Annotated in this window: 60 protein-coding genes (2 of these 60 running past the window's edge); 13 read left to right on the forward strand and 47 right to left on the reverse strand. The window is 45.0% G+C overall.

The window, feature by feature from the left end; translation table 11 throughout:
• Both namA and NYE20_RS13105 read left to right on the forward strand, forming a co-directional pair.
• Positions 1 to 214 carry the end of an NADPH dehydrogenase NamA gene (namA, locus tag NYE20_RS13100; protein WP_041849994.1) on the forward strand. The gene continues 803 nt to the left of window position 1, outside the view, so 214 of the gene's 1017 nt are visible here — the last part of the coding sequence; the start codon falls outside the window, past its left edge; the stop codon is at positions 212 to 214.
• A 109-nt stretch (positions 215 to 323) separates the two neighbouring features.
• Complete coding sequence (locus NYE20_RS13105) at positions 324 to 1085, forward strand: alpha/beta hydrolase (protein WP_032726094.1); 762 nt, start codon at positions 324 to 326, stop codon at positions 1083 to 1085.
• 42 nt (positions 1086 to 1127) lie between these two features.
• Here NYE20_RS13105 and rpmG read toward each other — a convergent pair whose 3' ends face one another.
• A complete protein-coding gene (gene rpmG / locus NYE20_RS13110; RefSeq protein WP_003226511.1) occupies positions 1128 to 1277 on the reverse strand; it encodes a 50S ribosomal protein L33 in 150 nt (49 codons plus the stop codon).
• 81 nt (positions 1278 to 1358) lie between these two features.
• Complete coding sequence (gene rnz, locus NYE20_RS13115; protein ID WP_014477267.1) at positions 1359 to 2282, reverse strand: ribonuclease Z; 924 nt, start codon at positions 2280 to 2282, stop codon at positions 1359 to 1361.
• A 226-nt stretch (positions 2283 to 2508) separates the two neighbouring features.
• Here rnz and zwf point away from each other — a divergent pair, with 226 nt between their 5' ends.
• Positions 2509 to 3978 carry a glucose-6-phosphate dehydrogenase gene (gene zwf, locus NYE20_RS13120; protein ID WP_021479978.1) on the forward strand — a complete coding sequence of 490 codons (1470 nt, stop codon included), beginning with the start codon at positions 2509 to 2511 and terminating at the stop codon, positions 3976 to 3978.
• Positions 3979 to 4100: 122 nt separating this feature from the next.
• On the opposite strand, the gene gndA is transcribed toward zwf, so the two are convergent.
• Together gndA and NYE20_RS13130 are read right to left on the reverse strand one after the other, a co-directional pair.
• Positions 4101 to 5510, reverse strand: coding sequence for an NADP-dependent phosphogluconate dehydrogenase (gene gndA / locus NYE20_RS13125; protein ID WP_003230365.1), 1410 nt, complete (start codon positions 5508 to 5510; stop codon positions 4101 to 4103).
• Positions 5511 to 5619: 109 nt separating this feature from the next.
• Complete coding sequence (locus NYE20_RS13130) at positions 5620 to 6864, reverse strand: DNA polymerase IV (RefSeq protein WP_070547512.1); 1245 nt, start codon at positions 6862 to 6864, stop codon at positions 5620 to 5622.
• A 72-nt stretch (positions 6865 to 6936) separates the two neighbouring features.
• Here NYE20_RS13130 and mifM point away from each other — a divergent pair, with 72 nt between their 5' ends.
• From mifM to NYE20_RS13145, 3 genes are all read left to right on the forward strand, one after another.
• On the forward strand, positions 6937 to 7224 hold the full coding sequence (gene mifM, locus NYE20_RS13135; RefSeq protein WP_010886563.1) for a membrane protein insertion/folding monitor MifM: 288 nt from the start codon (positions 6937 to 6939) through the stop codon (positions 7222 to 7224).
• Positions 7225 to 7254: 30 nt separating this feature from the next.
• Complete coding sequence (locus tag NYE20_RS13140; protein ID WP_021479981.1) at positions 7255 to 8082, forward strand: membrane protein insertase YidC; 828 nt, start codon at positions 7255 to 7257, stop codon at positions 8080 to 8082.
• A gap of 180 nt (positions 8083 to 8262) precedes the next feature.
• Positions 8263 to 8991, forward strand: a complete 729-nt coding sequence (locus NYE20_RS13145) for a DUF2071 domain-containing protein (protein WP_038829761.1) — start codon at positions 8263 to 8265, stop codon at positions 8989 to 8991.
• 40 nt (positions 8992 to 9031) lie between these two features.
• Here NYE20_RS13145 and NYE20_RS13150 read toward each other — a convergent pair whose 3' ends face one another.
• From NYE20_RS13150 to mce, 3 genes are read right to left on the reverse strand one after another with little or no spacing between them, the layout of a single operon-like run.
• Entirely contained in the window at positions 9032 to 10147 is a 1116-nt protein-coding gene (locus NYE20_RS13150) for a tripeptidase T (RefSeq protein WP_003230352.1), read from the reverse strand.
• Positions 10148 to 10164: 17 nt separating this feature from the next.
• Positions 10165 to 11688 carry an acyl-CoA carboxylase subunit beta gene (locus tag NYE20_RS13155; RefSeq protein ID WP_161621802.1) on the reverse strand — a complete coding sequence of 508 codons (1524 nt, stop codon included), beginning with the start codon at positions 11686 to 11688 and terminating at the stop codon, positions 10165 to 10167.
• Positions 11681 to 12103 (reverse strand): methylmalonyl-CoA epimerase, encoded by a 423-nt coding sequence (mce, locus tag NYE20_RS13160; protein ID WP_161621801.1) that lies wholly within the window; start codon positions 12101 to 12103, stop codon positions 11681 to 11683. The genes NYE20_RS13155 and mce overlap by 8 nt, the downstream gene beginning before the upstream one ends.
• A gap of 89 nt (positions 12104 to 12192) precedes the next feature.
• Between mce and prli42 the strand changes: the two genes are divergently transcribed.
• Positions 12193 to 12285, forward strand: a complete 93-nt coding sequence (gene prli42, locus NYE20_RS13165) for a stressosome-associated protein Prli42 (protein WP_003226489.1) — start codon at positions 12193 to 12195, stop codon at positions 12283 to 12285.
• A 19-nt stretch (positions 12286 to 12304) separates the two neighbouring features.
• Here the strand turns inward: prli42 and NYE20_RS13170 are convergent, their stop codons facing one another.
• From NYE20_RS13170 to brxB, 6 genes are all read right to left on the reverse strand, one after another.
• Positions 12305 to 12835, reverse strand: a complete 531-nt coding sequence (locus NYE20_RS13170) for a L,D-transpeptidase (protein ID WP_032726102.1) — start codon at positions 12833 to 12835, stop codon at positions 12305 to 12307.
• Positions 12836 to 12886: 51 nt separating this feature from the next.
• The gene (locus NYE20_RS13175; RefSeq protein ID WP_014480207.1) at positions 12887 to 13855 is read right to left on the reverse strand and encodes an aromatic acid exporter family protein; all 969 of its coding nucleotides are present in this window, start codon (positions 13853 to 13855) and stop codon (positions 12887 to 12889) included.
• 70 nt (positions 13856 to 13925) lie between these two features.
• Positions 13926 to 14648 carry an arginine ABC transporter ATP-binding protein ArtR gene (gene artR, locus NYE20_RS13180; RefSeq protein ID WP_014480208.1) on the reverse strand — a complete coding sequence of 241 codons (723 nt, stop codon included), beginning with the start codon at positions 14646 to 14648 and terminating at the stop codon, positions 13926 to 13928.
• Positions 14641 to 15300: an arginine ABC transporter permease ArtQ gene (gene artQ / locus NYE20_RS13185; protein WP_003230340.1), complete on the reverse strand. Its 660-nt coding sequence runs from the start codon at positions 15298 to 15300 to the stop codon at positions 14641 to 14643. The genes artR and artQ overlap by 8 nt, the downstream gene beginning before the upstream one ends.
• Positions 15301 to 15379: 79 nt before the next feature.
• Positions 15380 to 16147 (reverse strand): arginine ABC transporter substrate-binding protein ArtP, encoded by a 768-nt coding sequence (artP, locus tag NYE20_RS13190; protein WP_003230337.1) that lies wholly within the window; start codon positions 16145 to 16147, stop codon positions 15380 to 15382.
• Positions 16148 to 16415: 268 nt separating this feature from the next.
• On the reverse strand, positions 16416 to 16853 hold the full coding sequence (gene brxB / locus NYE20_RS13195) for a bacilliredoxin BrxB (RefSeq protein WP_003226477.1): 438 nt from the start codon (positions 16851 to 16853) through the stop codon (positions 16416 to 16418).
• A 160-nt stretch (positions 16854 to 17013) separates the two neighbouring features.
• Here brxB and NYE20_RS13200 point away from each other — a divergent pair, with 160 nt between their 5' ends.
• The 3 genes from NYE20_RS13200 to bmrR all read left to right on the forward strand — a co-directional run bounded on the left by NYE20_RS13200 (position 17014) and on the right by bmrR (position 20086).
• Entirely contained in the window at positions 17014 to 17907 is an 894-nt protein-coding gene (locus tag NYE20_RS13200; protein ID WP_064671045.1) for a diacylglycerol kinase family lipid kinase, read from the forward strand.
• 100 nt (positions 17908 to 18007) lie between these two features.
• The gene (bmr, locus tag NYE20_RS13205) at positions 18008 to 19177 is read left to right on the forward strand and encodes a multidrug efflux MFS transporter Bmr (RefSeq protein WP_003230328.1); all 1170 of its coding nucleotides are present in this window, start codon (positions 18008 to 18010) and stop codon (positions 19175 to 19177) included.
• A 72-nt stretch (positions 19178 to 19249) separates the two neighbouring features.
• A complete protein-coding gene (bmrR, locus tag NYE20_RS13210) occupies positions 19250 to 20086 on the forward strand; it encodes a multidrug efflux transcriptional regulator BmrR (protein ID WP_003230325.1) in 837 nt (278 codons plus the stop codon).
• Positions 20087 to 20140: 54 nt separating this feature from the next.
• Here bmrR and bfmBB read toward each other — a convergent pair whose 3' ends face one another.
• From bfmBB to NYE20_RS13250, 8 genes are all read right to left on the reverse strand, one after another.
• Positions 20141 to 21415 carry a branched-chain alpha-keto dehydrogenase complex dihydrolipoyllysine-residue (2-methylpropanoyl)transferase gene (gene bfmBB, locus NYE20_RS13215; RefSeq protein ID WP_161621663.1) on the reverse strand — a complete coding sequence of 425 codons (1275 nt, stop codon included), beginning with the start codon at positions 21413 to 21415 and terminating at the stop codon, positions 20141 to 20143.
• Between the two features lie 22 nt (positions 21416 to 21437).
• A complete protein-coding gene (gene bfmBAB / locus NYE20_RS13220) occupies positions 21438 to 22421 on the reverse strand; it encodes a 3-methyl-2-oxobutanoate dehydrogenase subunit beta (RefSeq protein ID WP_004398638.1) in 984 nt (327 codons plus the stop codon).
• A 13-nt stretch (positions 22422 to 22434) separates the two neighbouring features.
• A complete protein-coding gene (bfmBAA, locus tag NYE20_RS13225) occupies positions 22435 to 23427 on the reverse strand; it encodes a 3-methyl-2-oxobutanoate dehydrogenase subunit alpha (RefSeq protein WP_032726106.1) in 993 nt (330 codons plus the stop codon).
• Positions 23428 to 23448: 21 nt separating this feature from the next.
• Entirely contained in the window at positions 23449 to 24873 is a 1425-nt protein-coding gene (gene lpdA / locus NYE20_RS13230; RefSeq protein WP_014480214.1) for a dihydrolipoyl dehydrogenase, read from the reverse strand.
• 20 nt (positions 24874 to 24893) lie between these two features.
• Entirely contained in the window at positions 24894 to 25985 is a 1092-nt protein-coding gene (gene buk / locus NYE20_RS13235) for a butyrate kinase (RefSeq protein WP_003230311.1), read from the reverse strand.
• Positions 25986 to 26003: 18 nt separating this feature from the next.
• Positions 26004 to 27098, reverse strand: coding sequence for a branched-chain amino acid dehydrogenase (gene bcd, locus NYE20_RS13240; protein WP_003230309.1), 1095 nt, complete (start codon positions 27096 to 27098; stop codon positions 26004 to 26006).
• Positions 27099 to 27109: 11 nt separating this feature from the next.
• Positions 27110 to 28009 (reverse strand): phosphate butyryltransferase, encoded by a 900-nt coding sequence (gene yqiS, locus NYE20_RS13245; RefSeq protein WP_004398694.1) that lies wholly within the window; start codon positions 28007 to 28009, stop codon positions 27110 to 27112.
• A gap of 124 nt (positions 28010 to 28133) precedes the next feature.
• Positions 28134 to 30212: a sigma-54-dependent Fis family transcriptional regulator gene (locus NYE20_RS13250; RefSeq protein ID WP_004398669.1), complete on the reverse strand. Its 2079-nt coding sequence runs from the start codon at positions 30210 to 30212 to the stop codon at positions 28134 to 28136.
• Positions 30213 to 30364: 152 nt separating this feature from the next.
• On the opposite strand from NYE20_RS13250, the gene NYE20_RS13255 reads away from it, so the two are divergent.
• Positions 30365 to 30601, forward strand: coding sequence for a DUF2627 domain-containing protein (locus NYE20_RS13255; protein WP_003230304.1), 237 nt, complete (start codon positions 30365 to 30367; stop codon positions 30599 to 30601).
• Positions 30602 to 30642: 41 nt separating this feature from the next.
• Here NYE20_RS13255 and prpB read toward each other — a convergent pair whose 3' ends face one another.
• From prpB to NYE20_RS13300, 9 genes are all read right to left on the reverse strand, one after another.
• Positions 30643 to 31548 (reverse strand): methylisocitrate lyase, encoded by a 906-nt coding sequence (prpB, locus tag NYE20_RS13260; protein ID WP_161621664.1) that lies wholly within the window; start codon positions 31546 to 31548, stop codon positions 30643 to 30645.
• 17 nt (positions 31549 to 31565) lie between these two features.
• On the reverse strand, positions 31566 to 32984 hold the full coding sequence (locus NYE20_RS13265; protein ID WP_161621665.1) for a bifunctional 2-methylcitrate dehydratase/aconitate hydratase: 1419 nt from the start codon (positions 32982 to 32984) through the stop codon (positions 31566 to 31568).
• A gap of 14 nt (positions 32985 to 32998) precedes the next feature.
• The gene (gene mmgD / locus NYE20_RS13270) at positions 32999 to 34117 is read right to left on the reverse strand and encodes a citrate synthase (protein ID WP_046160570.1); all 1119 of its coding nucleotides are present in this window, start codon (positions 34115 to 34117) and stop codon (positions 32999 to 33001) included.
• A 33-nt stretch (positions 34118 to 34150) separates the two neighbouring features.
• Positions 34151 to 35290: an acyl-CoA dehydrogenase gene (locus NYE20_RS13275; protein WP_032726112.1), complete on the reverse strand. Its 1140-nt coding sequence runs from the start codon at positions 35288 to 35290 to the stop codon at positions 34151 to 34153.
• 27 nt (positions 35291 to 35317) lie between these two features.
• The gene (locus tag NYE20_RS13280) at positions 35318 to 36181 is read right to left on the reverse strand and encodes a 3-hydroxybutyryl-CoA dehydrogenase (RefSeq protein WP_095843825.1); all 864 of its coding nucleotides are present in this window, start codon (positions 36179 to 36181) and stop codon (positions 35318 to 35320) included.
• Positions 36182 to 36205: 24 nt separating this feature from the next.
• Positions 36206 to 37387, reverse strand: coding sequence for an acetyl-CoA C-acetyltransferase (locus NYE20_RS13285; RefSeq protein ID WP_161621666.1), 1182 nt, complete (start codon positions 37385 to 37387; stop codon positions 36206 to 36208).
• Between the two features lie 126 nt (positions 37388 to 37513).
• Positions 37514 to 38245, reverse strand: coding sequence for a glycerophosphodiester phosphodiesterase (locus tag NYE20_RS13290; RefSeq protein WP_101502442.1), 732 nt, complete (start codon positions 38243 to 38245; stop codon positions 37514 to 37516).
• A 78-nt stretch (positions 38246 to 38323) separates the two neighbouring features.
• Positions 38324 to 38944 carry an N-acetylmuramoyl-L-alanine amidase gene (locus NYE20_RS13295; RefSeq protein ID WP_077671425.1) on the reverse strand — a complete coding sequence of 207 codons (621 nt, stop codon included), beginning with the start codon at positions 38942 to 38944 and terminating at the stop codon, positions 38324 to 38326.
• Positions 38945 to 38963: 19 nt separating this feature from the next.
• The gene (locus NYE20_RS13300; protein ID WP_014480225.1) at positions 38964 to 39260 is read right to left on the reverse strand and encodes a hypothetical protein; all 297 of its coding nucleotides are present in this window, start codon (positions 39258 to 39260) and stop codon (positions 38964 to 38966) included.
• A 307-nt stretch (positions 39261 to 39567) separates the two neighbouring features.
• On the opposite strand from NYE20_RS13300, the gene NYE20_RS13305 reads away from it, so the two are divergent.
• Both NYE20_RS13305 and NYE20_RS13310 read left to right on the forward strand, forming a co-directional pair.
• Positions 39568 to 39720, forward strand: coding sequence for a hypothetical protein (locus NYE20_RS13305; RefSeq protein ID WP_014480226.1), 153 nt, complete (start codon positions 39568 to 39570; stop codon positions 39718 to 39720).
• A 72-nt stretch (positions 39721 to 39792) separates the two neighbouring features.
• Positions 39793 to 40911, forward strand: coding sequence for an NADH-dependent flavin oxidoreductase (locus NYE20_RS13310; RefSeq protein ID WP_017696437.1), 1119 nt, complete (start codon positions 39793 to 39795; stop codon positions 40909 to 40911).
• 463 nt (positions 40912 to 41374) lie between these two features.
• Here the strand turns inward: NYE20_RS13310 and spo0A are convergent, their stop codons facing one another.
• The 17 genes from spo0A to spoIIIAF all read right to left on the reverse strand — a co-directional run.
• Entirely contained in the window at positions 41375 to 42178 is an 804-nt protein-coding gene (gene spo0A, locus NYE20_RS13315; protein WP_003226427.1) for a sporulation transcription factor Spo0A, read from the reverse strand.
• A gap of 275 nt (positions 42179 to 42453) precedes the next feature.
• Positions 42454 to 43734: a SpoIVB peptidase gene (gene spoIVB / locus NYE20_RS13320; RefSeq protein WP_021480004.1), complete on the reverse strand. Its 1281-nt coding sequence runs from the start codon at positions 43732 to 43734 to the stop codon at positions 42454 to 42456.
• 174 nt (positions 43735 to 43908) lie between these two features.
• On the reverse strand, positions 43909 to 45639 hold the full coding sequence (gene recN, locus NYE20_RS13325) for a DNA repair protein RecN (RefSeq protein ID WP_032726123.1): 1731 nt from the start codon (positions 45637 to 45639) through the stop codon (positions 43909 to 43911).
• A gap of 32 nt (positions 45640 to 45671) precedes the next feature.
• Positions 45672 to 46121 carry an arginine repressor ArgR gene (argR, locus tag NYE20_RS13330; protein WP_021480005.1) on the reverse strand — a complete coding sequence of 150 codons (450 nt, stop codon included), beginning with the start codon at positions 46119 to 46121 and terminating at the stop codon, positions 45672 to 45674.
• A gap of 97 nt (positions 46122 to 46218) precedes the next feature.
• Positions 46219 to 47064, reverse strand: coding sequence for a TlyA family RNA methyltransferase (locus tag NYE20_RS13335; RefSeq protein ID WP_003230264.1), 846 nt, complete (start codon positions 47062 to 47064; stop codon positions 46219 to 46221).
• The gene (gene dxs, locus NYE20_RS13340) at positions 47061 to 48962 is read right to left on the reverse strand and encodes a 1-deoxy-D-xylulose-5-phosphate synthase (RefSeq protein WP_015384069.1); all 1902 of its coding nucleotides are present in this window, start codon (positions 48960 to 48962) and stop codon (positions 47061 to 47063) included. The genes NYE20_RS13335 and dxs overlap by 4 nt, the downstream gene beginning before the upstream one ends.
• Before the next feature lie 174 nt (positions 48963 to 49136).
• A complete protein-coding gene (locus NYE20_RS13345; RefSeq protein ID WP_003230262.1) occupies positions 49137 to 50027 on the reverse strand; it encodes a polyprenyl synthetase family protein in 891 nt (296 codons plus the stop codon).
• Entirely contained in the window at positions 50017 to 50271 is a 255-nt protein-coding gene (locus tag NYE20_RS13350) for an exodeoxyribonuclease VII small subunit (RefSeq protein ID WP_003226409.1), read from the reverse strand. The genes NYE20_RS13345 and NYE20_RS13350 overlap by 11 nt, the downstream gene beginning before the upstream one ends.
• On the reverse strand, positions 50268 to 51614 hold the full coding sequence (xseA, locus tag NYE20_RS13355; protein ID WP_070547524.1) for an exodeoxyribonuclease VII large subunit: 1347 nt from the start codon (positions 51612 to 51614) through the stop codon (positions 50268 to 50270). The genes NYE20_RS13350 and xseA overlap by 4 nt, the downstream gene beginning before the upstream one ends.
• Before the next feature lie 137 nt (positions 51615 to 51751).
• The gene (gene folD, locus NYE20_RS13360; protein WP_003230259.1) at positions 51752 to 52603 is read right to left on the reverse strand and encodes a bifunctional methylenetetrahydrofolate dehydrogenase/methenyltetrahydrofolate cyclohydrolase FolD; all 852 of its coding nucleotides are present in this window, start codon (positions 52601 to 52603) and stop codon (positions 51752 to 51754) included.
• A gap of 11 nt (positions 52604 to 52614) precedes the next feature.
• The gene (gene nusB / locus NYE20_RS13365; RefSeq protein WP_003230256.1) at positions 52615 to 53010 is read right to left on the reverse strand and encodes a transcription antitermination factor NusB; all 396 of its coding nucleotides are present in this window, start codon (positions 53008 to 53010) and stop codon (positions 52615 to 52617) included.
• A 262-nt stretch (positions 53011 to 53272) separates the two neighbouring features.
• A complete protein-coding gene (gene yqhY, locus NYE20_RS13370) occupies positions 53273 to 53680 on the reverse strand; it encodes a fatty acid biosynthesis protein YqhY (RefSeq protein ID WP_014480235.1) in 408 nt (135 codons plus the stop codon).
• Between the two features lie 20 nt (positions 53681 to 53700).
• Complete coding sequence (accC, locus tag NYE20_RS13375) at positions 53701 to 55053, reverse strand: acetyl-CoA carboxylase biotin carboxylase subunit (RefSeq protein WP_339183181.1); 1353 nt, start codon at positions 55051 to 55053, stop codon at positions 53701 to 53703.
• 11 nt (positions 55054 to 55064) lie between these two features.
• Positions 55065 to 55544 carry an acetyl-CoA carboxylase biotin carboxyl carrier protein gene (gene accB, locus NYE20_RS13380; protein ID WP_003230252.1) on the reverse strand — a complete coding sequence of 160 codons (480 nt, stop codon included), beginning with the start codon at positions 55542 to 55544 and terminating at the stop codon, positions 55065 to 55067.
• Between the two features lie 155 nt (positions 55545 to 55699).
• A complete protein-coding gene (spoIIIAH, locus tag NYE20_RS13385) occupies positions 55700 to 56356 on the reverse strand; it encodes a stage III sporulation ratchet engulfment protein SpoIIIAH (protein WP_003230250.1) in 657 nt (218 codons plus the stop codon).
• A complete protein-coding gene (gene spoIIIAG, locus NYE20_RS13390; RefSeq protein WP_014477307.1) occupies positions 56357 to 57046 on the reverse strand; it encodes a stage III sporulation protein AG in 690 nt (229 codons plus the stop codon). It lies immediately after the preceding gene.
• On the reverse strand, positions 57039 to 57237 hold the final stretch of the coding sequence (gene spoIIIAF / locus NYE20_RS13395; RefSeq protein ID WP_003230233.1) for a stage III sporulation protein AF. The gene runs 422 nt beyond the window's last position; the window shows 199 of its 621 coding nt (coding positions 423-621); its start codon lies beyond the right edge, outside the window; it ends in the stop codon at positions 57039 to 57041. The genes spoIIIAG and spoIIIAF overlap by 8 nt, the downstream gene beginning before the upstream one ends.

Genomic DNA, 57237 nt, shown 5'->3' on the forward strand with positions numbered 1-57237 from the left:
CGCTGAGAAAATCCGTGAACAGGCGGACATGGCTACTGGTGCCGTCGGCATGATTACAGACGGTTCAATGGCTGAAGAAATTCTGCAAAACGGACGTGCCGACCTCGTCTTTATCGGCAGAGAGCTTTTGCGAGATCCATTCTTTGCAAGAACTGCTGCGAAACAGCTCAATACAGAGATTCCGGCCCCTGTTCAATACGAAAGAGGCTGGTAATGCCCATAAGAGATATCCTGTAGAGGATATCTCTTTTTTTATTTTTAGAGAAACGATCGGCTAAGGTTCTCCGTCTCCCTAGTAGAACCAATTAGAGGAGATGACTCCAATGAAATCAGCTTGGATGGAAAAGACATATACAATTGACGGATGTGCGTTTCATACACAACACCGGAAAGGATCAAGCGGTGTAACGATTGTCTTTGAGGCCGGCTATGGTACTTCTTCTGAGACGTGGAAACCATTAATGGCGGACATTGATGATGAATTTGGCATTTTCACATATGATCGGGCAGGCATAGGAAAAAGCGGGCAAAGCAGAGCTAAACGAACAGCTGATCAACAAGTGAAAGAATTGGAGAGTTTGCTTAAAGCAGCTGATGTAAAACCTCCTTATTTGGCTGTTTCACACTCATACGGAGCTGTCATCACCGGTTTATGGGCCTGCAAAAACAAGTATGATATTATCGGCATGGTCCTTCTTGACCCAGCTTTAGGCGATTGCGCCAGCTTTACCTTTATACCCGAAGAAATGCACAAATCACATACGAGAAAGATGATGCTTGAGGGCACACATGCAGAGTATTCAAAAAGTCTGCAGGAGCTCAAAAAGCGGCAAGTCCACTTAGGAAACATGCCTCTTCTTGTGTTGTCATCAGGAGAACGGACTGAGAAATTCGCTGCTGAACAGGAGTGGCAAAACTTGCACAGCAGCATATTGTCTCTATCTAACCAAAGCGGCTGGATTCAAGCTAAAAACAGCTCCCACAACATCCATCATGATGAACCTCATATCGTTCACTTGGCTATTTATGACGTATGGTGCGCAGCGTGCCAGCAGGCCGCTCCTCTTTACCAGGCAGTCAATTAACGTAAAAAAGACCGGGCCGTAAGGGATTCCCGGTCTTTTATATTATTTTGTTTCACGGTGAAGGGTATATTTCTTTAAACGCGGTGAATATTTTTTCAGCTCCAAACGGTCTGGATTGGTGCGTTTATTTTTTGTTGTGATGTAATTTCGGTCTCCCGTTTCAGTGCAGGCTAAAGTAACATTTACTCTCATAATTAACATCTCCTTATAAAGCGTAATGATTACGTTTTATTATACAACGTCATCACAAATTGTCAAATAAGAGCTCCGCCTTCAGCCTCGCGGGACGTTTACCTCTAAGAAATCATATGCCGCCACGCTATTGGGGAAAACGTCAACCGCTTCTTTTTGAAGCTCCAAAGAAGCATCTCCCTGATATCTTGCGCTGATATGGGTTAAAATGAGCTGCTTCGCTCTTGCTTCTTTCGCTGTTACAGCCGCTTGTTCCGTTGTACTGTGATAATAATCATAAGCAAGTTTACGGTCTTCCTTAGCAAAGGTTGCTTCATGAACAAGCACATCACAATCCCTCGCAAGCTCTTTTAGTTTGTCACTTACTCTCGTATCACCGGAGAACACAACAGATCTTCCCTTTTTAGGAGGCTCCAGAAAATCATTCCCATTGATGATTCGTCCGTCTTCAAGCGTTACCGTTTCGCCTTTTTTGATTTTCTGATATACAGGTCCGGGCGGGATGTTCATTTCTTTTAATACATCAGCCTTCAAGGAACCCGGTACGTCTTTTTCCTGCACACGGTACCCGAAGGCTTCCACTCCATGAATAACAGATACCGCTGTGACAATAAACTGATCGTCCTCAAACACGATTCCTTCTTCAATTTCCTGGACCGCAAGCGGATATGTCAAATGGGTCTTCGTGACGGCAAGGCTTGTTTCAATAAACGCCTTGATCCCTTTAGGTCCGTACACTGTCAGCTCGTCCTCTCCGCCTTGAAAGGAACGGCTCCCCAGAAGCCCCGGAAGTCCGTATACATGATCGCCGTGCATGTGTGTAATAAAGATTTTCTCTATTTTACGAGGTTTAATCGTTGTATGTAAAATTTGATGCTGTGTGGCTTCCCCGCAGTCAAAAAGCCATACCGAACGCCTTTCTTCAAGCAATTTTAATGCCACCGACGTTACATTTCTCGCCTTGGCGGGAATGCCGGCTCCCGTCCCTAAAAAAAGTAATTCCACGTTTCCTTCCTCCTACTAGAACCAGATACCTACAAGAATACAGGATCAAGCTCAAAATGTGAATCTTGCCTCTGAAAAGAACAATCCTTTCGTGCTAGAAACATTTTTTCAGCATTCTGCTTAAAAAAGGGCTTAAATGTTTGCTTTCGTTGAATTTTAGATTTAAAATGAAGGAAATATACGGGGTGTACTAAAATAAAGCTTCGAATAAAGTGAGGTACTTTTAGTGAAAACAAACCAACAACCAAAAGCAGTAATTGTCATATTCGGTGCAACTGGAGATTTAGCAAAACGAAAATTGTATCCGTCTATTCACCGTTTATATCAAAACGGACAAATCGGAGAAGAGTTTGCAGTGGTAGGAGTTGGAAGAAGACCTTGGTCTAATGAGGATCTTCGCCAAACTGTTAAAACATCCATTTCCTCATCTGCAGATAAGCATATAGATGATTTCACGTCTCATTTTTACTATCACCCGTTTGACGTGACAAACCCTGGTTCTTATCAAGAGCTAAACGTATTGCTTAACCAGCTGGAAGATACATATCAAATTCCTAACAACAGAATGTTCTACTTGGCAATGGCTCCTGAATTCTTCGGAACGATTGCAAAAACATTAAAATCAGAGGGTGTAACAGCTACAACCGGCTGGTCCCGCCTTGTCATCGAAAAACCGTTCGGCCATGATCTGCCAAGCGCACAGGCATTGAATAAAGAAATCCGCGAAGCATTTACGGAAGATCAAATTTACAGAATCGACCATTATCTAGGCAAACAAATGGTTCAGAACATTGAAGTGATTCGATTTGCCAATGCGATTTTCGAACCGCTTTGGACAAACCGCTACATTTCAAACATTCAAATCACATCTAGCGAATCACTAGGCGTTGAAGACCGCGCAAGATATTACGAAAAATCAGGCGCCCTTCGCGACATGGTGCAAAACCATATTATGCAGATGGTTGCCCTTCTTGCAATGGAGCCGCCTATCAAATTGAACACAGAAGAAATCCGCAGCGAAAAAGTGAAGGTGCTGAGAGCACTGCGTCCTATTGCAAAAGACGAAGTGGATGAATACTTTGTGCGCGGACAATATCAAGCTGGTGAAATTGACGGTGTACCGGTTCCTGCTTATACAGATGAAGATAATGTCGCTCCTGACTCCAATACAGAAACCTTTGTTGCCGGCAAGCTCTTGATCGACAACTTCAGATGGGCTGGTGTTCCATTCTACATCAGAACCGGAAAACGAATGAAAGAAAAGTCCACAAAAATTGTCGTTCAATTTAAGGACATTCCGATGAATCTGTACTACGGTAATGAAAACAACATGAATCCGAACTTGCTTGTCATTCATATCCAGCCTGACGAAGGCATTACGCTTTACTTAAATGCTAAAAAGCTTGGCGGAGCAGCACACGCACAGCCAATCAAACTCGATTATTGCAGCAATTGCAATGACGAGTTGAACACCCCTGAAGCATATGAAAAACTAATTCACGACTGTCTTCTTGGCGATGCAACAAACTTTGCACACTGGGATGAAGTTGCCCTTTCTTGGAGCTTTGTCGACTCTATTTCTGAAACATGGGCAGCAAACAAAACCTTATCTCCTAACTATGAATCAGGCTCAATGGGACCGAAAGAATCTGATGATCTTTTGGCGAAAGACAGCTTACACTGGTGGAATATATAATAAGAAGAAAAAAGCCGAAAATGTTTACAAGCATTTTCGGCTTTTTTACGCTGAACAAAGGTATAACAATCTCTTTAATAACAAAACCCCCAAAGCTTAAGAGCTTCGGGGGTTTCTATTGATTACTTCATCCATTCAGTATGGAAGATGCCTTCTTTGTCAGTACGCTCATACGTATGAGCGCCAAAGTAGTCGCGCTGTGCTTGGATTAAGTTTGCAGGCAGTACGGCTGTGCGGTAGCTGTCATAGTAGGCTAATGCGCTTGAGAATGATGGCACCGGCACACCTTGGGCAACTGCAAGTGAAATCACTTGGCGAAGCGCTCCTTGGTAGCTTTCTACAATATTCTTGAAATAGCTGTCAAGAAGCAGGTTGTCAAGCTCAGGCTCGCGATCGTAAGCTTCTTTGATCTTCTGAAGGAATGCCGCGCGAATGATGCAGCCACCGCGGAAGATCATAGCGATTTCACCATATTTCAGATCCCAGTTGTATTCTTCAGAAGCAGCTTTCATTTGGGCAAATCCTTGCGCGTACGAGCAGATCTTACTCATGAACAACGCTTTTCTGACCGCTTCAATCAGCTCTTCTTTATTTTCTGTAACAGGCTTCACTTCTGGTCCTGAAAGAAGGCCGCTCGCTTTCACACGCTCTTCCTTCATAGCTGAGATAAAGCGCGCGAATACAGATTCAGTAATAATCGGAAGCGGAACGCCTAAGTCAAGTGCGCTTTGGCTTGTCCATTTTCCTGTTCCTTTTTGCCCTGCTTTATCAAGAATCACATCAACAAGCGGTTTGCCTGTTTCTTCGTCTTTTTTCGTAAAGATGTCAGCTGTAATCTCAATCAAGTAGCTGTCAAGCTCACCTTTATTCCATTCAGCGAAAACTTCGTGAAGCTCATCAGCAGAAAGGCCCAGCACCTGTTTCAGAATGAAATATGATTCAGAGATCAGCTGCATATCTCCGTATTCAATTCCGTTGTGCACCATTTTTACGTAATGGCCGGCGCCGTCCGGACCGATATATGTCGTACAAGGTTCTCCGTCAACTTTTGCAGAAATGGCTTCAAGAATCGGTTTTACAAGCTCATGTGCTTCTTTTTGTCCGCCAGGCATGATAGAAGGTCCTTTAAGCGCCCCTTCTTCTCCGCCGGAAACGCCTGTTCCGATAAAATGAATGCCGCTTTCAGCGAGTTCTTTGTTACGGCGCTGTGTATCTTTATAGTATGTATTACCGCCGTCAATTAAAATATCATCCTTCTCTAGATGAGGAAGAAGAGATTGAATTGTCGCATCTGTTGCAGTTCCCGCTTTAACCATTAATAAGATTTTGCGCGGTGTTTCCAAGGATTGGACAAATTCTTCAATGCTGTAAGTGCCAACAACATTTTTTCCTTTTGCCTCCTGTAAAAACTCCTCAGTTTTACTGCTTGATCTGTTGTAAACAGAAACAGAAAATCCCCGGCTTTCGATATTTAAAGCCAGATTTTTACCCATGACCGCAAGTCCGATAACGCCGATTTGTTGTTTTGACATATTCTAACGTCCCTTCTGCAAACGTTTAATCATTTTAAAATTTAAATTAAAATAAAATGATATTTATAATAAAGAAATTACCATACATTCACCCTTTTTTTCAAGCGATTCAGCTTTTCTTTTCATCCTGAAAAAAATCTTTATTAAAGCTTGTTCCCTTTGTTTTGCTCTCCTCTTTTTTTAACCTTGCCCCTTTTCTGATCAGTTTGGTACCGTACTTTTTATTCAGCTTTTCCATCATCTGCTGAATGGGCTCATCCTTCGCATCTTCATTAAAGCTGAACAAATCGAGCTGCTTATAGGCCTGCTCTTTTTCTACCAAATCGGTTCCGGTAATGCCAAGCAGTCTGACAGGATTTTTATTCCAGTGTTTAAAAAAGAGGTGCTCTGCTTCTTTCAAAATGTCATTTTTTTGATCAATCGGGTTTCTCAGCGTAGTGCTTCTTGTGATGGTTTTCCAATCCGCATATCTAATCATAATAAAAAGCTTCGAAGCCATGACTTCCTTGCGCTGTAAACGGTCACTCACAGAAGCGGCAAGCTTTCTAAAAACGCCTAACAGCTCCTCTTCATCACTGGAATCATGGGAAAGTGTCGATGAGTTGCCGACGCTTTTAAATTCGTAAATGCGCTCCGGGTCAACCGGCGCATGGTGAATGCCATTTGCTTTATTTTTAAGGCGCGGACCGTTGATGCCAAGCAGGCGCTTCAGCGAGTGTTCATCAGCTGCAGCTAGCTCTCCGATTGTATGGATGCCGAGTCCCTTCAGTTTTTCCGCTGTCTTTTTGCCGACTCCGTGCATCTCTCCAACAGGAAGCGGCCACAGGATATCAGGCACTTGCCTCTTTCTTAAGATCGTAATTCCAAGCGGTTTTTTCATATCAGACGCCATCTTAGCGAGAAATTTATTCGGCGCGATTCCTATGCTTGACGGAAGCAGCAGCTCTTTTTGCAATCTGCTTTGGATTTCTTTTGCCGTCTCTAGAGCGCGGCTGCTGTATGGTGTATCGGTCATGTCCATATAGCCTTCGTCGATGGAGACAGGCTCCACTAGGTCAGTATATTCACGAAGAATGGTAAACATCGCTCGTGAAGAGTTTCTATAGCGGTCAAAGTTCGGCGGAAGAACGATGAGCTCAGGACAATGGCGCTTCGCTTGCCAAACCGGCATCGTTGTTTTGACGCCGCGCGCTCTAGCCTCGTAGCTGCATGTCACCACAATTCCCTTTCGCTCCTTTACGTTTCCGGCAACTGCGACCGGCTTTCCCCGGAGAGCCGGATCATATGCCATTTCAACCGACGCATAAAAGCTATTCATATCAATATGGAAAATAATTCGGCTCTTTCCCGGCATAAACAAATCTCCTTTTCGGTCATTAGACAACAGCTTGTACATATAGTAAAATGAAGCTATTGAATGGATGTGATGACAATGTTTGTGGAATCGATAAATGACGTTTTATTCTTAGTCGATTTTTTCACAATTATTCTTCCTGCTCTAACGGCAATCGGGATTGCATTCCTCTTACGGGAGTGCCGTGCGGGCGAGCAATGGAAATCAAAACGAACAGATGAACATCAGACGGTCTTTCACATTAACCGAACAGACTTTCTTATTATTATATATCATCGCATTACAACTTGGATACGTAAAGTCTTCCGCATGAATTCGCCTGTGAACGATGAGGAAGACGCCGGTTCTCTTCTTTTATAAACCGCATTTATAAAAAGGAGGAGAACAAAATTGTTAAAAACATATCAAAAACTTTTGGCTATGGGTATCTTTTTGATCGTATTATGCTCGGGCAATGCTGCATTTGCAGCGACTAATCAGGTGGGAGGCCTCAGCAACGTAGGGTTTTTCCACGATTATTTAATCGAACCGTTTTCCGCTCTGCTTAAGGGTGTTGCCGGGCTGTTTCACGGAGAATACGGACTCTCTATTATCCTCGTAACCATTATTGTGCGTATGGTTGTACTGCCTTTGTTTGTTAATCAGTTCAAAAAACAGCGCGTGTTCCAAGAGAAAATGGCCGTTATTAAACCTCAGGTTGACAGCATTCAGGCCAAATTGAAAAAAACGAAGGACCCTGAAAAACAAAAAGAACTGCAAATGGAAATGATGAAGCTGTATCAAGAGAACAACATCAATCCGCTTGCTATGGGATGCCTCCCAATGCTGATTCAGTTTCCTATTGTGATTGGGTTTTATTACGCGATTCGCTCTACACCTGAAATTGCGTCACACTCGTTTTTATGGTTCAGTTTAGGACAATCAGATATTCTCGTGTCTCTTAGTGCGGGAGCAATGTACTTTATCCAGGCCTATATCGCTCAAAAACTGAGCGCGAAATATTCCGCTGTCCCGCAAAACCCAGCGGCACAGCAATCCGCAAAATTGATGGTGTTCATCTTCCCTGTGATGATGACGATTTTCTCGCTTAATGTTCCGGCAGCCCTTCCGCTGTACTGGTTTACAAGCGGACTGTTTTTGACAGTGCAAAACATCGTCCTTCAGATGACGCATCATAAAAGTAAAAAAACAGCCGCTCTTACTGAGTCGGTGAAATAAAAAAACAACCCCGCGCAAAAAGCCGGGGTTGTTTTTTGTTACTTGCAAAGCATACCGCGCCAAACAGTCTTGTTTATCATGGCTGAAGCAGAAATGGCCATCCAAAAAATAGCCGTAACGTTTAAAAAGAAGGAAATAGGGAATACCTTTACTCATCTCCAAACGAAAGGAGCATATACGTTGACGGAACACTTTCAGCAAAAAAACATTTCTGTACCTGAAGGAATCTGGATCATGAGACAAACCTGGAATGATGTCTTATTTGCTCACTGGCCTGTTGATGTTTCTATCCTTCGCGCTTTGGTACCGTCCGTTTTAGAATTAGATACATATAACGGGCAAGCTTGGATCAGCATGCTTCCCTTTATGCTCACGAACCTGAGGGCGCGTTATCTTCCTGCCATTCCCGGTGCGCGTGCATTTCCTGAGCTTAACCTCCGCACCTATGTCACGTATAAAGGTAAGCCCGGCATTTATTTTTTTAGCTTAGATGCCGATCATCGTCTGGCGGTCCTTGGCGCTCGCACATTCTTTCATCTGCCTTATTTTTACGCGGATATGAAAGCCGAAAAAAACGGTGATGCCATTGACTATGTCAGCAAGCGGAAAGATGACAAAGAAGCAGCATTCCACGCCGCATATCGGCCCATTTCAGCGCCTTTTACAGCAGAAAAGGATTCGCTCGATTACTGGCTGACAGAACGGTATAGACTCTATACTACCAATCAAAGCAAACTCTATTACGAAGACATCCATCATCATCCATGGCTGCTGCAAAACGCCGAAGCAGAAATTTCAGTCAATACGGTGACTGATGCTCACGGCATTACATTGCCGGAGTCAGACCCCTTGCTTCATTACGCTAAAAAACAGGATGTGTTATTTTGGCCGCTTAGGAAATGGAGCTAAAAAAACCCGATGCGGGAAATCGCACTCGGGTTTTCTTTTTTTATTTTGCCGCCTCTTCAATAATGGCAACAACCATTTCTGCCGTTTTAACGAGCTCTTCGATCGGCATTTTTTCATTTTTTGTATGAATTTGCTCATAACCGACAGCAAGATTGACCGTCGGGATGCCATGACCAGCGATTACGTTCGCGTCGCTTCCGCCGCCGCTCGTTTGCAGCTCGCTTGGACGTCCGATTTTAGCAGCCGCTTTTTTCGCGATTTCAACAACTTGGTCGCCGTCTTGATATTTAAAGCCCGGATACATAACCTCAATTTCGACTTCTGCGCGTCCGCCCATATCAGCAGCTGCCTCTTCAAAAGCAGCTTTCATTTTTTGAACCTGAGCTTCCATTTTCTCAGGAACTAAAGAGCGCGCTTCAGCAAGAATATGAACTTCGTCGCACACAATGTTTGTTTGTGTGCCGCCTTCAAACCGGCCGATATTAGCTGTTGTTTCTTCATCGATACGGCCCAATGGCATTTTTGAAATGGCTTTGCTAGCGATTGTAATCGCTGAAATGCCTTTTTCAGGTTCAACCCCGGCGTGAGCGGTTTTCCCGAAAATTGCCGCTCTTACCTTCGCCTGTGTCGGCGCGGCCACAATGATATTTCCAACTTTTCCGTCTGAATCAAGGGCATAGCCGTAGGATGCAGTGATCATAGAACGGTCAAGAGCCTTCGCTCCGATCAGACCCGATTCTTCCCCTACTGTGATGATGAATTCAATCGTGCCGTGTTCAATGTTTTCTTCTTTCAGCACCTTAATCGCCTCAAACATTGCAGCCAATCCCGCTTTATCATCAGCGCCTAAAATCGTCGTGCCGTCAGTTTTGACGTAACCGTTCTCTACAACTGGTTTTACGCCGTTTCCGGGTACAACTGTGTCCATATGAGATGTAAAATAGATCGTATCTGTTTGTTTTGTCCCTTTTAGCGTGCAAATCAGGTTACCGGCTCCGTGGCCCGTGATATCCATTGTATCGTCTTCTTTAACGTCCACACCTAAATCAGAAAATTTTCGTTTCAGCACTTTGCAGATTTCAGCTTCGTGCTTTGTTTCTGAGTCAATTTGGACAAGCTCTAAAAATTCTTCCAGCAGGCGTTTTTCATTCACCATTTGTAAGTCCCTCCATATTAAAGCGGTATGTTACCGTGCTTTTTTTTCGGTCTCTCTTCTGTCTTATGTGCAAGCATATGAAAAGCTTGAATCAGTTTTCCCCTTGATTCTTCCGGCAAAATGATGTCATCGACCATTCCACAAGCGGCCGCTTTGTATGGGCCGGCGTTTTGCTTTTTGTATTCAGCTGTTTTTTCGCGTTTCGTCTTTTGCGGGTCAGCTGAAGCTTTGATTTCCTTTTCATACAAAATCGATGCGGCACCTTCTGGACCCATCACTGCGATTTCAGCATTCGGCCATGCAAACACAAGGTCCGCTCCGATCGCTTTGCTGTTCATGGCCACATAGGCGCCGCCGTACGCTTTTCTAATGATGAGTGTGACTTTTGGGACAGTCGCTTCAGCATAAGCAAACAATAATTTTGCTCCATGTCTGATGATTCCATTGTGCTCTTGCTGAATACCCGGCAGAAACCCCGGGACATCTTCGACAGTCAATAGCGGGATATCAAATGCGTCACAAAAACGGATGAACCTTGCTGCTTTATCAGCAGCGTCAATCGTCAGGCTTCCCGCCAGATGCTTCGGCTGGCTCGCCACGATGCCGATTGCTTTTTCACCCAGCCTTGCAAACCCAATGACAATGTTCTTCGCAAAAAATGGCTGAATCTCAAAAAAAGACTGCGGGTCAGCCAGCTCCCTGATCACCTTCCGAACATCATAAGGCTTTGTCGTATCAGCAGGGACAAGATGGTTTAATAATGGTCTGGACGCCTCTTTCTCTGGCTTCGGCTCTGTTGTCCGGCCATTCAGCGGCAAATAAGACAGCAGTTTTCTCACCCCTGTCAGAACCTCCTTCTCCGTATGTCCGGAAAAGTGGGCGTTTCCGCTGACGGCATTATGTATCCCTGCTCCGCCTAAGCTCTCCGCATCAACCTGTTCTCCTGTCACTTTTTCAATCACCTTCGGGCCGGTAATAAACATCCGGCCGGTCTGTTCAGCCATAAATATAAAATCTGTGAGTGCCGGAGAATATACAGCGCCTCCAGCGCACGGCCCTAAAATAACCGATATTTGCGGAATGACTCCGGAATATAAGACGTTTCGGTAAAATATGTGACCGTATCCATCTAATGATACCACACCCTCTTGAATTCTCGCACCACCTGAGTCATTCAGCCCGATAATCGGCGCCTTATTTTTTGCTGCCAGATCCATCAAAGCGCAGATTTTCCTGGCATGGGTTTCGCCAAGCGCCCCTCCGTACACTGTGAAGTCTTGCGCAAATACATAAACTGAGCGGCCGTCAATTGTGCCGTACCCTGTCACGACCCCATCCCCTAACATGCGCTGTTCTCTTGTTAACACTTGACTTTCCATGAAGGGGTGTAATTCGATAAAGCTGTCCTGATCTAGAAGAAATATGATCCTTTCCCGAGCAGTGAGCTTGCCCTTTTGCCGCTGCTGAGCCAGCTTTTCCCGTCCTCCGCCTTCTTCTGCCTGCTTGCGTTTCGTGTATAAATGATCCATGTGCTCATTCATGCTCATTGTGTTGGTCTCCTTTCGGTTCACAAAGCTCTATAAGAACACCGTTTGTTTCCCGAGGGGAAATAAACGCGATCTTTTTCCCATTTGCCCCCTGTCTTGGATACCTGTCAATCAATTGAACATGCTGGTCAGACAATGCTTGAAGCTGTTCAGATAGGCAGTTGCACAAAAACGCAATATGATGCAGTCCCTGTCCTTTCTTCTCCAAAAATAAATGGACGGGGCTGTCAGCTGTCAACGGCTCTATCAGCTCAAGTTTGACGCTACCAGCTTGAAAAAAAGCAACATTCACCTTTTGCTCTTCAACCGTTTCTTGATGAAGAAATGCAAGCCCCAATACATTTTCATAAAAGCTTCTTGCATCTTTTATCGAAAAAACGGCTATCCCGATATGGTCAAGCCTGTTCATTTGCATCCCTGCTTTCGCTAATAGATATCGCTTGTCCACCCATTCAAAACACGCTAAAATATAGACAGATTGCTTAAGGAGTGAAAATCATGTCTCAAAAACTGATGAAAAGCGTTTTGATCGTGATTTTGGGAGTTTTTATTCTTTCAACTGTACTCTCAGGAATCGTCATGTTTTTATAACGATAAAAAAGCAGGCGCCTTATTCAATGGGAATATCCTGCTTTTTTATCAGAGCTTTATGCTCGATGGCAATCTCCTCAAAAGAGCGGTTGTCGTCCGTGATCAGCACTCTCGTTCCTACTGGTATCGTTTGAAACAAATGAACGACCTCATCGTTATGCATACGTATACAGCCGTTAGACACAAATTTCCCTACTGATTCCTCTCGGTTTGTCCCATGAATTCCATAAATCCGCCCGTCCGTTCCTTTCGCGTCAAATCCGATCCATCTGGCCCCAAGCGGGTTGTCAGGAGATCCCCCTTCAATATTTTTCTTTCTGTAGTAAGGATTTTCCGCTTTTACCGTTACCGAAAACTCTCCTTCAGGCGTCAAATCATCTGTTTTTCCAGTCGCCACACTATACACACCTTCTACTCTGTTGTCGAGGATAACAGCAAGTTCATTTGTTCGCTTGTTGACAATAATATACGGATCACCCGGCAGCGGATTTTCGCCGAGCGGCCAAATCGGTGAAATCATCATAAAAATCGAACATAAGAAAAAACGCATAAGCTCCTCCTTTTTCATTAGGTTGACCAATGAAGGAAGAGCTCATGCGAATCATCCGAGTGATTTTTGCGCTTTTATTCCTTTAAAATAACTTTTAATCACTAAATATTGTTCCATTTCGCCGAGAAGATGGAAGAGAGCGGCCCTCGCTTCAAATTCCTCTCTAGTCGCCGGAAGCGGCATCTCCTCAAATTCTTTTCTCATGTCAGCAAGTCTTTTCAGAAATTTATACGCTGTATTCCCAGGGTGTATCGCCTCCCGCAAATCATGAATAAATTCAGCGATCATTTTTCCCTGATCTACCGTAATGGAGATCGATGTCACTTTAGGGAGAAGGCGTTCGATAATTTCAAATTGCTTTTCTCTCATTTTAAAATAATGATAATGCAGATTTTCATAACGCAAAATGTGGTTTTGCACATCTCGATATGCCAGGTTTTTAGCCTCCGTAATGAGCTGGTGCGTTTCCGGAATTTCTTTTCCTGACCAATCTTGCTCACCAGTTAACAAATACCGTTCGATTTCTGCAAAAATGACAGCAAAGTTATCCTCTATCTTTTTGCGGTAGGCAATCAGTTTCCGGTCAAGACTAGGCATATACAAGTTCATCAATAGAGCGACGCCGATGCCAACCGTAATCAGCTGAACTTCATTCCAGATGAAAGCAAGCGTAATGCCGCCGGACATGTATAAATGAAGGATAATAACGGAACTGGTGACGATACCCTCGTTAATTTTTAACAGAACCGTTATCGGAATGAATATCAAAAGAAGCGCTCCGATCACAAACGGGTGGTAGCCAATAAGCTCGAAAAAGAGATAAGAAAAAACAATTGCCAGACAGCATGCCGCAAAGCGGGCCCATGAGGCCTGAAGCGACCGTTTTTGTGTGATTTGTATGCACAAAATGGTGATGATTCCTGCTGATGCGAAGTTTTGCAAATGCAATAACTGGCTTATATAAATAGCCAAAGCTGTTCCAAGCGCGGTCTTTATTGTGCGATAACCAATTTTAAACATGTCGGACTCCATTTCTATTTGTTTCTTCAATAAAAAAGAAGAGGCGGCCAGCCTTCTTCTTTTTTATATTCTATAATATTTTCTCTAAAAAGTCCTGCGCTCTTTTGGATTTTGGCGACATAAAAAATTCCTTCGGATTGCCGTCCTCGACAATCATTCCTTGGTCCATAAACAGCACGCGGTCTGCCACTTCTTTTGCGAAGCCCATTTCATGTGTGACAATCACCATGGTCATGCCGGTTTCGACCAGCTCTTTCATCACCTGTAGCACTTCTTTGACCATCTCCGGATCAAGGGCGGAGGTCGGCTCGTCAAACAGCATGATGTCCGGATTCATCGCAAGAGCCCTGGCAATCGCGACACGCTGTTTTTGTCCGCCAGACAAACGGTTTGGATAGTCATTTCGCTTTTCAAACAAACCGACTTTGCGGAGCAGGTCCTCAGCTTTCTCCTTTGCAGCCTGTTTTGATTCTTTTTTTACATTGACAGGCGCGTACATAATGTTTTCGAGAACCGTTTTGTGCGGAAAGAGATGAAAATGCTGAAAAACCATCCCGATGTTTTCCCGGACCTTTAATGTGTTGGTTTTTGGCTTCGTAATCTCTGTGTCTTTTATTGTAATGGTTCCGCCGTTAGGCTTTTCCAACAGGTTTAAACAGCGTAAGAACGTTGATTTGCCTGAGCCTGAAGGACCGATCACGGCAACAACCTCACCCTCAGCGATTGTTGTTGAAATGTTTTTTAATACTTCGTGTTTCCCAAATGATTTTGACAGCTTTTCAACCTTAATCATTGGATTTCAGCTTCCTTTCTACAGCCTTGCCGATAAACGTTAAAATCAGGACAAGCACATAATAAATCAATCCCGCGATAATGAGCGGCTCAAGGTAATTGTAAGTGGCGGCGCCAGCTTGATATGCGCGTCTCATGACATCACCAAGCCCGATGACGGTAACGATCGCCGATTCTTTTGTTAACGTAATTAATTCATTCACAATTGCAGGTGATATATTTTTGAAGGCCTGCGGCAGCAGCAGATCCTTCATCATTTTTCCATACGGGACACCGAGTGCAACAGCAGCTTCTTTTTGCCCTTTATCAATGGCATTGATTCCGGCTCTGATAATTTCCGATACATAAGCGGCGGAATTCAAAGACAATGCGACAACCGCAGCCCAAAACTGGTCAATTTGAAATCCGAGCAGCTGAGGAAGGCCAAAATAGACAATCATAAGCTGCAGCACTAAAGGCGTGCCTCGGAACACTGATGTATAAAAATCAGCGATCCAGATAAACGGGCGGAATGTGCTGATCTTGCATAAGCTTAGCACAATACCGAGTATAAGTCCGATAATAGCAGATACAACAACAATTTTTAATGTAATTGCCAAGCCTTCTAATATAAAAGGAATTTGGGGGATCGTTGCTGAAAAATCCAAATTCATAGCCTTTGTCTCCTTTTCTTACAGGAAAAAAGTTTCCTATTCAATAAAAAGGCTCAACGAAAAAGTTGAGCCGCTTTTTTTACTTCTCGCCAGTGAACCATTTTTTCTTCAATTTCTCAAGCTCTCCGTTATCTTCCATTTCCTTGAGCGCTTTATTGAATTTGTCTGTCAGTTCACTGTCCTTTCTGAAAGCAATTGCTGAACCGGCTTCTTCCGCTTTCGCATCAGGAATCACAAAGCCTTGCAGGTCATCATTTGATTTGAAATACCCTTCTGCAACAATGTCTTCAATAATCGCGGCATCGAAGCGGTCAGATTTGATTTCCTGCACCAAATCAGAAATTCTGTTGCGGTCTTCTGTTTTAAAACCATATTCCGGAGAAAGCTCTTTCCCCTTCTCTTCCTGAATAGAGCCAAGCTGAACGCCAACTGTTTTTCCTTTCAGGTCTTTCAAAGATTGAATGCCGCTGTCTTTTTTGCTGACAATCATATGGTTCGCTGTGTAATACACATCTGAAAAATCAACTTGTTTTTTACGCTCAGGCGTTGGTGTCATTCCTGACAGAACGAGATCCACCTGTTTTGATTTAAGCGCTGTAATTAAGCTGTTGAAGTCCATATCCTGCACTTCAATTTCATAGCCTGCCTTCTTCGCCAGAGCTTTTGCCAGCTCTACATCAAAGCCGACAATATTATCGCCTTCTTTATATTCAAACGGTTTGTAATCCGCCGAAGTACCCATAATTAATTTTTTCTTGCCGCCTTCTGAACCTGAATTGCTTGAGCCGCAAGCAGATAATGCAAAGGTAATGCAGGCAGCTACAAGTAATAAGAGCCATTTTTTCATGATCCATTTCCCCCATATTCATTACTTTTGGTGTATTTGAATATTTATTCGTTAATTTGTATTTTAAACAGTTTCTTATTTTTATGCAATACTATTTTTAAAAATTATCTTCAAGCTTATCTTTCCAGTGATCTCTTTTTGATATTACTAGATAAAAATAAAATCACTGTACAATCCGATTGAATAATCCCTTAATATTTATTCATATACCCTTGGAAATTTATGCACGAAAAAACCCGGGCCGCTTTGAGCATCCGGGTTGTTCGTCTTATACTTCTTCACAATATTCTTCAAAGGCTTCCTGCAGCTTTGCCACTACGGCCATCGGCTCATGGCCTTCAATTTCATGACGCTCTACCATTTTCATGATCTTTCCGTCTTTCAAAATCGCAAAGGACGGAGAAGATGGCGGATAACCTTCAAAATAGTCACGCGCACGCGCTGTCGCTTCTTTATCCTGTCCGGCAAAAACGGTGACGAGCTGATCAGGTCTTTTATCATAGTGAACGGAATGGTAGGCTGCCGGTCTTGCAATTCCTCCGGCGCATCCGCAAACAGAGTTTACCATGACAAGCGTCGTTCCTTTTTTCGTAAGTGCCTCATCCACCTCTTCAGCTGTTTTCAGCTCAGTGTATCCAGCAGCTGTAATTTCCTGTCTCGCTTGGCGGACAATATCATTCATAAATAAATTAAAGTCCATATTCAATGAAGACCTCTCCTTTTTCATCATCTGTTCTTATGATAGCAAGGAAACGTCCATATCGGCAAATGACTTTGCTTCGCCGTGCACTTTTTTTGCTCTTCGTTTACTGCTTACAGAAAAAGGGGATTATATAACCAGAAGTAAAATAAAGGAGCAGTTGTATATGAGCCACCGGAAAGCGTTACTGATTCATAACGGAAATGCCGGCAACAAAAATATAGAAAAAGCACTTGGTGCTGTCGTGCCGGTTTTATCTCACCATTTAGATGAGGTGATTATTAAACAGACAAAGAAAAAGGATGATGCGTATCATTTTTGCCGATCCATTGATGATTCTGTCGACACCGTCTTCATTCTCGGCGGCGACGGCACGATCCATCAATGCATAAATGCTATCAGCGCTCTAGAAAGAAAACCCGCGGTCGGAATTTTGCCCGGCGGCACGTGCAATGACTTTTCAAGAGTGCTTGGCATCCCTCAAAATCTTGCAAAGGCCGCGGAAGCACTTATGGCAGGAAATAAAACCAGCGTAGACGTATGTCAGATGAATGACCGTTATTTTTTAAATTTCTGGGGGATCGGCTTAATTGCAGAAACGTCGAATCAAATTAATGAAACGGAAAAAGCATTATTGGGAAAAATCAGCTATTTTACAAGTGCGTTGCGAACCGTCTCATCCGCTGCATCGTTTCCGATGACATTAAAAATTGACGGAAAAGAAATTAAAGAAGAAGCCGTTATGCTGCTTGTGATGAATGGCCAATACATTGGAACGAATCGAATTCCTCTGCCCGATGCCAGTATTGAAGACGGCTTACTTGATGTTCTCATATGCCGCAACACCAACCTCACCGCGTTGCGGGAGCTGATGAGCATGGAACAGGGCTCAATTGATCGTTTTACCGGAGAGCTGTCCTATGTCCAGGCCTCCCGTATCGAAATTGAAACAGACACTGCCAAAAAGGCGGATATGGATGGAGAAGTTTATACACATACACCCGCAGTCATTCAGGTCCTGCCGCAGCATATCGACATGCTTGTTCCCGCAAATGAATAACTGTCATAAGGCTTTAGAAAGATTTTGCAAATCCGTTGACTCTCCCCTAGGAGGAGGTCTTACAGTATAAGGGATACACACTTGAAAAAGGGGAAGTCATATGGAGAAGAAAAATATTACCTTAACGATATTATTAACCAATTTATTTATTGCTTTTTTGGGGATCGGGCTTGTGATTCCAGTAACGCCGACCATTATGAATGAATTGCATTTATCGGGGACCGCGGTCGGCTATATGGTTGCCTGCTTCGCTATTACACAGCTCATTGTCTCACCAATAGCCGGACGATGGGTTGATCGCTTCGGGCGCAAGATCATGATCGTGATCGGCCTGTTGTTCTTTAGTGTGTCGGAGTTTTTATTCGGCATTGGAAAAACAGTTGAGATGTTATTTATCTCCCGTATGCTGGGCGGTATCAGCGCAGCCTTCATTATGCCCGGGGTCACGGCTTTTATTGCAGATATCACGACCATTAAAACGAGGCCAAAAGCGCTCGGTTATATGTCAGCCGCTATTTCAACAGGATTTATTATCGGCCCTGGCATCGGGGGATTTTTAGCAGAAGTCCATTCCCGGCTGCCTTTTTTCTTTGCGGCAGCTTTTGCACTGTTAGCAGCCATTTTATCAATCCTCACGCTGCGCGAGCCGGAACGAAACCCTGAAAATCAGGAAATAAAAGGGCAGAAGACAGGCTTTAAACGGATTTTTGCCCCCATGTATTTCATAGCTTTTCTCATTATCTTAATTTCATCTTTTGGTTTAGCATCATTTGAATCTTTATTTGCATTATTCGTGGATCATAAATTCGGTTTTACGGCCAGCGACATTGCCATTATGATTACAGGAGGAGCGATTGTTGGCGCCATTACGCAAGTCGTCTTATTCGACCGCTTCACAAGATGGTTTGGCGAAATCCATTTAATTCGGTACAGCTTAATTCTCTCTACGAGTCTGGTATTCTTGCTGACAACAGTCCATTCATATGTTGCGATTCTGCTGGTTACGGTCACCGTATTTGTCGGATTTGATCTCATGCGGCCTGCGGTAACGACTTACCTGTCAAAGATTGCGGGAAATGAACAGGGGTTTGCCGGCGGTATGAATTCAATGTTTACAAGTATCGGCAATGTATTCGGGCCTATTATCGGCGGAATGCTGTTCGATATTGATGTAAACTATCCTTTCTACTTTGCAACGGTCACCTTAGCCATAGGGATTGCACTGACCATTGCTTGGAAAGCGCCTGCACATCTTAAAGCCAGCACGTGATAAGAAGCGCATTCTTTGTGTACTGCAAAGAATGCGCTTCTTCTTTATACTGATGATAGAAGGAGTGATGACATGAAGGAATCGTATTACTCAATTGGGGAAGTTTCAAAACTGGCAAACGTGTCGATTAAAGCGCTCCGTTATTACGATAAAATTGATTTATTTAAACCCGCCTACGTCGACCCGGATACCAGCTACCGCTATTATACAGATTCTCAGCTCATTCATCTGGATTTGATCAAATCATTGAAATATATCGGCACACCTTTAGAAGAGATGAAAAAAGCACAGGACTTAGAGATGGAAGAACTGTTTGCTTTTTATACCGAGCAGGAGAGGCAAATCAGGGAGAAATTAGACTTTTTATCAGCACTGGAGCAAACCATTTCATTGGTGAAAAAGCGGATGAAACGGCAGATGGAATATCCCGCGCTCGGTGAGGTGTTTGTTTTAGATGAAGAAGAAATACGGATTATTCAGACAGAGGCAGAAGGAATCGGGCCTGAAAACGTGCTCAACGCCTCCTACAGCAAATTAAAAAAATTTATCGAATCAGCAGATGGATTTACGAACAATAGCTACGGCGCTACTTTCTCTTTTCAGCCCTACACCAGCATTGATGAAATGACTTACCGTCATATTTTCACGCCTGTATTGACGAATAAACAGATTTCATCAATTACGCCGGATATGGAAATCACAACAATCCCTAAAGGGAGGTATGCGTGTATCGCGTATAATTTTTCGCCTGAACATTATTTTCTCAACTTACAGAAGCTTATCAAGTATATCGCAGACCGCCAATTAACAGTTGTCAGTGATGTATACGAGTTAATCATACCGATTCATTACTCCCCGAAAAAACAAGAAGAATATCGTGTCGAAATGAAAATACGAATCGCTGAATAATAGAAAAAGAGCATTTTTTGAAACAAAACTTCAAAAAATGCTCTTTTTTCTTATTTAGTAAACAGATGTCTTCTCGTCAATCGATTCTAAAATTTGTTTCACTCGTCCGAGGAATCGTCCGCACACGAGACCGTCAAGCACTCTGTGATCTAAGGACAGACACAGATTAACCATGTCTCTGACAGCAATCATGCCATTGTCCATGACAACCGGGCGTTTGACGATGGATTCTACTTGAAGAATCGCAGCCTGAGGGTAGTTGATAATGCCCATTGACTGAACAGAGCCGAACGAACCTGTGTTGTTGACGGTAAACGTGCCTCCCTGCATGTCATCTGCAGTGAGTTTTCCGTCTCTTACTTTTTTGGCAAGACCGGTAATTTCTTTCGCAATGCCTTTAATTGTTTTTTCATCAGCGTTTTTAATCACCGGAACAAATAAAGAATCCTCTGTGGCAACTGCAATTGAAATATTGATATCCTTTTTCTGAATAATTTTGTCGCCCGCCCACATGCTATTCATTTGCGGGAATTCTTTTAACGCCTGAGCGACCGCTTTTACAAAAAAGGCGAAGAACGTTAAATTAAAGCCTTCTGTCTTCTTAAAGGAATCTTTTATACTGTTGCGATATGCAACCATATTTGTGACGTCGACTTCCATCATCGTCCAAGCATGCGGAATTTCTGTTTTGCTGCGCTTCATATTGGAAGCAATTGCTTTTCTTACACCTGTGACAGCAATTTCTTTATCACCGGCTGCAGACGCAGGATATGCCGTCTCTTCTTTTGGCTCAGGTTTTGATGCAGACTTCGGTGCAGGAGCTGCTGTTTTCGGCTCCTCAGGATTCTGTTCTTGCACGCCGCCTGTTTCAATTAAGCGCTGAATATCTTTTCGCGTAATGCGGCCGCCGGCACCTGTTCCTGTTACTTGTTCAAGATCAATGCTGTGCTCTCCGGCCAAACGGAGTACAGCTGGCGAGTAGCGCTTTTTATTGGGCTGATCAGCTGCTTCGGCACTTTTTGCAGCAGGCGTCTCAGCGGCTGTTGAAGCAGCTGGCTGTTCTTGTTTTTGTTCAGCCGGATTCGCGCCTTCTGTTTCAATTTTGCAAATCACTTCTCCGACTTGCAGGGTTTGGCCTTCTTCTCCCACAAGCTCTGTTATCGTACCAGTAAAAGAAGACGGAACCTCTGCATTTACCTTATCTGTCATGACTTCCGCGATCGGATCGTATTTGTTCACTTTATCACCGGGGGCGACAAGCCATTTGCTGATCGTCCCCTCTGTTACGCTTTCTCCAAGCTGCGGCATCGTCATTTGTTCAATTGCCATGATTGTATCCTCCCTTACGTCTTTAAAACTCCGCTAATTCTCTCATCGCCGCTTCCACTTTATCAGGGTTGACCATAAAGTATTTTTCCATTGTCGGCGCATAAGGCATAGCCGGAATATCAGGACCTGCAAGCCGTTTGATCGGCGCGTCTAAGTCGAACAGACAATGCTCGGATATAATTGCGGCTACTTCGCTCATGATGCTGCCTTCTTTTGTATCTTCTGTGACCAAAAGAACCTTTCCAGTTTTGGACGCAGCTTCGATGATGGCTTCTTTATCAAGCGGGTAAACTGTTCTTAAATCCACCACATGCGCTGAAATGCCATCTTTTTCGAGACGTTCTGCAGCTTGTAAGGCGAAGTGGACACACAGACCGTATGTGATCACTGTGATGTCGTCGCCTTCCCGTTTTACGTCAGCCTTGCCGATTGGCAGGACATAATCATCAGCCGGAACCTCTCCCTTTATCAGACGGTATGCCCGCTTGTGCTCAAAAAACAGCACTGGGTCTTCATCACGAACTGCGGCTTTTAAGAGCCCTTTCGCGTCATATGGTGTTGATGGCATGACAATTTTTAGTCCGGGCTGGTTGGCGAAAATTGCTTCGACTGATTGAGAATGATACAGGGCCCCGTGCACGCCTCCGCCGTATGGCGCTCTGACGACAATCGGACAGCTCCAGTCATTGTTGCTGCGGTAGCGGATTTTAGCCGCTTCAGAAATAATTTGGTTGACTGCCGGCATAATGAAATCAGCAAACTGCATCTCAGCAATCGGTCTCATTCCGTACATTGCCGCTCCGATACCGACTCCTGCGATCGCAGATTCAGCAAGCGGCGTATCCATAACGCGCTCTTCCCCAAATTGTTCATAGAGTCCGGCTGTCGCTTTAAACACACCGCCTTTTCTTCCTACATCTTCCCCAAGGACGAAAACGCGAGAATCTCGTTCCATTTCTTCTTTCATCGCCAAATTGATTGCATCAATATATGACATTACTGACATTTGTTCTTCCTCCCTACTTCGCATACACATAATCAAGCGCTGACTCAGGAGCTGCATAAGGGGCGTTCTCCGCTTCATCCGTCGCTTCATTTACGATTGCCATAATTTCATCCAGCATGGTTTGTTCCATCTCATCGGACAGCAGGCCTGTTTCCTTTAAGTAAGCTTGATAAGTAAGCAGGGGATCACTTTTTTTCGCTTCCTCTACTTCTTCACGGCCTCTGTAGCTGCTGTCATCGTCATCACTGGAATGTGGTGTAAGGCGGTAAGAAATCGTTTCAATTAATGTCGGGCCTTCTCCTCTGCGTGCCCTTTCGCGTGCTTCTTTGACCGCTTGATAAACTTCCAGCGGATCATTTCCATTCACAGTTACGCCAGGCATCCCATAGCCTATGGCACGGTCGGAAATGTTCTCACATGCGACTTGCTTATCGTAAGGCACTGAGATTGCGTATTTGTTGTTTTCACACATGAAAATAACCGGCAGCTTATGGACAGCGGCAAAGTTTGCCCCTTCGTGGAAATCGCCTTGGTTTGAAGACCCTTCCCCAAATGTAACAAAGGCTGCGATATCCTTTTTCTCCATACGTCCCGCAAGCGCAATACCGACTGCGTGCGGCACTTGCGTTGTAACCGGAGATGATCCCGTCACAATGCGGTTTTTCTTTTGTCCGAAATGTCCCGGCATCTGGCGGCCTCCTGAGTTCGGATCTGCTGCTTTTGCAAACCCGGACATCATTAAGTCCTTTGCTGTCATGCCAAACGCGAGCACGACACCCATGTCTCTGTAGTACGGCAATACATAATCCATTTCACGGTCAAGTGCGAAAGCCGCTCCTACCTGTGCTGCTTCCTGTCCTTGACAAGAAATTACAAATGGAATTTTGCCAGAACGGTTTAACAGCCACATTCTTTCATCGATTTTTCTTGCTAACAGCATGGTTCTATACATATCAACGGCTTCCTGATCAGTCAGCCCTAGTGCTTGATGTCGGTTTGTACTCATTCAAGCCCCTCCTTTATGCTTTTAAAAATGAATGGCTTTGCCATCTGCGGCAAGCGCTGCTTCCCCAATTGCTTCAGAAAGCGTTGGATGCGGGTGAATCGTTTGCCCGATCTCCCACGGCGTTGCGTCCAGCACTTTGGCAAGACCCGCTTCAGAAATCATGTCGGTGACATGCGGGCCGATCATATGAACGCCGAGAATATCATCTGTATCTCGGTCCGCTACGATTTTGACAAAACCGTCGCTTTCACCGTATACAAGCGCTTTTCCAATCGCCATAAATGGGAACTTGCCGATTTTGACATTATGCCCGTTCGCCTTTGCTTCGTCTTCGGTTAAGCCGACACTGGCAGCTTCAGGGCTTGAGTAAATGCACTTCGGCACAAGCGTCGGATCAAGCGGATGCGGATTGAGACCTGCAAAATGCTCAACAGCAATAATTCCCTCATGTGAAGCAACGTGAGCTAACTGCAGGCCACCGATTACGTCTCCAATTGCATAAATATGAGATTCCTTCGTTTGGCAGCTTTCATTGACTGAAATCATGCCATTTTCAGTAACAATATCGGTGTTCTCTAGGCCAATGCCTTCGATATTTGCCTGTCTGCCGATGGAAACAAGCATTTTCTCAGCAGAGTAGGTAACGGTTTCTCCGTCTTTTTCCGCTTGTATGCTGATATCATCTGATGTTTTTGTCATTGTGTCAGGCAGCACTTTTGCCCCTGTTATGAACTGGATGCCTTTTTTCTTAAGAAGACTTTCCATTTCTTTTGAAATCTCTAGATCTTCAGTCGGCAATATGCGATCCGCGTATTCAATAACCGTTACCTTCACACCAAAATCATGAAGCATAGACGCCCATTCGATACCGATAACCCCTCCGCCGACAATGATGATTGATTGTGGCAGCTCCTCCATTTGGAGCGCCTCATCTGAAGTCAGTACAGACTTACCGTCCGCTTCAAGACCCGGAAGCATTCTCGGTCTTGATCCTGTTGCAATGATCACTTGTTTCGGGATCAGCATGTCATTTTCTTCGCCATTTCCCCGCTCAACAGAAATTGTTCCCGGCAGCGGAGAGAAGATTGACGGTCCAAGGATACGTCCATATCCGGTGTACACGTCAATTTTTCCTTTTTTCATTAAATGATTTACACCCGCTGCAAGCTTATCAACAACGGCTTGCTTACGCTGCTGCACTTTTTCAAAGTTGAGGGACACGCCAGCCGTTTCCACCCCGAATTGATCGGCTTCACGAGCTGTCCGGTATACCTCTGCGCTTCTAAGCAGCGCTTTACTCGGGATACAGCCTTTATGCAGACATGTTCCTCCGAGTTTTTCCTTTTCCACAACGGCTGTTTTTAAGCCGAGCTGAGCGGCTCTGATGGCCGCAACATAACCGCCGGTACCGCCGCCCAGAATGACTACGTCATACTCAGTTGCCATGGTGACTCACTCCTGTCTGTCTATTCAATACGATATTGTTTGGATTGCTCTTCGCCCTGCAATACTCTGAGCGCCCCTTGGGCAAGAGACTGCAGTTCATTTTCACCCGGATAGACTAAAACGTCTGAAATCCAATCTATGTATGATCTGATAGCAGAAACAAAGCTTTTGCCGTACGCAAGGCCTCCCGTCAGCACAATCGCTTCAACTTCGCCTTTTAACGCCGCGCTGGCTGCCCCGATTTCCTTTGCTACCTGATATGCCATGGCATCATAAATGAAGCGGGCTTTTTCATCGCCCCCTTGAATCATCTGTTCTACTTTTACTGCATCATTTGTACCGAGATAGCCTAAAAGTCCGCCGGTGCCAACAAGCTTTTTCATGATTTCTTCTTTTGTATATTCCCCTGAAAAACATAGATCAACAAGATCTCCCGCAGGCACTGTTCCTGCTCGTTCAGGACTGAATGGTCCCTCGCCGTGCAGGCCGTTATTGACATCTACCACTCGCCCGCGGTCATGGACGCCAATTGTAATACCTCCGCCCATATGGGTAATAATCATTTTCATGTTCTCATATCGTTTGCCAAGAGAGGCTGCCGCTTTACGAGCGACAGCTTTTTGGTTTAACGCATGGAAAATGCTTTTCCGTTCAATTTCAGGCATGCCTGAAACTTTCGCAAGCACTGACATTTCGTCTACGACAACAGGGTCGACGATATACGAAGGGATATTCAGGCCATCAGCGATTTCCCGCGCGATAATGCCGCCGAGATTAGAAGCATGCTGACCGGCGTAGCCGCTTTTCAAATCCTCAATCATCTCATCATTCACCACGTAGGTCCCGCCTTCAATTGGCCGGAGAAGGCCGCCTCTTGCGCAGACTGCATCAAACTTTGAGATATTGATTCCCTGTTCATGAAGCGTTTCGAGAATATGGTTTTTACGAAATTCATACTGATCAATAATTCGGTCAAATCGCTGCAGCTCTTCTATGTTGTGTCTCAATGTTTTTTCAAAAATGCTTCTTTCGTTATGAAAAACACCGATTTTCGTTGAAGTTGAGCCTGGATTAATTGTGAGAATGCGTTTTTCGTCATGTAGCACTTTCATAACCTCCAGATCAATTTCTTAACGTCTGCTTAATACACTGTGGCCGTTTTGCAAAAACTGGCTTCTTGAGCGGCGCATGCGTTCAATTCGTTCCTCTGCCAAGCGGTCAGCCGCTAAATATGCAGGAATGCCGTCACGCTGAGAAATCTCTAGTACACGCTCGATATTGCCGTAAATGCCTTCAACTTTTTTCAATGCACGTTCTGCATTATAGCCGTAAAGCTCATCTGCCACGTTGATAACACCGCCCGCGTTAATCACGTAATCCGGTGCATAAACGATGCCCATTTCGTGAATTTGATCACCATGGCGTGTCTCTTTTAATTGGTTGTTAGCCGCACCTGCGATCACTTTCGCCTTCAGCTGTTTAATGGTGTCGTCGTTAATAGTTGCACCAAGGGCACACGGCGCATAAATATCGCAGTCTTGTGAATAAATGTCATCAGGATCTACAGCACGGGCGCCAAAATCTTCAACTGCACGCTGTACAGATTGTTTGTTGATATCCGTAACGATTAAGTTTGCTCCTTCTTCATGCAGGTGGCGGCAAAGGTTATAGGCTACGTTCCCAACACCCTGTACAGCAATGGTTTTTCCTTCAAGAGAGTCGGTTCCAAAAGCAGCTTTAGCTGCTGCCTTCATTCCTCTGTACACCCCGTACGCTGTGACTGGGGACGGATTTCCAGAAGAGCCGAAAGCAGGAGAAATCCCTGTGACATAGTCTGTCTCATCATGAATGATATCCATATCCTCGACCGTTGTGCCCACATCTTCAGCCGTGATGTATCTGCCGTTCAGCCCTTGAATATAGCGGCCAAACGCGCGGAACATTTCTTCATTTTTGTCTTTGCGCGGATCGCCGATAATGACTGTTTTTCCGCCGCCAAGGTTTAAGCCGGCCGCCGCGTTCTTATAGGTCATGCCTCTAGCCAATCTGAGCGCATCTTCAATTGCCGCTTCTTCATTTTCATATGTCCACATTCTCGTTCCGCCAAGCGCCGGACCAAGCGTTGTATCATGAATGGCGATAATCGCTTTTAATCCAGATTGTTCATCCTGGCAGAATACCAATTGTTCGTAATCGTATTTCTCCATATATTTAAAAAGTTCCATGTTCGTTCCTCCTAATGTGTGTATTCTTCAGATGCGCATATTGCCAGCGCAATGGAATACAGTTTATTTTCAGCAGAGTCCGCTCTGCTTGTTAAGGCAATCGGTGCTTTTGCTCCTGTAATGACAGCCGCCACGCTGGCCTTGGCAAAATAAATCAGTGATTTATATAAAATATTGCCGGCCTCAATTGTTGGGACGAGAAGGATATCTGCGTTGCCCGCTACGTCTCCCGAAATTTTTTTCTGGGCCGCGGCAATTTGTGAAACTGCGTTATCCAAAGCAAGCGGTCCATCAACAATGCAGCCTTTGATCTGGCCCCTTTTGTACATTTGAGCTAGAGCAGCTGCATTCACGGTTGCTTCCATTTTTGGGTTCACCGTTTCGACCGCTGCAAGGGCAGCTGCTTTTGGCATATTGTTCCCTACTGCATGGGCCACATGAACGGCATTTTGCAAAATCTGCCGGAGCTCTTCCAGCGAAGGAGCAATATTCATTGCCGAATCTGTCACAAACATCAGCCGGTCAAAATCCGGTATATCGAAGACAGCCACGTGAGAAAGGACACTTGCTGACCGAAGCCCCTCCTGTCTGTTCAATACCGCTTTAAGCAAAACAGAAGTCGGCACATTGCCTTTCATTAAAACGTCCGCTGTTTTATGATGCACAGCACGAACCGCTAATTTCGCCGATTCCTCAGGAGTATTGGCATGGACGATTTCCACTTGATGCCCTTGCATGGATGATGTCAGCTCGTTCAGTTTTTTGCTGTCGCCCGTTAACAAGAAACGGGCGGATAGGTGCTCGGCTGCCAGCTTTACAGCCCGGATCACTTCCTCATCCTCAGCATGAGCAACCGCAATGGTCTTATTTTTGTGTATCGACGCTTTGCCGATTAAATCTTTCAGCTTCATCTGTTACCACCTTTCTTGTTTCGACTCCGCCTTTTATTATGCAAGTTCCATGCCAGCTCTTAAGGGTGCTGTCATACCAGGTATACCGAAACATTCGTGCAGATGTTTGCGTTTATTCTGCAAATTATTGCATGCCTTCATTTGCAAGGCCATATTTATCCATTTTGTAATATAAGTTCCGAATGCTGACACCGAGAGCTTTTGCTGTTTTTGTCCGGTTAAAATGATGCTTTTCAAGCGTTTGCTGGATCAAATGCGCTTCAAATTTTTCTACTGCGACAGACAGCTTTTCGCCTTCAATATCCGGAAAATCAAAACCTGTTCCCTGATCTGTGTCATTTTCTTTTTGCTCAAGTTCGAATACAGGCAAGTGATCTTTTTCAATCCATTCCATATGCGGATTCAGAAAAATCATGGCTCGTCCAAGGACATTTTCAAGCTCCCGGACATTCCCAGGCCAATGGTAGGCAGATAAGGCGCGCAAGGCTTGCTGTGAGAGCCCTTTTACATTCCTGCCGTAATCCCGGTTGATCTTTTGGATAAGTCTGACGCTCAATGCTTCAATGTCCTCCAACCGCTGCCGCAAAGGCGGGATGGAGATCGGATAGCGGTTGATCCGGTAATACAGGTCTTCCCGGAATGTTCCGTCCGCCATCGCCTTTTCAATATTTACATTTGTCGCCGCGATCACTCTGACGTTGACAGGGATCGCTTTCGTGCCGCCCACTCTGACGATTTCCTTTTCTTGAAGGACGCGTAGCAATTTGGCCTGCATATTTTGTGTCAGCTCACCGATTTCATCTAAGAAAATACTGCCGTTATTTGCTTCCTCAAATAAACCCTTTTTACCGCCGCGCTTCGCTCCTGAAAACGCACCATCCTCATAGCCGAACAATTCTGATTCGAGCAGGTTTTCAGAAAGGGCTGCACAATTCACGCGAATAAATTTATTGTATTTCCGGTCACTTTCGTTATGGATGGCATGGGCGAACAGTTCTTTTCCTGTTCCTGATTCCCCGCGCAGCAAGATGGTTGCCGGTGTTTTCGCACCGAGCTTCGCCTGCTCAAGCGCAACCAGCATTTGCTCGCTTTTGCCGATAATGTCGTCAAACGTGTATTTCGCTTCAAGCGTGCGAATAATTTGTCTGGCGCGGTTAAGCTCCGCTGTCAGCATTTTAATTTCGGAAACATCGTGAATCACGCCGACGCTGCCTTTCAAAATCCCGTCCACAATCACCGGTGCTACATTAACGATGACCTCTTTTTCATTCGGGCCGACCTTCATTCTGACACCGCGGACAGGACGTCTTGTTTCAAGCACCTTTAAATGCATGCTTTCGCCTTCGGAAATATCAGTGTTTGCAGGCTTGCCGATGACTTCTTTTTCAGAAAGCCCCGTCATTTTCGTATACGCTTTATTGATTAGCAGGCCGATGCCGTTTTCATCAACGACAGAAATCGCCTCATCGGAGGATTGAATAATCGCCTCCAGCATCGTACGGACCTGCTTTAAGTTGGTCACTTCCTCTGCCAGCTCGACCGCATCAGTGATATCTTTAAACACACAAAGAGCCCCGAGCAGACGTCCGCCTTCATCAATAATCGGCAGTCTTGTGGTCACAATTTGCAAATGATCGCCTAACAGCTGCTTCTGGTTGTATTCAGGCACTCTTGTTTTTAAAATCCGCGGCATCTTCGTGCTCGGAATCACTTCTTTTATTGGGCGCCCAATGACTTCCTCACGTTTTTTTCCGACCATTTTTTCGGCCATATGGTTAAAGAGAATGATTTCTTCATTGATATCAATAAAAATCATTCCATCATGGGTGGAATTAAAAATTCTGTCATATTTATAGGTTTGCTCTTTTAGCATTTGAATCAGGTGCTGCTTTTCTTCCATCAGCTGAAAAACGATGTATGCCATTTTTCCCGGCATGACAATGGTATCTTCATGCTTTCTTTGAAGGAGCTCGTCAAACACGGCTTGATCGCCGGTGGTATGAATGACGATATCCGGTTTTTGTTGTATGTAAGGTTTCCAATCAGATGATACGGCAATCCCATACTGTTCTGCTTCTTTCAATCCCGGCGCCTCGGGGTCTTTGTCAACTACGGCAATGATATCTATGATGGCTGTTTTAATCAGAATATGTAATAACGCCGTTCCCCTTTTGCCGGCACCTACTATCAGTACCTTTTGCATCCCGATACCCCTTTGTATGAAAAAATTTGCACACCTATTTATTCCGTTGCAATAATTTGCACAACCCTATGTTACCACGTTTTCTTCTCTTGACAAAATATTTTTTCCGCTGGACAATAAAGGAAATGAAAAGATAAAGGGGTTTTCTGAAGATGAGCCGACTTCTTGCGCTTTTAATATTAGTCATCCCCGGGGCTATTTCTGCTTTAGGCATTAAACTGATGAGAGATACACTTTTCGGCCATACAATCAAGCCATTTTCAGCTCTTTGGCTCCAAGGGTTGTCAGGATTCATCTTTTTTGCGATCGGCCTCTATGTGCTGGCCGGGTTCATTTTATACAGAGACAGAAAACGCAATCAAGTCAGCCCGCGATTCAGAAAACGATAGCTGAAAAAAAGCCGGAGAATGCTCCGGCTTTTTTTGTTGCATTATTCGTCAGGCAAAACGGTCTTGGCAATCGTTTTGTCTAACGCTTCATAGTCATAATAAGAAATCGTATCGTACAGTTCTTTTCGTGTCTGCATATCATGAAGTCCTTCTTTTTGTGAGCCGTGCTCCTTCATCAAACCAAACATCCGCTCACAAGCTTTTGCCGCCGCTCGAAGCGAGGTGACAGGATATATCACCATGTGAAACCCCATATCTTCGAATTCATCGGCACGATAATATGGCGTTTTCCCAAATTCAGTCATATTCGCAAGGAGCGGAACGGGGATACGCTCAGCAAACTGGCGGAATTCATTCTCCGCCTGTAGCGCTTCCGGGAAAATTGCGTCCGCTCCCGCCTCAATGTAAGCCTCTGAACGTTTTATTGCGGCATCAAGCCCTTCCTGCGCCCTGGCATCAGTACGGGCAACAACAATAAGGGAGGGTGCCGCTTGTTTAATGGCTTTTATTTTTTGCGCCATTTCCTTTATCGGAACTAGCTGTTTGCCATTTAAATGTCCGCATTTTTTTGGGAGCTGCTGGTCTTCTATTTGAACGGCTGCTACCCTGGCTTCAAGCATCTCCCGGGCGGTTCGGGCGGCATTTAAGACACCGCCAAATCCCGTATCGATATCCACAAGCAAAGGCAGATCAGCTGCACGCACAAGATCTTTGGCCCGTTCAGCTATCTCTGCCGATGTGATGATCCCTAAATCAGGCAGCCCCCTGCTGGCTGTATAAGCAGCACCGGACAAATAAATAACAGAAAAACCGGCTTCTTTCGCAAGCAAAGCGGCCATCCCGTCATGGGCGCCGGGAATTTGAAGAATGTCCGGTGCTGACATCAGCTTGCGGAAACGCCCGGCAAGCTCCTCTTGTGACGATTGCTTATTGACGATCCACGACATGAAACAAAATCCCCCTTTTACATGCAGAACATGTCTACGAATTCATTTACGCGCATCGTTTGTAATGTCTCATAGCTGGTACAGCGCTCATAAATGTGTTTGTGCTGTTTATCAGGAAAATGGGTTTTGAGATTGTCAGAAAACTTTTCCAGCAGTTTCGGCACTGCTTCCTCTCTTCGAAAACGATGGCCGAGGGGAAACTCACATTCCACCATTTCCGTGCTCGTTCCGTCTTTAAAATGAACCTGAACGGCATTTGAGATGGAACGTTTATCAGGTTTTAAATAATCCTCGGTATATGTTTTATTTTCAGTCACTTCCATTTTATCACGAAGTTTATCTATTCTCGGATCACTCGCTGTTTCAGCTTCATAATGCTGTGCGGTGATATCACCAAAAAGCAAACCGATTGCTGTAATGTATTGGAGACAGTGATCGCGGTCTGCCGGATTGTAGAGCGGGCCTTTTTTATCAATGATTCGGATAGCGGATTCATGCGTTCTGATGACAACACGGTCAATCTCGTCAATCCGGTTCTTTACCTGCGGGTGAAGAATGACGGCGCACTCCGCCGCTGTCTGGGCGTGAAATTCCGCAGGATAAGACACTTTAAATAACACATTTTCCATGACATAAGCGTCGAGCGGACGGTCAAGCTTGATCTCTTTCTTATTGAATAAAACGTCTTGGAACCCCCAACCCGGTGCACTCAGGGCTGTCGGATAACCCATTTCCCCTTTTAACGACATCAGTGCCAAATGAACACCTCTGCTCGTTGCATCTCCTGCCGCCCATGATTTACGCGAGCCTGTATTCGGTGAATGGCGGTATGTCCTCAATGCTGCATTGTCAATCCATGCATTCGAAAGCGCATTTTTGATTTCTTCTCTTCCGCCGCCCAAAAGCTTTGCCGCAACAGCGGTTGTCGCAACTTTGACAAACAGCACATGGTCAAGGCCAACTCGATTTAAGCTGTTTTCTAACGCCAGCACACCTTGAATCTCGTGTGCTTTGATCATCATCTCAAGTACGTCGCGTACTGTTAACGGCTCTTTTCCTTCAGACAGCCTCACTCTTGATACATAATCAGCAGCGGCAAGGATTCCTCCCAAGTTATCGGATGGATGCCCCCACTCCGCCGCCAGCCACGTATCGTTGTAATCGAGCCAGCGAATCATGCAGCCGATATTAAACGCTGCCCTCACAGGATCGAGAACATATGACGTTCCCGGCACTTTGCTTCCATTCGGCACAGTCGTTCCTGGAACAATCGGGCCAAGCAGCTTTGTGCATTCCGGATACCGTAGCGCCAAGATCCCGCAGCCCAGGGTATCCAGCAATACATGCCCCGCTGTTGTATACGCTTCGGCACTAGTAATCTCTTTTTCAAGCACATAGTCTGTGATTTCTACGATTACACGATCCGTTTTCGGCATTCTACCAGCTCCTTTCATGATTTTGTTTGATATCGCGGGCCCATGTAACTGACACGGGGACGGAAGAGCCGATTATTGGCATGCTGTTCGATCACATGGGCGCATAAACCGGACGTTCTCGCGCTGAAAAAGACCGGCGTATATAAAGGAATCGGTATGCCGAGCATCCAATACACCGGGGCAGCATAGTAATCCAAATTCGGGTAAAGCCCTTTTTCCTTCTCCATCAGCCGCTCACCCGCTTCGCACATCTCATATAAACGATGGTCACCGGCTTTATCGCATAATTGCTGCAGCGCCTCTTTCATCATGAGTGCTCTTGGGTCCATTTTTTTCATATACACCCGGTGGCCGAAGCCCATGATTTTTTCTTTTCTTTTCAGTTTTGTTTGCAGAAGCTGCTCAAAATCAGATGTCGTTTTTGCCTCCAAAAGCAAATACATCACAGCTTCGTTTGCTCCTCCGTGAAGATTCCCTTTCAGGGAAGCGACAGCCCCAGTCAAAGCCCCATAAAGATCTGAATGTGTAGATGCAATGACCCTGGCCGCAAAGGTTGAATTCGGCATCTCATGCTCACTGTACAGGACGAGCGACCGGTCAAAAATCTGTTCTTCCAATGAAGACGGCAATTTCCCTGTCATCATGTAGAGAAAATTCGCACTGTAGGATAAGGTATGAAGCGGAAGAATCGGTTCTTTCTTATTAATGATCCTGTAGCTGGCAGCAGTGAGGGCAGGCATTTTCCCAAGAAGCTGATAGGCGCGTTCTTTGTTTGCGGAGGGAGACCGATCATCAATTTGCCGATCATAGCCAGCAAGTGCCGACAGGCCGGTACGCAGACTATCCATTGGATGAGTGTCCTCAGGGAGCAGCTCAAGCAGACGGAGATGATCAGCAGGCAGGCTTGCGGCACTGTTTATTTTACGTTCCAGCGTCTCCATTTCACTTTCTTCTGGCAGCCTGCCCTCCAGCAATAAATGGACAAGCTCCAGATAGCTTTTTGTTTCAGAAAGTTCTATTAAATCATAGCCTCTTATCAAAATCTGGCTGGACTGCGTGTCAAGATAAGAAATATGAGTTTCTGCCGCAATCACACCGTCCAACCCTGGAGAATATTGCTGTTTCTCCTCCATATCCTCAACCTCCGTTTATGCGTTTTTTGTCTATCAGGTTCCGCCAAGCAAATACTTAGAAATAATCAGTCTTTGAATCTCGTTCGTCCCTTCATAGATTTGCGTCACCTTTGCATCGCGAAGCAAGCGCTCAACCGGATAATCCTTCATATAGCCATATCCTCCATAAATTTGAACGGCGTCTAACGCTGCCTTCACGGCTGCATCGGAAGCAAATTGTTTAGCCATAGACGCTTCTTTTCCACAATTTAGGCCGCGGTTATGAAGGTCTGCGGCGTGGTAGACAAGATGTCTTGCCGCCTCTGCCCTAGTCGCCATGTCAGCCAGCTTAAATGATATGCCTTGATTGGCTGCGATCGGCCTTCCAAATTGCACTCGCTGCTTCGCATAATCAACGGCATGCTCAAGAGCCGCCTCTGCAATTCCGAGGGCCTGTGCCGCAATGCCGATCCGGCCGACATTTAAATTCGCCATGGCAATGTGAAAGCCATCCCCCTCTTTGCCAAGCAAATTGGCTTCAGGCACTTCTGCATTATCAAAAATCAGTTCCGTAGTATTGGAGCCATAAAGCCCCAGCTTTCTTTCTTTTTTTCCAACGGTAAAACCGGGTGTGTTTTTTTCAACAATAAAAGCCGAAATTCCGTGCCTGCCTTGATCTGGAGCTGTTAAAGCAAATGTGATATAGATATCAGCTGCTCCGCCATTCGTTATGAATATTTTCGATCCGTTTAATAGATATTTGCCGTTCTTTTTGATTGCTGTTGTGCGGAGGCTCCCGGCATCCGACCCCGAGTGAGGCTCCGTTAGTGCAAATGCGCCCAAATGGTCTCCTGACGCGAGCTTTGGTATATATTTCATCTTTTGTTCTTCGTTGCCGAAATACAGAATCGGATTCGTGCCGACTGAGGTATGAACGGAGAGTATCACGCCGACAGCCGCACTGATTCTAGAAATCTCATGAATCGCCAAAATATAAGAAACAACGTCCGCCCCGGCACCGCCGTATTGTTCCGGCACCGGTATTCCCATCAGTCCGTGTTCACCCATTTTTTTGATCAGCTGAAAGGGAAATTCGTCCGTTTTCTCCATGATTTCCGCAGCGGGAGCAATTTCTTTTCGTGCAAAATCACGCACCATTTTTCGCATCATGACTTGCTCTTGGGTTACATGCAACTCGGCCACCCCCGGATGGAATAGACTTTAGGAAGTCCTCTCCTCATAGTCATAAAAACCGCGTCCGCTCTTTTTGCCAAGCCAGCCTGCTTTGACATACTTGCGGAGCAGCGGGCAAGGACGGTATTTGGAATCGCCAAGGCCTGAGTGAAGGACTTCCATAATTGATAAACACGTATCCAGTCCGATAAAATCCGCTAATGCAAGCGGACCCATCGGATGATTCATGCCCAGCTTCATCACTTCGTCTATTGCCTCCGGCTTCGCCACTCCCTCATACACGCAATAGATGGCTTCATTAATCATTGGAAGAAGCACACGGTTGGAAACAAACCCAGGAAAATCATTGACTTCTACCGCTGTTTTCCCCATCTTTTTCGCTAATGCCATAACATCTAAGGCCGTTTCTTCTGATGTAGCCAAGCCGCGAATCACTTCAACCAGCTTCATTACAGGGACGGGATTCATAAAATGCATGCCAATAACCCGTTGAGGCCGGCTTGTTACAGCAGCGATTTCTGTAATAGGCAAGGAAGATGTATTGCTGGCCAAAATCGTATGAGGCGGGCAAATGCGATCAAGTGTTTTAAACATCTCAGTTTTTGCCGCCATGTTTTCTGCGATAGCCTCAATCACAATGTCCGCATGCTCTGCCTCCTCAAGCGTTTGAGAAATCGAAATGCGGCTGATTACGCTCTTCACTTCCGTCTCGGTCCTTTTTCCTTTCTCAGCATCGCGGGCCAGCTGTTTCTTCAGCCGTTTCAATCCTGCCTCCGCGGCCTCTGGATTCACATCATACATCCGCACATAAAAGCCCGCGTCGGCAGCTGTTTGAGCAATTCCGCTTCCCATCTGACCTGCGCCAGCTACCATGATTTGTTTGATTTCCATTCAAATCCCCTTTTTCATCATGTTTTAATGAACCTGCACTAAGACGGCGTCTCCCTGTGCTGCCCCGCTGCAAATAGCGGCAACGCCCAGCCCCCCTCCCCGCCGCTTTAATTCATAAACAAGCGTCATGAGAATTCTCGCCCCGCTCGCGCCGATCGGATGGCCGAGCGCGATCGCACCGCCATTTACATTTACTTTTTCAAGATCGAAACCTACGATTTTTTCACATGTCAAAACAACTGAAGCAAAAGCTTCATTTACTTCAAACAAGTCAATATCTTGGACAGTTAAACCGTTCTTTTTCAGGAGCTTGTTAATGGCAAATCCCGGCGTTGCCGCCAGCTCGTGCGCTGGCATTCCCGTAGTTGAAAAACCAAGAATTGTAGCCAGAGGCCGTTTGCCAAGCTCAGCAGCTTTTTCCTCAGACATCAGCACGAACGCGCCGGCTCCGTCATTGACTCCAGGAGCATTGCCGGCTGTGATAGAACCGTCACTTGCATAAATAGGAGCAAGTTTCGCGAGCTGATCCAGACTTGTGTCACGGCGAATCGCTTCATCTTTATCAACAACGTTTGGTTTTCCTTTTCGACCGATCCAGTTGACGGGAACAATTTCATCCTGAAACTTCCCTTCATCGGCGGCCTTAGCTGCCCTTGCATGACTTCTCAACGCCCATTCGTCCTGCTCTCTTCGTGAGATTGCATATTCCATGGCAGCTGTATTTCCGTGAACAGCCATGTGCACCTCGTCAAATGCGCACGTTAATCCGTCATACACCATTAAGTCCCTAAGCTCGCCGTCCCCCATCCGTGCTCCCCAGCGCCCGGCGGGAACGGCATACGGAATATTGCTCATGCTTTCCATTCCCCCCGCAACAAGTATGTCCGCATCCTGCGCCCGAATCATTTGATCACATAAAGTGACAGCGCGAAGGCCGGAAGCACAGACTTTATTCAATGTTTCTGACGGCACACTCCAAGGCATTCCCGCCAGACGGGCAGCTTGACGGGAAGGTATCTGCCCTGAGCCGGCCTGGACAACCATGCCCATGACGTTTCCTTCTACATCATCTCCAGAGACTCCAGCCCGTTGCAGCGCCTCCTTCATCACAATGCCCCCAAGCTCAGCAGCTTTCACCTCTTTCAATACTCCGCCGAATTTGCCAAATGGCGTTCTTGCAGCACTTACAATGACTGTTTTCCTCATGGTTTCACCTCATTCAGAAGATAGACAGCGCTTACAATTTCTAGTTGTCTTCTATGAATGTATGCTTTGAAACGGGCATGAATGAATGAAAAAAGAAGGCTGCGTCAAACAGCCTCCTTCTAACAACTATTCATTTTTCAGCAATGCCGAAGCCTTTTCTGGAAAGTCGGTAAACATGCCGTCTGCTCCCGCTTCAATGAGACACTTCATATCTTCCGGACGATTGACTGTATACGGCCTTACCTTAATCGAACTGTTCCTCATTTTCTTCAGCACTTCATCTGTGACCCCTGGGCTGTTTAACTTCGGGTGATAGCCGGAAGCGGGAATAGACGCGATATATCGATCTGCCTGATAAAGCACATCTGAAGTTAATACTGCCCGTTCGATATGCGGCGCAAGCCGGGCGCATAGCGCCAAGCTGTCATGATTAAAGGTGGATAGGATGACTCTGTCCTCTACATTGAATCGCTTCACTGCCTCCAGCACTTTTTCTTCCATTCCCTCATAGCGGATCACGCTGTTTTTTAATTCAATGTTGATGAGAAAATCCTTTTTTACCGCCCACGATAGCACATCTTCTAGCAGCGGCACTTTTATATCGCTGTACGCTTGATCGTGACCAGCGGCCGCATTCGCAGTCTTTACCTCATCATAGGCTGTATCCTTCACGAATCCTTTAAGTGATGTCGTGCGATTAAGTCTTTCATCATGAATCACAACAATGCGTCCGTCTTTCGTCAGCTGTACATCAAGCTCTATCCCATCCGCTCCGGCTTCAATTCCTTTTTCAAATGCAAGCATTGTATTTTCGGGAAATTGACCTGATGCCCCCCGGTGGGCAAAAATCTTTGTCATCGTTTCACCTCAAACCCTAAAGTTTTCTCCATTATACTTATTTTGTCGGCTCCACTCTAGGATTAAGGCTGTATCAATCTACTGATCATAATAAGAATCAATGCCGTTGACAATCGCATCTGCGGCCTTTTGCTGGTATTCTTCACTTCCCAGCTTGTCCGCATCAGAGCTGTTCGTGATAAACCCAAGCTCCGCCAACACACTTGGCATTTGTGAATATGTAATGACGTAAAAGTCTGATTCTTTCACGCCCCTGTCTCTCGTTTGTAAGGAAGAAACGAGCTCTGACTGAATATCGGATGCGAGACGCCGGCTGCTCTCCCCTTCATAATCAGATTGAAAATACGTTTCTGTTCCTGAAGCTGAAGCAACCCCTGAATTCACATGGATGCTGACAAAAAGGTCAGCCTGATTGGCACTTGCCTTAGCCACTCTTTCCTCCAAGGTCAGAAAATGATCGTCAGACCGGGATGCAACAGGATTGGCTCCCTCCTCTTTTAGTTTGTCTGTCACATGCTCTGAGACAGCCAAATTAATATCCTTTTCAAAGAGCCCGTTTCCGACCGCTCCACTGTCTTCACCGCCGTGTCCGGCATCAATATACACTGTTTTTCCTTCTATCGGCTCTGCTGCCTGTGCACAAGGCGCGAGCGTCAAAGCCAATCCGCACAGCGCCAAGCTCCTCCATAACATTCTCAACTTACTCCCTCCGGTCTTTTTATGACGAGTTCTTTCGCAGCTGAATATCTTCCAGCTGTAAAGTTCCATTATCCTTCTTTGTATATTTCACCAGGACATGTGTCTGATCTGGCAGTGATTCACATTCATCACGTTTATCCTTCGGAACTTGTATCATGGTTTCTTCTCCATTAAGAGAAACCGCAATCGTATGAGGATCAGCCGAGCCAATGTATTTTCCCTCTTCGGTAAACCTTGGCACTGAGTCATCCGCACTTGCAACACTGCACCCCGAAAGAAAGAGCGCAGTAAACAGCAAAAGAACCGTTTGTTTCACATGACCACCTCTTCCTGATGTTTGGCTTTTATCTTTGACCAGAATGGCGAATTTGTAAAGACAACGCGAATGCAGGCGAGCAAGTTCCATGATTTTCAAAAGGGCTATACGACCCGATCATTTCCTGTTGTTAGAAAGATAACGAGCAGATTTGTCTATGAGGATGGCTCTAATTGAGGCGCCAATTAGAAAAAATTAGCGGAAAGAAGCAACTTTTTATTCATTTTAAAAAATTTGAGAATAGGGTGAGCAAATCGTTTGACGGGTGGGTCAGCCAAGCGTAACCTTTTAAAGGATATTTACTTTATTGAAAGAAGTTAAAGCCATGAAAAAATTCGTTCTGCTGCTGGCGGCAGCTGTCATCACATGCTCCATCGGCCACCAAATCAGCGGCGGCTACAAAGGCCCCGAAAAAGAGCGGCGAAAACATCACTCTGCACTCAAGATATTCAGTCGGTAAAGCAGATCAATTGCATTAATTTTTACATATAGGCTAGAATATGTGCGAATCCAAACGAAAGAAGATGATCAAATGAATCCTAAGTATAAGCCTCTGTTTGAACCATTTACGTTTAAAAGCGGCGTTACAATCGACAACCGGATCGCAGTAGCACCAATGACTCATTACGCTTCTAATGAAGACGGTACAATATCTGAAGCGGAGCTCGACTACATCATCCCCCGTTCAAAAGAGATGGGAATGGTGATTACAGCCTGCGCAAATGTTACACCGGACGGAAAAGCATTCCCCGGGCAGCCGGCCATCCATGACGATTCCAACATTCCAGGTTTAAAAAAGTTAGCACAAGCCATTCAGGCACAAGGCGCTAAAGCCGTTGTGCAAATTCATCACGGCGGTATTGAGTGCCCGTCTGAGCTCGTTCCTCAACAGGATGTTGTGGGGCCAAGTGACGTGTTTGATAACGGCAAACAAATTGCTCGCGCATTAAAAGAAGAAGAAGTGGAAAACATTGTGAAGGCGTTTGGAGAAGCGACAAGACGCGCCATTGAAGCCGGCTTTGACGGTGTCGAAATTCACGGTGCAAACGGCTACTTAATTCAGCAGTTTTATTCTCCGAAAACCAACCAGCGCACGGATCGCTGGGGAGGAAGCGATGAAAAACGATTAGCCTTCCCGCTCGCTATTGTCGATGAAGTGAAAAAAGCCGCTTCAGAACATGCGAAGGGTGCGTTCTTAGTCGGCTACCGTCTGTCTCCGGAAGAACCTGAGACACCGGGATTGACAATGACTGAAACTTATACGCTTGTTGATGCTTTAGGGGATAAAGAATTGGATTATCTTCATATCTCACTGATGGACGTGAACTCAAAAGCGCGCCGCGGTGCAGATCCGACTCGCACACGCATGGACTTATTGAATGAACGTGTCGGAAACAAAGTGCCGCTGATCGCCGTCGGTTCCATCCATTCCGCTGATGACGCGCTTGCCGTCATCGAAAACGGTATTCCGCTAGTCGCTATGGGACGCGAAATTCTAGTTGACCCTGACTGGACGGTAAAAGTAAAAGAAGGCCGTGAAAAGCAAATCGAAACAGTGATCAAAGGCACAGATAAAGAAAAATATCATTTGCCTGAACCGCTATGGCAAGCAATTGTGAACACGCCAGGCTGGGTGCCTTATAAAGATTAATGTGCAAAGACTGCCGAATCGGTACGGCAGTCTTTTTCCCTTTATATAAATAGTTTGTGTACACATCTAAACAGCAAAAGAAAGAGCTCCCCACCAACTTCGAAAAGAAAATCCAGGAAAAACCCCTCACGCTTTCTTGCTTTTTTCTTTTTCATTCGTACGTCTCCTTTTTACATGAATACGTCTTACTTACGATTTTGCAGGAGAAAGGTTTCATTTTATAACGGACACATTTAGGGTCGATCATGCTTCGTGATCCTATAAGATGTATGAATGGACCAAGAGTGCAGGTAATACCGCCATTTGCTTTCCTTACTTTTCAAACCTATCCTTTACTATATGCGGATACTTAATATTTTTCTCCCATACTACAAATGTCCCCAAAACAAAACGCCTCCTATTTATCAGCGCAAACTAATAAATAAAAGACGTTTGATTTAATGACCACTTAATAAGCTCATGTTTAAGAAGCCTTATGCTCTAATCTCAGCTTATCCGCAACCATTGCAATGAATTCGCTGTTGGTAGGTTTAGCTTTTGTCATGCTGACGGTATAGCCGAACAGCGAGGAAATGGAATCAATGTTTCCTCTGCTCCATGCCACTTCAATTGCATGGCGGATCGCTCTTTCTACACGGCTTGCGGTTGTGTTGAATTTTTTGGCGATGTCCGGATAGAGGACTTTTGTAATGCTGCCTAGCAATTCGATGTCATTGTATACCATTGAGATTGCTTCGCGCAGATAGAGATAGCCTTTTATATGTGCCGGGACGCCGATTTCATGGATAATGCTTGTGATGCTCGCGTCGAGATTTTTCTTTTTTGGTTCAGGCTGGCTGCTGCGTATAATACTGCTTTGCGATGATGGCGCACGATGCGTCACACTGCTGGCATTTCCGCTGACCTGGCGGATATGACCGACAAGGTTTTCCATATCAAACGGTTTGAGAATAAAGTAGGACGCGCCTAAATCGACGGCCTTTTTCGTGACATCTTCCTGTCCAAAGGCTGTCAGCATAATGACATTCGGCTGTTTTTTCAGATCTGATTCCCTCAGCCTCTCTAAAACCGCAAGTCCGTCTAAATGCGGCATAATAATATCTAATACGAGCACATCGGGATCTTTTTCTTTAAACAGCGACAGGCATTCCTGTCCGTTATAAGCAACGCCGATCACTTCCATGTCTTCCTGTCCTTCTATATATTCACTTAACAGGCTTACCAGCTCTCGATTATCATCAGCAACACAAACTTTAATTTTCTCCACGTTTCTTCCTCCCCAAATGTAGTTAACAGGATTCACCCTTGCTACATGTTTACATTCGACAAAACCGCTATATACCCTCTAAAAAAATCATAATCACCAATATTAGTGGCATATCTTTGTTATTCTATGTTTTTCTCTGTTTTTCGACTAAAAATGAAATTTGACAAACAAGGAAACGTGAATTTGTCGAAAAATCTTCTTTTGTATATTTTACCGTATGTATTCTGAGAAGTGAAGAGGGATCAAAATAAAAAAACTGCCGGAAACTCCGGCAGTCAGCTTGCTTTTTCTTTTCCATAAATATCGATTCCTGCTTCTGACAGCATCCATTCAATATGAACACCGTAGCCGCTTGTCGGGTCATTTACAAATACATGGGTGACAGCACCGATCACTTTTCCATTTTGAATAATCGGGCTTCCGCTCATCCCCTGTACGATGCCTCCTGTTTCTTTCAACAGCCTTGGATCGGTAATTTTCAACACCATTCCTTTTGTCGCAGGGAATTTTTGCGGCGTTGTGCTGACGATTTCAATATCGAATTTTTCTACTTTGTCATCATCAATAACGGTTAAAATTTCAGCCGGCCCTTTTTTGACTTCGGTAGAAAACGCAACCGGCAATGCTTGATCTGATATGTTGTTTTGAATCGGCTGATGCAGTGTGCCGAAAATCCCAAACGGGCTGTTTCTGTTAATATCCCCGATCGTTTTGCGTTCTGAGGAAAATCGCGCCAGTTTTTCTCCCGGATTACCGCCTGTCCCTTTTTCAATTGATGTTACAGTGGATTTAACGATTTCTCCATTCTCCACTACAATTGGTTTCTTTGTGTCCATATCGGAAATCACGTGGCCAAGTGCTCCGTATTTTTTTGTTTTCGGTTCATAAAAGGTCATAGTGCCGATGCCGGCAGCAGAATCTCTGATATATAACCCGATTCTGTATTTGCCTTCTCCTTCATCCTTTTCTGGGATCAGCTTCGTTTTGATTTTCTGTTTATCACGTTTGATCAGTAAATCTAAAGATTCACCAGTTTTCCCAGCCTTTTGAATAAATGGGGCTACATCATTCATTTTTTCAATTTTCTGTCCATTCATCTCAATAATGATGTCGCCCGCTTCAATTCCGGCCGTTTCTCCCGGAGATTTTTTGCCTTCACTTGTATTGATTTGATGAAATCCGACGACAAGAACACCGACGGAATGAAGTTTTACACCGATTGATTGTCCGCCAGGTATAACCTTTAAATCAGGAAGAACATGCACTTTTGTTTTTTTAATTGGAAATCCGGCAAGATCGTATACCAATTCTGACTCACCTGATTTTTTGCCCGTCACCTTGATTTCATGCGGATCTTTCTTTACTGTAAACGCTTCTGAGGATTCTGATGGCTGAGCGTTTACCGATAAACTCGTTTCAATCGCTTGTGTTTGGGTTTCAAATACTCTCATTTGCGTTGGAATCAGTAAATATTCTTTTAGCGGTTTGCATAAACCTACACTTAATAACGAAACAAGGAGAATTAAACCTACTGCTTTTCTGATGTTATCGGGCATTCACTACTTCACTCTCCTCGCTCCTATCCCACACCTTCTTTATGACTTGCTGCTACATCATTTAATTTTGCCTTCTGACGGCTTATTTATAACTGTCATATGAAGAAAAACATTGGATATACTGATGAACGAATGGATGCGCACGAAAAAAATAAGCTGCGCTTCTCGCGCAGCTTACCCAGTTGTTTTGACTTGATCCGCTTGTTTTAAAAGTTCTTTCGCATGGCGTTTCGTTAAGTCGGTTACTTCGACACCTGCAATCATGCGTCCGATTTCCGCTACCTTTTCCTGCTTAGAGAGCGGCTTAACACGTGTCGTCGTTCTGCCGTCTTTTAACTCCTTCGCAATATAAAGATGCGTATCTGCCATGGCAGCCACCTGAGGCAGGTGTGTAATGCACAGCACTTGTGAACCTATTGACACCTTATGGATCTTCTCAGCGATTGCCTGTGCGACCCTGCCGCTTACACCGGTATCAACCTCGTCAAAAATGATCGATGTCACATCCTGTTGTGAGGAAAAAATGCTTTTTATGGCAAGCATCACCCGTGACAGCTCTCCACCTGAAGCGACTTTCGAAAGGGATTTCAGAGGCTCGCCTGTATTGGTTGAAATTAAAAACTTCACAAGGTCAATCCCTTGTTCAGTCAGCTGAACGGGCTGGCCGTTTACAATCGGCGCCTCTTCATTGCGTGACACTGTTCTGACCTTAAATTCCGTATCAAAAGTTGATTTTTCCATGTACAGGCTTTTTAATTCCCGATGAATCTCACCAGCCAGCTTTTTCGCCCATGTTTTTCGGATTTGTGAAACATTTGCCGCTTCCACTGCGACATCTTTGCCGACGGAGTCAAGCTCCTTTTTCAAGCTTTGAAGGTGGCTGTCCCTGTTTTCAATTTGGTCAATCTCTTCTTCAATTTTTGAAGCATATTCCAAAATGTCTTCAACAGTGGCACCGTATTTTCGTTTCAGCTGTTTGATTTCATTAAGTCGCGTCTCAATATAGTTCAGGCGTTCCGGATCAAATTCAAGCTCATCCAGCATATTTCTCATCTGAAATGTGGCATCCTCAAGCAAATAGTAGGAGTTCGAAACACTTTCAGACAGTTTTTTCAGCGGTTCGTTAATATCAGAGATATCTTCAAGCTGCGCAGATGCCATTCCGACCCAGTCCAATCCGCCCTGCTCACTGCGAAGCGCGTTATATGCATTTTGCAGCGATTCATATATCTTCTCAAAGTTTGAAATTTGCTGGCGCTCTTCTTGGAGCTGTTCATCTTCGTTAAGCTCTAACTTTGCCGATTCGATTTCTTCGAGCTGAAATTGAATAAGATCAAGACGATGGGCCATTTCCTGTTCGCTTTCAGAAAGCTGCTTAAGCTTTTTGAGCAGCTTCATATACCGCTGGTACCCTTCCTGATACGTTTTGAGCGCGCTTTCCACTTCGGCCCCGGCAAACTTGTCCAAAAGCTGGAGATGATTTTCATCTTCCATTAACAGCTGGTTATCGTGCTGCCCGTGAATATCTAATAAAAGCCTGCCGATCTCTCTTAGCGAGGCAATCGTGACAAGCTTGCCATTGACACGGCAAACGCTTTTCCCGGTCGTGCTGATATCCCTTCTCATGACGATCATTTCGTCTGAAACGTCGATTCCCTGCTCAGCGCATACATCTAAAACAGGATGGCCGCTCTCCAACAGAAACAGCCCTTCAAGTTCGGCTTTTGCTTCCCCATATCTAACAAATTCAGATGATCCGCGGCCTCCGACTAAAAGAGAAATGGCATCTATGATGATGGATTTGCCGGCTCCGGTTTCTCCTGTTAAAACCGTAAGCCCGCGTTCAAAAGAAACCGTCAGTTCCTCAATAATGGCAAAGTTTTTAATCGATAGTTCAGCTAACAAACAGCATTACACCTCTTATCTTTGTTAGATTCTTACAGCAGTTCAAGCAGTCTGTTTTTTACACCCTCTGTATCTCCAGGAGTCCGGCAAATAATTAAAATCGTGTCATCTCCGCAAATGGTCCCCATAATTTCATCCCAGTCCAAATTGTCCATCAGCGCCCCGATTGCCTGAGCATTGCCCGGCATCGTTTTCAGTACGATCATATGGCTTGCAGAGTCTATTTTCACAAATGCGTCCATCAAGGCCCGCTTTAGCTTAGACAGCGGATTGAAACGCTGGTCCGCCGGAAGACTGTATTTGTAAGAACCATTATTTGTAGGCACTTTTACAAGGTGAAGTTCTTTAATATCCCGTGATACCGTGGCTTGCGTTACTTTGTATCCATCCTGCTTTAGCATGTCGACCAATTCATCCTGCGTTTCGATTTCATTGCTTGTAATGATCTCTCTGATTTTAATATGCCTCTGGCCTTTGTTCATGTAAGCACCTCTATTTCCAAGCTTATCTGTTCTTTTATGTTATATGATTCTCTGCACATTGTACATGAATGCAGAAAAAAGGAATAATAGCGCCCTATTATTCCGGTACATCTGCTTTTTTTTCTTTTAACGTCTTATGTGCTTCTTCTACAACGCGCATGATCTCTTCTTCCGGCAGCTCCTGGCCTTCCTGTCCCTCTCCCGGCCAATGCAAATGAAGGAGAAACTCAATATTTCCGTCTCCTCCCGTGATTGGAGAAAATGACAAGCCTTTACAGATATAGCCTTCAGCGGCAGAAAAACTGATCATTCGCTTGAGCACATCAGCATGCACTTTAGGATCTCTGACAATCCCTTTTTTGCCGACGGATTCCCGTCCCGCTTCAAACTGAGGCTTAACTAGAGCCATGCAGTCGCTGCCCGGTACGAGTAAAGTCCTTAGGACAGGCAGGATGAGCCGCAGTGAAATAAAGGACACATCAATTGTGGCAAACTCCGGCATGCCCTTTGTAAAGTCTGCCGGTGTTGCATAACGAAAGTTCGTCCGTTCCATCACGACGACCCGTTCATCCTGTCTAAGCTTCCATGCAAGCTGATTATAGCCTACATCCACAGCGTATGACTGTTTAGCTCCATTTTGCAAAGCGCAGTCCGTAAAACCGCCGGTGGAGGAGCCAATATCAATCATAATTTTATCTTTGACAGAGACGGGAAATTCCTTCAACGCTTTTTCGAGCTTTAAGCCGCCCCTGCTCACATACCTCAGCGGGTTTCCTTTGACAGTTAACGGAAGGTCGCGGTCAATTTTTTCTCCAGGCTTGTCCAAGCGGTTTTCGTTTGAATAGACGATCCCCGCCATAATGGCTCTTTTGGCTTTTTCACGCGTTTCCGCCAGCCCTCTTTCCACTAATAATACATCTAATCGTTCTTTCTTTGACGTCATGATCCAATTCCTTTGTGTGTCTTTGGCGGCATCAGTAATCTAATACGATTTGCCACCTGCTGTTTTGTCAGTCCAATTTCCTCAAGAAGCGCTGTTACACTTCCGTGTTCAATAAACCGATCAGGTATACCCATTCTGTCGATCGGAGTATGATATTCCCCTTGATCATGAGCGAATTCTAAAATCGAGCTTCCGAAACCGCCTTCTAAGACCGCTTCTTCAATTGTTAAAATTGGCAAGCCTTCTTTTAGGATACTCTTCATCATCTTTTCATCAATCGGCTTAATAAAACGCGCATTCACAACGCGCACGGAAAGGCCTTCTTTCTGCAGCTCTTCGGCTGCTTCAATCGCCATTTCGATTGTTGTGCCGAATGTTAAGATGACAGCATCGTTCCCCGGACGCAGCACCTCCCACGTACCGATCGGAATCGTTTTCAACTGTTCATCCATTTTTACGCCGAGTCCGTTTCCGCGCGGAAAACGCATCGCTATCGGGCCTTCGTCATAGCTAAGTGCTGTATGAACCATGTGCTGGCCTTCATTTTCGTCTTTCGGCATCATTAAGACCATGTTTGGAATGTGGCGCATAAACGCAATATCAAACACGCCTTGATGTGTCTCTCCATCAGCGCCAACGAGTCCTGCACGGTCAATTCCAATAAACACATTGGCGTTTTGGCGGCAGATATCATGGACAACTTGGTCATATGCCCTTTGCAGGAAGGTTGAGTAAATCGCCAAAAACGGCTTCATACCCTGCATTGCCATAGCTGCCGCCATCGTTGCGGCATGCTGTTCTGCGATTCCTACGTCGAACATCCGGTCAGGGAATTCCTTTGCGAAACCTTCAAGCTTTGAACCGACAGGCATAGCCGGCGTAATGGCTACAATGCGTCCGTCCTCGCGCGCCATTCGCTGCACAGTTCCGCTGACAAGACCGCTCCACGAAGGAGCTGCGGCTTTCGGCTTTACAAAGTCACCGGTATTAATTTTATATGGTCCGGTACCATGCCATGTCCCAATCGTATCGGTCTCAGCCGGTTTGTACCCCTTCCCTTTTTTCGTGATGACATGCAGAAGAACAGGGCCTTTCGTTTTTTTGGCGTATTGAAGATTCTCAATCAGCTCATGATAAGAATGTCCGTCCACTGGGCCCAAATACGTAAAACCGAGCTCCTCGAAAAACATTCCGGAGACGAGCATGTATTTCAGGCTGTCTTTGACTCGTTCCGCCGTGGCGGCAAGCTTGCCCCCAACTGCCGGAATCTTTTTAAATAAGTATTCAAGCTCATCTTTAACCCACTGGTATTTCCCCGCAGTACGGAGCCGTCCAAGCATAGAGTGAATGGCACCGACATTCGGCGCAATACTCATTTCATTATCATTAAGGATGACAATCATGTCTTTTTTCTCGTCGCCGATGTGGTTAAGGGCTTCGAGCGCCATTCCGCCGGTCAGCGCGCCGTCACCAATGATCGGAATAATATATTCATCCGTTCCTTTAATATCACGGGCAGCTGCCATTCCCATCGCGCCTGACAGAGAAGTCGAGCTGTGCCCGGTTTCCCAAACATCGTGCTCGCTTTCACTCCGCTTTGGAAATCCGCAAAGCCCTTTGTACTGGCGAAGCGTCGCAAATTCTTTTCCGCGTCCTGTCAGCAGCTTATGGACATACGATTGATGGCCTACATCCCATAAAAATTTGTCTTTCGGGCTGTTAAATTCCTTATGCAAAGCAATAGTAAGCTCTACGACACCTAAGTTTGGGCCGATGTGGCCGCCGGAAGCGGATAAACTTGTAATTAAAAACTGACGGATTTCATCACTTAATTTCTCTAATTCATCAATGGACATGTTTTTTAAAAACGACGGGTCCTGTATTGATAAAAGATCCAAAGCGGATCAACTCACTTTCAGCATGAATTTCTGCAATGATACATGTCTTTTGCATGCCGAGCTGACAATAATCTCAGACATAAAAAAAGACAAACGCGCTTTTCCTTTTCATTTTTCATATAAACTGCTTACATTTTACCATATCTCGTGCAGCCGCTTCAAATTAGGATCGTTTTAGTGATCTCTTGCCGCAATTAAATCACAAAGCTCATATAAAAGGTCTTTTTGAAGAGAGAGTCCGCCGATCAATCGCTTCGCCTCTTTTATATGAACATCCAATTTATGTTTGGCCCCTTCCAATGAAAGAAGCGACGGGTATGTCGATTTGTCATTTGTGGTATCCGAGCCGACACGTTTGCCGATTTTCTCTTCACTGCCTTCTAAATCTAAAATATCGTCTCTGATTTGAAATCCGATTCCAATGTGGCTGCTGAAGGTACGCAGTGTTTCAATGTCTTCCTCAGGCGCATCAGCCAAAATAGCACCGGCGATTACACAAAAGCCAAGGAGCTTGGCAGTTTTCCGTTCATGAATGGATTCGAGCTCTTCAAGCGTGACTTGTCGGTTTTCCGCTTCCATATCAGCTACTTGCCCACCGACCATGCCTTCGGTGCCTGCCGCTGAAATCAGTTCATTCACAAGCCGCAGGCGCTTTTCTGCTGACACCTCGTCTGACACGTGGGAGGTAATCAGCTTAAAGCTTTCTGTGAGCAACCCGTCACCCGCTAATACTGCCGTCGCTTCACCAAACACTTTATGGTTTGTCGGCTTCCCACGGCGCAAATCGTCATCATCCATGCATGGAAGATCATCATGAATTAACGAATACGTGTGAATCATTTCGACAGCACAGCCCACCGGAATGCCGTCTTTTTCGCTTTTTCCATATGCGTTTAAAACAGCCAGTACAATCAGAGGCCGCAACCGCTTTCCGCCGGCCTGTAGAGAATACAGCATAGACTTCTTTAATGAGTCCGGCATATCAAGCTTTTCTGTATAGACAGAAAGCTGATTTTCAATTGTTTTTTTCCGGTCCGCCAGAAAGCTCGTTAATTTATTTGTCACCTTCGTCTTCCTCCTGAACACTGAAAGGTGCCAGTTCGCCGTCTTCTTTTAAAATGAAGTCCATTTGCTTTTCGACTTTTTGCAGCTTTTCATGGCACATTTTTGACAGAGCCATGCCTTCTTGGAAATAGTTAATGGCTTGCTCTAGAGGCACATCTCCCTCTTCAAGCTTTGATACAATGCTCTCAAGCCCTTTCATCGCTTCTTCAAATGTCATGTTTTCATTTTTTTTCACGTCTGTCATTTTTCTTCCCCTCTCTTTTCTAATACTTCACAGGTCAGCACGCCATCCTTCAGCTTGACTTCAAGCCGGTCCTGCTCTTCTATTTGACTGACACTTTTAATGAGTTTATCTTCTTTATAAGCCAAGCTGTATCCTCTTTCCATCACTTGAAGAGGATTTAGTGCATTCAGCTTGCCAAGAACGGTTTGAAATTGGGAATGCAGCTGCTTCATTTGGATATTCATATTTTTTCTCAGCTGATTTGTTTGTTCCTGATATCGTGTTCTTGCTTGTTTCAGCTGTTCATGAGGATGCAGTGCCTCTAATCTGTACGTTTCACGCTCCAGCTGTCTGCTTTTCCGATCTAAAAGAGCGGTCAGCTGTGCTTGAAACTGCTGGTACGCGAGGTCAAACTGCTGCTCTTTTTGCGCATACAAACGCTTTGGAAAACGAAAGGCATAGGACGATTGCAGCGTTTGTATCCGTTCTTTTTTCTGGCCGAGATGCTGCTGCATTGCTCTTGTCATTCTGACTTCCGCTGTTTTTGTCCGTTCGATTAAATCAGTGGTATGAGGCACAGCAATCTCAGCTGCTCCTGTCGGCGTCGCAGCTCTGATATCGGCGACAAAATCACTGATCGTAAAATCCGTCTCATGTCCGACTGCCGATATAATCGGAATATTGGAAGCAAAGATGGCGCGTGCTACAATTTCTTCATTGAATGCCCACAGTTCTTCTATCGAACCGCCGCCTCTCCCGACAATTAATACGTCGCAAATCTCTTTTTCATTTGCCTCTTCAATGCGCGTAACGATGGATCTGCTCGCATTTTCACCTTGTACGAGCGCTGGAAGAACAATGACTTTTACAAGGGGATATCTTCTTTTTAGAGTTGTAATAACGTCTCTGACAGCGGCACCCGTTGGAGATGTCACAACCCCGATTGTGGCTGGAAATGCGGGGATTTGTTTTTTGTAGCGGTCGTCAAATAAACCTTCTCCGGCAAGCTTCTTTTTTAATTCTTCGTACGCTAAATAAAGCGCTCCAACCCCGTCAGGCTGCATTTCTTTGGCATATAATTGATAGTTTCCGCTCGGTTCATATACGGAAATTCCGCCTCTTACCAGCACTTTCATTCCGTTTTCAGGTTTAAAAGGCAGACGCTCGCTTTGTCTCGCGAACATCACCGACTGCATTCTTGCGTTTTCGTCTTTTAAAGTGAAATAAATATGCCCTCGTGTGTGTATCTTTACATTCGACAATTCGCCTTTAATCCAAATATTTTCAAGGTGAGGATCTACATCGAATTTTCGTTTTATATACTTTGTCAGCGCTGAGACGGTCACATACGCTGCTTCACCCATGTCTAAAAACTCCTCTCCTAAGCATTCCTGCACCATAACTAAAGAAAACCCGCCCTGGCTTTAGGAGCCTCAAGAAGCGGGTATCGTGCTCATATTCAAGGCGGGCAAACATTTCGCCTGTGAATATCTCCAATTATCTATGATAACGTACGTTTCGCAGATTTAACAGTATTATGCGCAAGCATCGTGATGGTCATCGGACCTACTCCGCCCGGAACCGGCGTGATGAAGGACGCTTTTTCCTTTGCCCCTTCAAATTCAACGTCTCCGCAAAGCTTTCCGTTTTCCAGACGGTTAACGCCGACGTCAATGACAACAGCGCCCTCTTTGATCTGGTCTGCACTGATGAAGTTGGCTCTGCCGACTGCCACCACCAGGATGTCCGCTTTTTTCGTATGTTCAGTAATATTTTCTGTTCTTGAATGACAGTAAGTAACCGTCGCGTTTTCATTTAATAAAAGCTGGCCGACAGGTTTGCCGACAATGTTGCTTCGGCCGACTACAACAACCTCTTTACCGGAAAGGTCAATATTGGTTTTCTTCAAAAGCTCAACAATTCCATGAGGCGTGCAAGGAAGAAACGTATCTTCGCCAAGCAGCATTTTCCCTACGTTTAACGGATGAAAACCGTCTACATCTTTATCAGGGGAGATACGTTCGATCACCGCTTTTTCAGAAATATGGTCTGGGAGCGGAAGCTGAACGAGAATGCCATGAAACTCAGGGTCTTGGTTATATTGATCAATAATGGAAAGCAGTTCAGCTTCTGTGAGGCTGCTGTCAAATTGATCGAGCTTGAAATTCATTCCCATTGTTTCTGCCGCTTTTTTCTTTCCTCGCACGTAAGAGTGAGAAGCAGGATCATCTCCAATCAAAATAACCGCCAGTCCGGGAGTGACGCCTTGCTTTTTAAGCTCTTCTACCTCTTTTGCCAATTGTTCGCGTTTTTCTCTAGCCGTTTCTTTTCCGTCGATGATTGTTGCAGTCATTTTCTTTCCTCCTATGATTGTTCAATATCAGATTTAATGTTAGAAAGAACCCCGTTTACAAACTTTGTCGCTTTGTCATCACCAAACCGTTTTGCCAGCTCAATCGCTTCGTTCATGGAGACATTCACCGGAATGTCTTCGGCATATGCCATTTCATATGCTGCCAGGCGCAAAATCGCACGGTCAACATTGGCAATCCGATCGAGCTTCCAATTCACCAGATGCTTGGAGATCATTTCATCCAGCTGGTCTTGGTGTTCCAATACCCCGTGTACAAGCTGTTCAAAGAAAGGATCTGTTTTTTCTTCATCCAGTGCGTGTTCTATGGCTTCATTCACTGCAATATCGCTGACATCAATTTGAAATAGTGCCTGCAAAGCTTTTTCTCTTGCTGTTCTTCTTTTCATTTTCTTTCTCCTTTGATCCTCTTTATCCGCTTGTCGTTAAGCCACAAAGAGATCATAACATATTTTTTTCGTATCCGCATATTGAAATCAAGGTTTTTTACCCTATTACCGAATATTTTCACACACCTTAATATGATTATTCGGATTTCACGTTCATGAAGAAACTCGGCTATGTAAGCCGGCTTTCTTCATGCTTTGAAATAAAGGGTAACGTGTAAAAAAACCAAAGGGCCGCCCTCCCCTTGGTTTCGTGTTAAGCCATTTACATTTCTTCGTCGATTTGGACTTCTTGGGCTTTTGTGTCAAATTGAATGCCGACGATGTGAATATTGATCTCGTTAATCGAAAGAGACGTCATATTTAATAAGGTTTGACGAATGTTTTCCTGAACGGATGCTGCAACTTTCGGAATCGAAACGCCAAATGTAACGACACAGTATACATCGATCGTAATTCCGTCTTCCGCCAGGTCGACTTTGACACCTTTGCCATGATTCACTTTGCCAAAGCGCTCAACGACGCCTGTCGCAAAGTTTCCGCGCATTTCGGCAACCCCATCAACTTCTGATGCTGCAATGCCGGCAATGACCTCAATGACCTCCGGTGCAATCTCAACCTTACCCAAATGCGTATCTTCGTGATCCATTTTAAGCAAGCTGTTGTCTTTCATTCAATTCACCTCCGTAAAAATTATGAGCCCATTACATCATATGTTTCTAAAAATTTCGTATTAAACTCTCCGCTCACAAATGTTTCGTGTTCAAGCAGTTTTAAATGGAAAGGGATTGTTGTCTCAATGCCTTCGATGACGAATTCGCTCAATGCGCGCTTCATGCGGGCAATCGCTTCATCCCTCGTTTTTCCGTATGTGATGACCTTTGCAATCATGCTGTCATAGTACGGTGGGATGGAATAGCCAGGGTACGCAGCTGAATCGACACGGACACCAAGACCGCCAGGAGGCAGGTACATTTTAATTTCACCAGGTGACGGCATGAAATTTTTACTTGGGTTTTCTGCGTTGATTCGGCATTCGATGGCCCAGCCTTCAAATTCAACACCCTCTTGCTTGAGGCTCAGTTCCATTCCTGATGCCACTTTGATTTGTTCCTTGATCAGGTCAGTTCCCGTCACCATTTCTGTGACTGGGTGCTCTACCTGAATTCTCGTGTTCATTTCCATGAAGTAATAGCGCTGTTCATTGTAGTCATAGATAAATTCAACTGTTCCAGCACCTGTATAGCCAACCGCTTTTGCAGCCTTTACCGCTGCATCTCCCATTTGCTCCCTGATTTCTGAATCAAGGGCAGGAGATGGTGATTCTTCCAAAAGCTTTTGCAGGCGTCTTTGGATCGAGCAGTCGCGTTCGCCCAAATGGATCGTATTTCCGTAGTTATCAGCAAGCACTTGGATCTCAACGTGGCGAAAATCTTCTATGTATTTTTCGATGTATACACCTGGATTTCCGAATGCAGTTGCCGCTTCCTGCTGTGTAATCTTAATGCCATTAATCAGTTCCTCTTCAGTGCGGGCAACCCTAATTCCTTTTCCGCCTCCGCCTGCGGTGGCTTTTATAATTACAGGATACCCAATTTCATTAGCAAGCGAAACCGCTTCTTCCACATTTTCTATAATTCCCTGTGAACCCGGTACGATTGGCACGCCGGCCTGTTTCATCGTTTCCCGCGCAACGTCTTTTGTTCCCATTTTTGAAATGGCGTCAGCGCTCGGGCCGACAAACGTGACATTCACTTCTTCACATAATTCAGCGAAATCAGCATTTTCAGCTAAAAATCCGTATCCCGGATGAATGGCGTCCGTGCCAGTCAGCTTTGCAACACTCACAATATTTGTAACGTTTAAATAGCTGTCTTTTGATGCTTTCGGTCCGATACAAAAAGCTTCATCGGCCATTTGAACATGAAGGGCATCTTTATCAGCTTCTGAATAAACAGCGACAGTCTCAATTCCGAGCTCTCTGCAGGCTCTGATGATTCTGACAGCAATTTCTCCTCTGTTGGCGATCAATAGCTTTTTAATCATGTTCAGTCTCCTTACTCCGCTTTTACAAGAAATAGAGGTTGTCCGTATTCGACCAGCTGGCCGTTTTCTACTAATACTTCAACGATTTCGCCTTTCACTTCTGCTTCGATTTCGTTGAAAAGCTTCATCGCTTCTACAATGCAGACAACTGTGTTTTCATTTACTTTTGAACCGGCTGTTACATACGGGCCAGCTTCCGGTGATGAAGAAGCATAAAATGTTCCTACCATTGGTGAAGTGATTTTATGCAGATTCTCATCTTGCTTTGGTGCTTCTTGGGCAGGTGCCGCTGCTTGCTGCGCTTGCGGCTGAACTGCCTGCGGAGCCTGTGCTTGTACAGGTGCTGCCGGTGCCTGCTGCATGACTTGAACCGTGCCTGCTTCGTGTTTTTTCAGTTTTAAGGATACACCTTCATTTTCATATACGAATTCGTCAATTGTAGACTCGTCAATTGCTTTAATCAGCTCGTGGATTTCTTTGATATTTAACATTCAATCGCACTCCTATGTATGAAATTTCTTTTTTATAGGTTACTACTAAAAGTACATACTATGTTCATCTTACAGGAGCGGACTTTTGAATTCAACTCTAATATGACAGCAACGCAAAAAGCCCGCTTGTTTAGCGGGCTTCTTTTTCCTCTTTCTTACTTGGATGGTTCAAATGTGACAGCGACATCTTTCATTGTTTTGATTTCTTTTGCCACAAGGTCTATAATGGCTGTCGCCTTCGATTTGGAGTGTTTGTCTGATTTGACTGTAATATTGATTTTATCTCCTTCAGCATTAACAAGCGCATCCTCGTAACCTTGTGTTTTAATCAGCGTTTCAAGCTGTTTTTCTGTTCCTTCCACTTCACTGAGAGCCGTCATTTTATCATATGCTTCGCTTTTCTCCTTGGCTGTTGCATCATCGCTTGACACAATGGCATTCAGCTCTTCTCTTTCTTTGCTTCTGGCATCTTCTAAATCAAGACGGTACGTTGTAAACAGATCATCATCGGCTGTTTCCGTAACAACAGTTCCTTTTTCACTGGCTTCAGCGGATGTTTCCTTGTCTGCTGATGAATCTTTCGTTCCCTTTGTTCCATCTTCTTTTCCTTTTTCAGTTTCTGTACCGCTTTTTTCCTTCGTGTCTTGCTTGGCAGGCGCTTTTTCAGTTGCGACCTCTCCGCTGTCAGACGCGCTTTTTTCACTTTGCATCTGCACGGCGTTTTTGCTTTCCGGCGACATGATATAGTAGACGCTTAACACCACGACAAGACTGAGCATTGTTAATAGCCAAACGGTTTGTTTTTTAAGCATTTATGAATCCTCCTTTATTTTTTTAGGGGCAACCGCAACCCGGTGGCTTGGAACATCCAGGACCCGTGTCACCGCTTCGATAATGGTTTGTTTTATTTGAACGTTGTCCACTCCTTGAGCAACAACGAGTACACCGCGTATATCAGGTTTTTTCGTTTGGACGACGACAGGTGTTTCTTTATCGCCGTTTTTGATCATGACGATTTCTTCCTCCGATGTTTGGTCTGTAACGCTTCTTGTTCCGCCTTCTTTGTCAGTTTCTTCAGTGGTTGTATTTTTGTTTGATTTGTTTTTTTCGTATACTTTCAGCGACGTTGCATCTACATTCACGACAACCGAGACATCGTCCACACCAATGATTGTTTCAAGGATTTCTTTCAGCTGATTTTCGTATTCTTTTTCATAGTCATCGATCGAGTCTTTAGGTTTATCAGATTTTGAGGCTTTAAACACTTCGGCTGTTTTCTCTTTGCTGTCTGCGGAATGTTGTGATGATACGGCCGTTATCGTTTTGGCGTTTTCAGTTTTCTCAGGTGAAGAAAACAGCTGGCTGACAAGCATAAAGGAAACTCCGAGAACAAAAACGAATAGAAAGTAATGATATTTGGTCAGCTTCGGCTTTTCGCCGTCCTTCGTTTGTCCCGGAAGAAACTGCTTTTTCAATACATTCCATAATCCGTTTTTATTCATTGCCGACACTCTCCCCGCCTTCCATATGAACCGTAATTTTCTCACTTCCGATTTCCCAAATGTCCGCGAGCTGCGTTTGTATCTGTTTGGCTTCTTTTTGTTCGGCTGCTTCTTTTGTTACGTATGCATGATCTGTATCAATGTGGACCGGCGCGACCGTTTGGACCGTTTTTTCAGAAGACGGGGCCATA

Source organism: Bacillus sp. FSL R5-0416 (genome assembly GCF_037975425.1).
Lineage (GTDB): Bacteria > Bacillota > Bacilli > Bacillales > Bacillaceae > Bacillus > Bacillus subtilis.

Bases quoted from the DNA above. Each gene is read 5' to 3' on its own strand.
- bfmBAA (WP_032726106.1), bottom strand. From the start codon at position 23,427: ATGAGTACAAACCGACATCAAGCACTAGGGCTGACTGATCAGGAAGCC.
- mce (WP_161621801.1), bottom strand. From the start codon at position 12,103: ATGAACAGGCTTGACCATATCGGGATAGCCGTTTTTTCGATAAAAGAT.
- gndA (WP_003230365.1), bottom strand. From the start codon at position 5,510: ATGTCAAAACAACAAATCGGCGTTATCGGACTTGCGGTCATGGGTAAA.
- spoIIIAG (WP_014477307.1), bottom strand. From the start codon at position 57,046: ATGAATAAAAACGGATTATGGAATGTATTGAAAAAGCAGTTTCTTCCG.
- NYE20_RS13310 (WP_017696437.1), top strand. From the start codon at position 39,793: ATGAATCCTAAGTATAAGCCTCTGTTTGAACCATTTACGTTTAAAAGC.
- accC (WP_339183181.1), bottom strand. From the start codon at position 55,053: ATGATTAAAAAGCTATTGATCGCCAACAGAGGAGAAATTGCTGTCAGA.
- bfmBAB (WP_004398638.1), bottom strand. From the start codon at position 22,421: ATGTCAGTAATGTCATATATTGATGCAATCAATTTGGCGATGAAAGAA.
- rpmG (WP_003226511.1), bottom strand. From the start codon at position 1,277: ATGAGAGTAAATGTTACTTTAGCCTGCACTGAAACGGGAGACCGAAAT.
- buk (WP_003230311.1), bottom strand. From the start codon at position 25,985: ATGAAAGTGCTACATGACGAAAAACGCATTCTCACAATTAATCCAGGC.
- bfmBB (WP_161621663.1), bottom strand. From the start codon at position 21,415: ATGGCAATTGAACAAATGACGATGCCGCAGCTTGGAGAAAGCGTAACA.
- xseA (WP_070547524.1), bottom strand. From the start codon at position 51,614: ATGGGTGAAGCAGCGTATGTGACCGTCTCAGCGCTGACAAAGTATATA.
- lpdA (WP_014480214.1), bottom strand. From the start codon at position 24,873: ATGGCAACTGAGTATGACGTAGTCATTCTGGGCGGCGGTACCGGCGGT.
- prli42 (WP_003226489.1), top strand. From the start codon at position 12,193: ATGTCTCAAAAACTGATGAAAAGCGTTTTGATCGTGATTTTGGGAGTT.
- argR (WP_021480005.1), bottom strand. From the start codon at position 46,121: ATGAACAAAGGCCAGAGGCATATTAAAATCAGAGAGATCATTACAAGC.
- NYE20_RS13175 (WP_014480207.1), bottom strand. From the start codon at position 13,855: ATGTTTAAAATTGGTTATCGCACAATAAAGACCGCGCTTGGAACAGCT.
- yqiS (WP_004398694.1), bottom strand. From the start codon at position 28,009: ATGAAGCTGAAAGATTTAATCGGCAAAGCGTCGATACACAAAAATAAG.
- NYE20_RS13150 (WP_003230352.1), bottom strand. From the start codon at position 10,147: ATGGTGAATGAAAAACGCCTGCTGGAAGAATTTTTAGAGCTTGTCCAA.
- NYE20_RS13265 (WP_161621665.1), bottom strand. From the start codon at position 32,984: ATGCCGAAAACGGATCGTGTAATCGTAGAAATCACAGACTATGTGCTT.
- NYE20_RS13285 (WP_161621666.1), bottom strand. From the start codon at position 37,387: ATGAGGAAAACAGTCATTGTAAGTGCTGCAAGAACGCCATTTGGCAAA.
- mmgD (WP_046160570.1), bottom strand. From the start codon at position 34,117: ATGGAGGAGAAACAGCAATATTCTCCAGGGTTGGACGGTGTGATTGCG.
- artQ (WP_003230340.1), bottom strand. From the start codon at position 15,300: ATGAATTTGGATTTTTCAGCAACGATCCCCCAAATTCCTTTTATATTA.
- NYE20_RS13130 (WP_070547512.1), bottom strand. From the start codon at position 6,864: ATGCCGGGAAAGAGCCGAATTATTTTCCATATTGATATGAATAGCTTT.
- mifM (WP_010886563.1), top strand. From the start codon at position 6,937: ATGACAATGTTTGTGGAATCGATAAATGACGTTTTATTCTTAGTCGAT.
- bmrR (WP_003230325.1), top strand. From the start codon at position 19,250: ATGAAGGAATCGTATTACTCAATTGGGGAAGTTTCAAAACTGGCAAAC.
- nusB (WP_003230256.1), bottom strand. From the start codon at position 53,010: ATGAAAAGAAGAACAGCAAGAGAAAAAGCTTTGCAGGCACTATTTCAA.
- NYE20_RS13105 (WP_032726094.1), top strand. From the start codon at position 324: ATGAAATCAGCTTGGATGGAAAAGACATATACAATTGACGGATGTGCG.
- artR (WP_014480208.1), bottom strand. From the start codon at position 14,648: ATGATTAAGGTTGAAAAGCTGTCAAAATCATTTGGGAAACACGAAGTA.
- NYE20_RS13280 (WP_095843825.1), bottom strand. From the start codon at position 36,181: ATGGAAATCAAACAAATCATGGTAGCTGGCGCAGGTCAGATGGGAAGC.
- bcd (WP_003230309.1), bottom strand. From the start codon at position 27,098: ATGGAACTTTTTAAATATATGGAGAAATACGATTACGAACAATTGGTA.
- NYE20_RS13155 (WP_161621802.1), bottom strand. From the start codon at position 11,688: ATGAATGAGCACATGGATCATTTATACACGAAACGCAAGCAGGCAGAA.
- artP (WP_003230337.1), bottom strand. From the start codon at position 16,147: ATGAAAAAATGGCTCTTATTACTTGTAGCTGCCTGCATTACCTTTGCA.
- NYE20_RS13350 (WP_003226409.1), bottom strand. From the start codon at position 50,271: ATGACAGACGTGAAAAAAAATGAAAACATGACATTTGAAGAAGCGATG.
- NYE20_RS13250 (WP_004398669.1), bottom strand. From the start codon at position 30,212: ATGCAAAAGGTACTGATAGTAGGTGCCGGCAAAAGGGGAACGGCGTTA.
- bmr (WP_003230328.1), top strand. From the start codon at position 18,008: ATGGAGAAGAAAAATATTACCTTAACGATATTATTAACCAATTTATTT.
- NYE20_RS13335 (WP_003230264.1), bottom strand. From the start codon at position 47,064: ATGACGTCAAAGAAAGAACGATTAGATGTATTATTAGTGGAAAGAGGG.
- spoIVB (WP_021480004.1), bottom strand. From the start codon at position 43,734: ATGCCCGATAACATCAGAAAAGCAGTAGGTTTAATTCTCCTTGTTTCG.
- NYE20_RS13290 (WP_101502442.1), bottom strand. From the start codon at position 38,245: ATGACAAAGATTTTTGCCCACCGGGGGGCATCAGGTCAATTTCCCGAA.
- yqhY (WP_014480235.1), bottom strand. From the start codon at position 53,680: ATGAAAGACAACAGCTTGCTTAAAATGGATCACGAAGATACGCATTTG.
- accB (WP_003230252.1), bottom strand. From the start codon at position 55,544: ATGTTAAATATCAAAGAAATCCACGAGCTGATTAAAGCAATTGACGAG.
- folD (WP_003230259.1), bottom strand. From the start codon at position 52,603: ATGACTGCAACAATCATCGACGGAAAAGAAACGGCTAGAGAAAAACGC.
- NYE20_RS13170 (WP_032726102.1), bottom strand. From the start codon at position 12,835: ATGCGTTTTTTCTTATGTTCGATTTTTATGATGATTTCACCGATTTGG.
- spoIIIAH (WP_003230250.1), bottom strand. From the start codon at position 56,356: ATGCTTAAAAAACAAACCGTTTGGCTATTAACAATGCTCAGTCTTGTC.
- NYE20_RS13255 (WP_003230304.1), top strand. From the start codon at position 30,365: ATGAGCCGACTTCTTGCGCTTTTAATATTAGTCATCCCCGGGGCTATT.
- NYE20_RS13200 (WP_064671045.1), top strand. From the start codon at position 17,014: ATGAGCCACCGGAAAGCGTTACTGATTCATAACGGAAATGCCGGCAAC.
- prpB (WP_161621664.1), bottom strand. From the start codon at position 31,548: ATGTCGTGGATCGTCAATAAGCAATCGTCACAAGAGGAGCTTGCCGGG.